Genomic DNA, 45,705 nt, shown 5'->3' with positions numbered 1-45,705 from the left:
GACTTGGAATTCATACAGTTCCATCCAACTGCGCTCGACGGTCCGCGCCGGCCGATGCCGCTGGTGAGCGAAGCCGTGCGTGGCGAAGGCGCGGTGCTCATCGATGAGCGAGGAGAGCGCTTCCTCGCTGACACACCTGGCGGTGAACTTGCGCCTCGCGACGTCGTCGCGCGCGCCATTTGGCACCAGCTTGCCGTTGGACGCCGCGTATTCCTGGATGCACGGCAAAGTCTCGGCCCGAGATTTAGCAAGCGTTTTCCAGGCATCGCCGAATTGTGCCGGAGCGCAGGGGTCGACCCCGCGACCGACCCGATCCCGGTGCGCCCGGCGGCACATTATCACATGGGCGGCGTCGCCGTAGACAGCGCCGGCCGCAGCTCCATCGAGGGATTGTGGGCCTGCGGTGAGGTCGCCTGTACCGGCCTGCACGGCGCCAACCGCCTGGCCAGCAACTCGCTCACCGAAGCGGCGGTCACCGCGAGCTGGGTTGCCGAAAGCGTTGCCGGCACGTCGTATACCCGGCGACCGCGCAGATGCTCCACATTCATCCCTCCAAGACCAGACGCTTCCGCGGTCCGCCCAATTGTCTCCGCCGCCCTGGGTATCATCCGCGACGGCGAGGCAATGCGCGAAGCGGTGGCGACCCTGCTGCCGATCGCAGCTGACAATGTCGCTGCCTCTGGCCCGGCTTTGGTCTCACTGATGATCGCCGTGGCGGCCCTGGGGCGGGAAGAGAGTCGAGGCGCGCACTGTCGGTCCGATTTCCCGCTCCACGATGCCGACGCGCGCCCATCACGGCTGACACTGCACAGCGCAATGCGGGCCGCGGCCGCACTCGATTGCCGGGCTACCATACGGAGCACCTGATATGATTTCATTCTCCCCCCTCCCCGCGACCCTGATCGAACCGATTGTGCGCGGTGCGCTCCTCGAAGACCTGGGCAGATGCGGCGACCTGACCAGCGATGCGGTTATCCCGCATGATTGCACTGCCACGTTGGTGCTCAAATCGAGGCAGGCGGGCGTCGTTGCCGGGCTCGATCTGGTCTCGTACGCCTTCCTGCTCGTGGAACCGGCGATCAACATCCAGATCTGGCGCCCTGATGGCAGCGATGTCGGGGCCGGGGAAACCATTGCAAGATTGTCCGGACCCGCGCGAGGCCTGCTCACGGCCGAACGCACTGCCCTCAATTTCTTATGCCGGCTGAGCGGCATTGCCACTGCCACAGCGGCGATGGTTGAGGCCGTGCGCGGTCACAAGGCGAGGATCGTATCGACGCGAAAGACGACGCCCGGCCTGCGGGTATTGGAAAAATACGCCGTGCGCGTCGGCGGCGGTGCCAATCACCGCTTCGGCCTCGATGACGGCGTGCTCATAAAGGACAACCACATCGCAATCGCCGGCGATATCCGCACAGCAATAGAGCGGGCGCGCGCCGCCGCAGGGCATATGGTGAAGGTCGAGGTCGAGGTCGACACGCTGAAGCAGCTCGATGCGGCGCTCGCGATTGGTGTTGACGCGGTGCTGCTCGACAATATGTCGGTCGAGGATCTTGCCCGCGCGGTTTCTATAGTGGGCGGCCGTACGATCACCGAGGCTTCCGGTCGGGTGACGCCGAAAACGGCGGCGGCGATTGCGGCGACCGGTGTCGATCTCATCTCCATGGGATGGCTGACGCACAGCGCCCCGATCCTCGACATCGGCCTGGACATGCCGGGCCACCAGAACATCTGCAAGCGTTTGAACTGAGGATTACGGCATGAGGAGCAACATCAGCTCGGCATGCGTAGGAAGGCGGTGGGAAGACGTGCCGCAGCTCGCCTTTTAGCGAGTGCGCTCCAAAGCCAAGTCGGACCGGGCTTGCCGGTCGACAGACTCCTTAAGGCGTACCGGACTAGCAACAAAAGGTTTGACGATGACGATTGGAATGAACTCGGAGTTCGACGTGAACCAGACCATGCAACCGGTCGATGGAACGCCTCCGCGATGGAACCGCAAAGAGGCCGAGGCCATCTACGGCATGCCGTTCAACGATCTGCTGTTCCTAGCTCAGACGATCCACCGCCAGAACTTCGATCGAAACCGAGTGCAGCTGTCGCGGCTCCTTAACATCAAGACCGGCGGCTGCCCCGAAGATTGCGGCTATTGCAGCCAGTCTGCGCATTACGAAACCGGGGTGAAGGCGTCGAAGCTGGTGGACGTCAAGCATGTCATCGACGAAGCGGCCAAGGCGCGTGATGGCGGCGCAACGCGCTATTGCATGGGCGCGGCGTGGCGAAGTCCCAAGGAGCGCGACATGGACGTCGTGGTCGCCATGATCGAGGGCGTCAAGGCGCTCGGCATGGAGACCTGCATGACACTCGGCATGCTCGATCTTGAGCAAGCTGCTCGCCTGAAGCAGGCCGGTCTCGACTACTATAACCACAACATCGATACCTCTGAGCGCTACTATGGCGAGGTTATTTCAACCAGGACTTTTGCCGACCGGCTGGAAACGCTTGGGCACGTGCGCGCGGTTGGGATGAAAGTCTGCTGCGGCGGCATCGTCGGGATGGGAGAAGAAAAGACCGATCGCATCGACATGCTGGTCACGCTGGCGAACCTGCCCGAGCCGCCGGAAAGCGTGCCGATCAACATGCTTATTCCCATCGAAGGCACGCCGCTTGCCGCGGCCGACGCCATCGATCCGATCGATTTCGTCCGCATCGTTGCGCTCGCGCGGGTGATGATGCCGAAATCCTGTGTAAGGCTGTCCGCCGGCAGGACGGCGATGAGCGACGAAACGCAGGCGTTGTGCTTCTTTGCCGGCGCTAACTCGATCTTTGTCGGCGACACGCTGCTGACGGCGGACAATCCCGGCGAGGACAAGGATAGCCTTCTGTTCCAGCGTCTCGGCATCAAGCCGATGGAACTCGCCACGCAATGAACGAGGCAATTCTTGCCCGCTATGACGCATCCTTGCGCGGACTGGCGCGCAAGGACCGGTTGCGGACGCTCGCACCGCGCGCCGGGCTCGACTTCTCGTCGAACGACTATCTCGGACTTGCCGCCTCCAAAAGACTGGGCGATGCGGTTTCGGCGGCGATCGCGCGGGGTACGCCGGTCGGCGCCACAGGATCGCGGCTGTTGCGCGGCAATGCACCGGAACATGAGCAATTGGAGGCGGACGCAGCGGCATTTTTCGGAGCCGAGCGCGCACTGTTCTTCGGCAGCGGCTATATCGCCAACTTCGCTCTGCTGACCGCGCTGCCGCAGAAGGGCGACCTGCTGGTCCTCGACCAACTCGCCCATGCCAGCATGCATGAGGGGGCACAGGCCGGACGCGCCGAGTTCAAGCTGGCCGCGCACAACGACGTCGACGCTGTCGAGGGCGCAATCACCCGCTGGCGCGCTGAAGGCGGCATGGGGCGCGTGTGGATCGCCGTCGAAAGCCTTTACAGCATGGATGGCGACCGTGCGCCGATGGAGAGCCTGGTCGCGCTGGCTGATCGGTACCAGGCATTCATCGTCTTCGATGAAGCGCATGCCACCGGCGTCTGGGGACCGGACGGCCGGGGACTGGCCGCCGCGTACGAAGGCCGCGACAACATCGTCACGCTCCACACATGCGGCAAAGCCCTCGGCGCCTACGGCGCGCTCGTCACCGGGCCGGGAACGCTGTGCGACTATCTCGTCAACCGGTGCCGGCCATTCATCTACGCCACCGCGCCATCGCCGCTGATGGCAGTGGCAGTGCGCGAAGCGCTGACTATTCTGTCCGACGAGCCCATGCGCCGCGCTCAGCTGCAGGAACGCGTTACCTGCGCCGGCCGCCAATTGGCCGAGCGCTGCGGCGTCGTAACCAGCGGCTCGCAGATCCAGCCATTTGTCATCGGCGACGTTGGGCGCACCATGGCGGTGGCGGCGGCCCTGCAGGGTCGCGGCTTCGACATACGCGGCATACGTCCGCCGACGGTGCCCGAGGGCACATCGCGCCTGCGCATTTCGCTGACGCTCAACGTCGACGAGACCGACATTTCCGCCATGGTCGAGGCTCTCGTCGAGGTGTTGGCCACAGCATGACCAAACGCATCGTCGTCACCGGAACAGACACCGGAATTGGCAAGACAGTGTTTTCGGCCGGACTTGCCGGGCTGCTCGACGGCTTCTACTGGAAGCCGGTGCAATCGGGCCTCGACGAGGAGACTGACAGCGAGGTCGTCGCCCGGCTTTCCGGCTTGCCCGATGGACGCGTGCTGCCCGAAGTCTATCGACTGACGAAGCCGCTGTCGCCGCATCGATCAGCCGAAATCGACGGCGTCGCGATCGAGGCCGACGATCTTTCATTTCCGGTCCTGCCGACACCGCTCGTCATCGAAGGCGCCGGCGGGCTGATGGTGCCGCTCAATCGACAGACAAGGTTCATTGACATATTCGAACAATGGCGGCTGCCGGTCATACTGTGCGCCCGCACCGCGCTCGGCACCATCAATCATACGCTGTTGTCGATCGAGGCCCTGAGAGCCCGCTCCATCCCGCTCATCGGCATTGCCTTCATGGGCGAAGAGGTGGCCGATACGCAAAGGACAATCGTGGAATTCGGCGGCGTGCCGCAGCTCGGCAGGCTGCCGCACCTCGGTCCGCTGACGGGTGAAACGTTGAGAGATGCAATGATTTCCGGCTTCGACCTGGCCATGATTGCCGGAGGCGACTGATGGCGCAGTCTCGAGTCTGGCATCCGTTCACGCAGCACGCGCTAGAGCCCTCGATCCCTGAAATCGTGCTGACTGAAGGCGCCTATCTCCACAAGGCCGACGGCTCCCGCATCCTGGATGCGATTTCTTCCTGGTGGGTCGTCACCCATGGCCACCGCCACCCCCGCATCATGAAGGCCATCCAGACGACCGCGTCGAGCCTCGACCAGATCATCTTCGCGGGCTTCACCCACGAGCCGGCCGAGCGCCTGGCCGAGGCGCTTGTCGGCCTCGCACCCGCCGCCCTCGACCGGGTGTTCTATTCCGACAGTGGCTCGACCTCAATCGAAGTCGCGCTGAAGATGGCGCTCGGCTATTTCCGCAACATCGGCGCGCCGCGTTCGCGCATCGTCGTCATGGAGCACGGCTATCATGGCGACACGATCGGGGCGATGAGCGTCGGCGCCCGTGGCGTGTTCAACGCCGCCTACGAGCCCTTGCTGTTCGAGGTCGACACCATCCCCTTCCCGGCCGCCGGGCGCGAGCAGGAAACGCTGGATCGGTTCGAGGCACTCTCCCGCGACCGGCGCGCCGCCGCGCTGATCGTCGAGCCGCTCGTGCTCGGCGCCGGCGGCATGCTCATGTATCCGGCCTGGGTTCTGACCGAATTGAAGAGGATCACTGAGGCCGCCGGCACGCTGTTGATCGCCGATGAAGTGATGACCGGCTGGGGGCGCACCGGAACCATGTTCGCCTGCGAACAGGCGTCCGTCTCGCCGGACATCCTGTGCACCTCGAAAGGTCTGACCGGTGGTACCATCCCGCTGGCCGCCACGATCGCCACCGATGCCATCTTCCAGGCTCACTATTCGGAGGATCGCAAGAAGACGTTTTTCCATTCGAGCTCCTACACCGCCAATCCGATTGCATGCGCGGCGGCACTTGCCAATGTCGAGATCTGGCACGACGAGCCGGTGGCCGAGCGGATCGCGGCCTCGAGCGCGATGCAGGCCGCTGGCCTCCAGCGCTTTCGCGACAACCCCCGCTTCACCGATTGCCGGGCAACCGGCACCATCGCGGCACTCGACCTACGCACCGGCTCAGCCGGTTATCTGGCTGAGATCGGGCCAAAACTGCGCGCTTTTTTTCTTGAGCGCGGCCTGCTCGTGCGCCCGCTCGGCAATGTCCTGTACCTTCTGCCGCCCTATTGCATTACCGGCAACGAGTTGGATGGGCTCTATGACGCCATCGAGGAGGCCGGCGAACGCTTCGGCTCAAAGCCATGAGCCGATCATCGCGCATTCTCGGGTTTGGCCATCATGCGCCCGCGCGCAAGGTGGAGAATCCGGAAATCGAAGATCGTCTCGGGCTTGAACCCGGCTGGATCGAGCGGCGCACCGGGATACGGTCGCGCTTCTGGGCAGCGGACGAAGACACGCTGTCGGCCCTTGCCGCGCACGCCGGCGACATGGCGCTGACCAATGCCGGTATCGACCGCGGCGACATCGGCCTACTGTTGCTCGCTACCTCCACACCCGATCATCTTCTGCCGCCAAGCGCGCCCCTGGTCGCACATCGGCTGGGACTAGGTCGCGCCGGCGCGATCGACCTGACCGGCGCGACCTAGACCGGCGCCTGCGCCGGCTTCATCTATGCGCTGATGTTCGCCGACGGGTTCACCCGCCTGCACGGCAAAGCGAGCCTTGTCATCGCCGCCAACATCCTCAGCCGCCGCATCAATTCGGCCGAGCGCGCCAGCGCCGTGCTGTTTGCCGATGCCGCCGGCGCCGTGGTGATCGGCCCGTGCGAAGACACTGACCGGGGCATTCTTGGTGCTTCGGTGGATTCCGACGGTTCGGGCTACGGGCTGATCCAGATTCCCGCCGGCGGAAGCAACACGCCGTTCCATGGCGACCTCGACCTCGCGCAGACACGGATGACGATCACTGACGGCCGTGAAGTATTCAGCAAGGCCGTGGAGATGATGACCGCCTGCTCGAGAGATGCGCTCACTGCTGCCCGACTGAGGCCGCAAGACCTCGATCGTTTCGTGCCGCATCAGGCCAATGCTCGCATTTTCGACGCGGTCGGCAGGAACCTCGGCATCACAGATCACTCGATGGTCAAGACGATCGCCGAATATGGCAACTCTTCCGCCGCGACGATCCCGCTCTCATTATCGCTCGCCCATCGGGCGCAGCCGTTTCGGCCTGGCGAGAAAGTCCTCTTGGCGGCAGCGGGTGCGGGTCTCAGCGGCGGCGCGCTTGTCGTGGGAATTTAGCAAAGCAACGCTTGCGCATAGGACTGCTCATGAATGAGACTATGAGAATGGCTCAATACGCAAATAGTCGCCGGCAAGCTCCATAGAGCTGGGTTCCGTGCGGTGCTCCGCGATGTCTAAGTATCGACCCACTTGCTCAAATCGCAGCGCTCATCGAAGGCCAGCAAAACCTCATGCAGAGCGAAAATCCTCAACCGCCCGTTTCAAAGACGCTCGCCCCATTTCGAAACAAGGTGTTTCGCTCAATTTGGACGGCCACCCAGATTTCCAGCCTGGGTTGGCTAGTGCAAACGGTCGCCATCAGTTGGCTTATGGCAACGATTTCTGCGTCCGACCTTATGGTTGCACTCGTCCAGGCCGCATCTACATTGCCGGTGTTCTTCCTCTCAGTTTTCGCCGGAGCCATTGCCGACAACTTCAGCCGCCGGTGGGTGATGTTTGCGGGACACTGCCTGATAGCATCGGCGTCGATGACGCTGATGATTTCTGTGGGTCTGGGATTTGTCAGTCCTTGGCTGATTCTCGGGTTAGGTTTCCTGGCCGGCTGCGGCTTTGCCTTGAATGATCCGGCCTGGCACGCTTCGGTCGGCGATATCCTTCACAAACGCGACATTCCGGCCGCAGTGACGCTTATGTCCGTCGGATACAACATTGTGCGCAGCGTTGGTCCGGCCTTAGGGGGCGTGATCCTGGCCGTCTTTGGGCCGCTGGCCGCTTTCGCCTTGGCTGCGGTGAGTGATCTGGCGCCTATAAGCGCGATATGGCGCACCAAATGGGAGGTCCGCTCTTCGCCTCTCCCTCGTGAGAGAATGACGACGGCAATTCATGACGGAGTGCGCTTTACGGCGATGTCTTTGGAGATCAGGGCAGCGACCGCCCGAGCAGCTCTTTTCGGATTGGCAAGCATCTCCATTCTGGCGTTGCTCCCTCTCGTCGTCCGGGATCAGTTGAAGAGTGGGCCAATTGTCTACGGTATCTTATTGGCCGGCTTCGGCATGGGTGCTTTCATCGCGGGCATGGGCAACGGCTTCTTGAGGAAGGTCACGTCTCAAAACAGGCTGGTGGCCTTCGCCTCTGTGGCTTGTGCAGTCTGTTGCCTCTCCCTTGCCCTGACATCGTCGGTTCCTGTGGCGGCCATTTCGCTGGCGCTCGGCGGAGCGGGTTGGCTTATCACCTGGACGGGCATTGACGTGTCGGTTCAGTTGGCAAGCCCAAGGTGGGTTGTAGGCCGCACGCTCTCCATTTACTACGCCTTGAGCGCAGGCGGTATGGCTGCTGGCAGCTGGATCTGGGGTTCTGTCGCGCAAAACTATTCCTTGACCTCAGCATTGGAGGGCGCCGCGGGCGCTCTGTTGCTGGTTGCAGCAGCGGGGATCGTGTTGCCGGTCCGTCCCTGGGAAGAAACGGATCAAGAAAGTTCAGTTTTTCATCCGCCGGACGTGGCTCTCGATCTGAAACCCAGAAGTGGCCCTATCGTGGCCAAGGTCGAGTATTTGATATCGGAGGAAAATATCGAGGCCTTTCTGGGCTACATGCGCACGCGGCGACACGTCCAGAGCCGTGCCGGTGCACGAAACTGGACGCTCCAGCGAAATCTGCAAACACCGTCACTTTGGACGGAGACATTCCGCACCCCCACCTGGATGGACTTTCTCCGCCTAAATCATCGACTCACCGCAGCAGATAAGGAAGTCGGCCAGCATCTCCTGTCACTGCATGAAGGAGAGGTGCCTCCGCAGACAGTGCTTTCGATTGAACGAACGACCGAGGCAATTCGTACCCGTACCTCGACAATCTTTTCTCGTCCTCCAAGATGACGCCATCAAGCTGCTATCCAGGGACAGGGTGGATCACCGGTGCTTTGCAGAGCACAGCCTCACACCGAGAGCAGCGTGCTCCGAGTTGTGCGATCGAGCGCACCCAGGCGAGATGATGATGAACGCGGCGTCAAGTGGAAGTCCCCTGCATGCGCTTGCGGAGTCTTCTGCGAGAGCCCATGCCGACGAGCGCCAAACAAGGTCTGATGCCTTCGGAGTCGTGGCCTCAACTCATCGATTCGCGAGAAAAGCATCGAATGCAGCAGCAACGGCGCGAACAACAAAGCGGTGCTCCGGCCGCACGCGGATGAAGCCGTTTTCGACGTCCACGATCCCCTCCTCAGCCAGGTCACCAAACGCTCAACTGAATCGAGAAAACGAGCTGGTTCGATTTCGTGGGCGGCACAGATGGTCGGCACGTCGGCCTCCAAATCGCACATCAGTCGCTCGATGATTGCTGCGCGCACCCGGTCATCGTCGGTCAGACGGGTGGCCCTTTGATGTCGCCAGACGTCCACTTGCGATGTGCCGGGCGTAAGAATCCCGTGTTACTTCGTTCTGAACGTACCCCTCGCCGACTCGGCCAATAGCCGACGCGCCGAAGCCGATCACGGTTTTGCAAGTATCGGCCGAGTATCCCAGCGAATTACGCCGCAGGCGCCCGGTCTTCTGCGCTAGCGCGAGTTCGTCGTCCGGCAGAGCGAAATGATCGAGCCCGATCTCCCGGTAGCCGGCGCCAACCAGTGTCTCGGCGACAGCTGCAGCCTGTTCGGCGCGAGCATCGCCGTCCGGTAGACCTGCCTGCTCGATTAGGCGCTGATTCTTTATCACGGAAGGAATATGCACGTAGCCGAACACCGCAAGCCGGTTGGGGCGCAACCGCAGCCATCGCGGTCTGGATGCAGGACTGCACAGTCTGTTTCGGGAGACCGAAGATGAGATCGAAGTTGATATGGCCAACGCCATGGCGGCGGAGATTTTCGACGGCACCGGCCGTCTGCACCTTACTCTGGATCCGATTGATCGCCTTTTGCACATCGGGATCAAAGCTCTGCACGCCGATGCTCGCGCGGTTGACACCGGTAGCTGCCAAGGCTTCGGCCATTTCCGGTGTGAACGTTCGGGGATCGATCTCCACGGCGATCGCAGCAGTTTTGCTGAAAGCGAAGTGGCGGCGTAGAAATTCCATCAGCGCCAAGTGCTCGGCTGGCCCGATAAGGTGAGGCGTTCCGCCGCCGAAATGCACATCGCTCACCGGCAGCCCTTGCCGCACTTGCTCCGACACCAAACTGATCTCCTGACGCAGCACCGCCAAATAATTAAGGACCGGGCCGTTGCGACGGGTGACCGCGGTAGGGAAGCCGCAATACCAGCACATGGATCGGCAAAACGGAATGTGGAAATAGAGCGACACCGATTCGTCGGCCGGGAGGCCCCTCAGCCATTCCTCATAATCGTCAGCACCAACCGCCGCAGAGAAGTCTGGCACAGTCGGATAGATGGTATACCAAGGCGGCCGGGGGTCCCGGTACTTTGTCAGGATTGAGGTGTGCAAGGAGCTGTCGTCCCACGTCGCTGATCCATCATTGTTTCGTTGCGCGCTCGTCCTGTCTCTGACCTAAGTCAGTGCGTCCCGCTTTCTCCGCGTTTTCAAGGCGGAGGCGGCGATGTCGCAGTCTCGGTTGGACAGGACGGTATCAACCACGCCGGGGAGTGCGCGTGCCATGGTTCCGCCTGAGGTGATGGTGCGGTGCCGCATTCAACGTTTGAGTACGTGACGCCAGTGCAGTGTACTTGAGGCGTCTGCGGAAGAACTTTGCAATGCGAAATTCATGTCCGACGCCAAACGTCGCAACGCACCTGTCAAGCCTCGTTCAGACGCCATCCAGGTCCAGCCAGCGGCCTTCCCTGCCGGCCGAAAAACCATACCGGCTTTAGCCACCGAGACGCTCTAAAGCTGACGTCCGCTCATTTGATGAAAGGAAGGCGCCGCTAGGGGGTGCACAAGGCTCCCCGGCTTGACGTCGCTTCGAGCGATGAGCGGCGGTGTGGCTTGTCGTCAAGCGCCGGGCAGCGTGCCCCCTACCGATATCCCGAAAAGATCGACCAAGATGGCCATCCCGACGCCACACGCGGTCTGGATGAGGCCGACCATGAAAATGCGATTGGCGCGTTCGTAGATGGGGCGGCGCAAGGAACTCATGTCGAGCAGCATGGACAGCGCTCTCATCTGCAGTGCGATGCCGAGCAGGATCGGCACTACGGCGAACAGATCGTAGAGTTGCCATGGCAAGGGGTTCGCCGCCCAATGAGTGAGGAAGCCGAGCGAAAAGGCAAGCAGGATACCCACGGCAGTGATTGTGCCGTTGCGGAAAATGGTCTCGATCAGTTCTTCCTTCGGATCGTGCTCGTCCAAGCGGCTTCCTTTCGTTGCTCTTTCCGTCGAGACTAAGTTCCCGAGAATGCTGTTCATCGCCAATTACTCGAGGCGAGCCGTAGGCAACCGTTTCAGGGTGCGCTCCCTTCTCGCTACCGGCCACGCAATGTACCTGCACGGCGAACTTACAGCGGCGAAAAGGTGCTTCGGCCACCATGCGACACATCGGACGTGGACGCCCTCTGTTCCTGGCGCAGCCCTTGCGGACCGCACGCGCGCAGTAATCCTTCTCGGTAGCGCATGAAGCGGCCTCCGTTGCGGTCAGACGGGAAGCCGTCGCTGTTAAACGAGACTGTCACATATCGAACATGGCGAACCGTGTCGCACATTGCTTTTCGCAGTGACCCTCAAAAAAAGTGATTCCAGCGAGACGAAGGCGCGTCGGCCCAATTTTGGTGTCGGCCGCATCTACGCTTCAGGTTGGCATGTCGCTTGCTGCTCTATTCCGAGGCTGCAGCGGTCTGACCGGAGTGTTTCACATATAAACGATAATGAATCTCCTAGCAGAAAACACTATTCTAAGTACATGTGGCTTTTACGCTGGATAACCTCCCATGTCAAGCGCTTTTACGTCCACAAATTGGAGACAACACGCACAAAATTTAGAGTAAAGCTTTCTCTTACGCCTCTATCCTTTTTATTTCTTCATGGAGATCTAGACATGTACATCAAGAATCGTCTTCTCGGCTTAACTGCTCTGATCGCCGCCTCCGTCGTTCGAGCAGCTGGCGCCGAGCGGGAACCGGCCGAGTACATCAAGATCTGCGACGTCCTCGGCTCGGGGTATTTCTATATTCCCAACACCGACACCTGCCTGCGCATCGGCGGCTATGTCCGTTATGATATCGGCCTGGGTGATGTCCGATCGTATGACAGCGCAAGAACCTCGGATGTGAGAACTGGCGAGGACCAAGGCACTTGGCGAAACAACACACGCTTCACGTTCAAAACTTGGACCGGCCAGCAGACCGAGCTCGGCGCGTTGACGACCTATACCGAAACCCACGTGAATTTTGGCAATAGCGCTAACTCGCGTGACAGTCCTCAGAACTATGATTTCAACAGCGGCCTCGCACTGGCTTCTGCCTGGGTCGAGCTGGGGGGCCTGCGAGTTGGCAAGGACGGGTCGGCCTTCGATACGTTTGTAAGCTACGCTGGCAACGTTCTCGATAGTATGCTCGTTCGGTCGGCCGGCTTCGACACCAACGTGGCTCAGTACTACTTCGACGCCGGCAACGGCATTTCGACCGTGATTTCGCTCGAACAAGGATCGGGCTCAGCCGGTACTATCGACAGCTATATTCCGCACGTTGTCGCCGGCTTGAAATACACGCAAGGCTGGGGCTCGATCACCGGCGTCGCGGCTTATGACAGCAACTACGAAGCTTTGGCCGGCAAGATCCGTGTCGACGTCGCTGTCACAAACCAGCTGTCGCTGTTTGGACTGTTCGGCTACGGTTCCAATGGCAGTCTCAACGAGGACTCAAACGGCGCAATCGCCAATCATGTGCGCGGCTCGTACAAAATCTGGAACGGCCAGTGGGCTTTCTGGGCGGGCGCCACCTACGAGTTTGACGAGAAAACTTCGTTCAACTTTCAGGTCTCGAGTGATCAGCTCAAGAATTCTGGTTTGGCTGCAAACGTCGTCTATATGGTCGTTCCTGGCTTCACGGTCACAGCCGAGGTCGATTACGACCACTACGGCAACTTTGGCGTCGGCCCTGCCGACCCTACCACCGTCAAGGGCACGAGCAAGCCGAACAGCGTCGGCGGCATTCTCCGCTTCCAACGCTCATTTTGAAATCTCTCCAGCCGCGAGCATCTCTGGCAAAGGCACTTGCCTCGACAACGCACGCATAGAGAGCTTCTTTCGCCATCCTTGAAGTCTGCATCGACCGTCCACGGCCCATCGTACCAACTTGAGACTGAAAGGGGTGAGCCCTGTGTAATACAGCCTAGCCCTTGACCTGCCCAATGAACCGGCCAGGGGTGGTCAGTTCAAATTCGGGGCCGTTTAGAGGGCAGTGTGAGGCCGTGTCAGGTAAGTGCCACTGCAATGTCGGGACCGCGACACGCCTGTCGCTGTGGATGGCTGGAATTGCCCTTCGCGGCGCCATTCATTCTCTCAACATTTACGTGATAATGCACGCTTAGTCCGATCCGCGTGGCAGCACCCATCCTAGGTCGCTATCGGGTGGCCTTAAACCTGAACAGCTCCATCGTCGCGGCTGCTGCCGAAGCAGGAGCAATCACAGGGACCCGCACTGGTGCTTGTCAGCCGTCTGACCCGCTACTTCGTCTTAGGAAGAGCATTGTCTTTGCCAAAAGCCGGCCAGTATTTCAAGATTGCCAGTGTGGCGCCGGCTGAAGAGAAATGACCATAGTCGAAATACACAAACTCTCCTCTGTCGGAATAGGGGCAGCGTCCTGCGCTGCACAGGAATTTCAGCGGATCGATGAATGTGGCGCCTTTGGTAAATGAGCGCACACGTTCGTTGATGCCGGGGTCCATCGCCATCGGCCAGGACGTATCGTCCAGATTTTGGCGCTTGGCGAAGAACGCAATTTTCCGGACGTCAGTTGGGAACTGCGGAGACTGGCCGATGACAAACACGCGCACGCCCAGGGCACGAAGCGTATCGATTGTTTGCTGAAGACCGTCGAAGCCTCTGACCTCATAGTCACTCCATTTACCGCTGAGGATAACCGTCTTGATGTCCGCTTCCAAGATGATGTCCAAGGCCTTGCGATTGAACCGGACACAATCAAGACGAGCGTAAGAGTAGTAAGAGAGTATCGGCGGGCAGCCGGCGTACGTATATTCCACGATGTTCGCCTGCAACCGATTTATGTTAGCACCCAGGCCGGAAACATAGTGCGCGGCGAAGGAGTCGCCCCACAAAAAAACCGTTGTTGGAAAACCGCGAGTGCGCGTGCAATCCTCCATATTCCAGCTTTCGATCCGGCTGGTGCCCTCGTTGAAACAGATGCCATTCCTCCAGTCCCCGACGGAAATGCGCCGCTGGACATAGTCCGGAAACCGTTGCGGAAAGCCGTTGCCGAGCGCCCCCGCCGCTCCGCCGGCACAAAGAACAACGATCGCGAGCGCTGAAAAGGCGAAGATAGGCCCCGGGGCGGTGAAGGTCCTCTTCTGTCGAAACGGCTGCTCTACAAACTTCCAGGAGAATGCAGCCAATGCGAGGCTTGCCACCAACATCGCACCGGTCATCAACGGATCGAGTTTTTGGAACGAAAGATAATGCGCGAACGCATTGAGCGGCCAGTGAACAAGATACAACGAATACGAGATGAGCCCAATCCAGACCAGCGGCCGGACTTCGAGCATGCGGCTGGCGACCGTCGAGGGGGAATTTTGGCCAACATAGATCAGAAGGGCCGTTCCCATGCATGGATACAAGGCGTTGTAGCCTGGGAACGGATCACTCTCCGAAATCGCGAAGAACCCGATGGCGAGAAGGCCAAATCCGGCCAACCCCACCGACTCCATCAGGAATCGGTTGCCCAACGGCGGGGGGCGTTTGAGCATGAGCAGGGCGCCCAACATGAGTTCCCAGATTCGGGTCGGCAGCAGATAGAATCCGGCGGTGGGCGCCAGCGATGTCGCCATCACCGCCACTACGAAGCTGCAGAGAATTATCGGAAGAAGTGTCGTCAGCCAGCGCTTCCCGATGTAGCGATAGATTAGGAACATCAGGATTGGGGCGAAGATGTAGTACTGCTCCTCTACGGAAAGCGACCAGGTGTGCAACAGTGGTCGAAGCGCGGCATCGATCGAGAAGTAACTTGACGTTTTCCAGAAAAAAACGTTCGACCAGAAAGTCGAGGCAGCTATGATGCTAAGACTGAATTCGCGCAGATCCGATGGCAGAAGAATGAACAATGCCGCAATGCAGGTGAGAAGCATCACAAAGACGAGAGCCGGCAGAATGCGCCGGGCACGGCGCCAGTAGAAGTTGACGATCGAAAATTGGCCGCGTTCAAGGTCATCCAAGAGGCTTCCGCTGATTAGGTAGCCGGAGATGACGAAGAAGATATCGACCCCGCCAAAGCCACCCGGGATCGCCGAAATTCCGAAATGAAAGAGTACGACCGGAAGTACAGCAACAGCCCTAAGGCCCTCGATATCGCGCCTATATTGCATCCAGCGGTTCCTTTGATTTTAGATCAGGGCGAGATTGGAGCTTTCAATCCCCGGTAGGAGTGCTGCCAAGATAAGGGACGGTATCAGCCACCTTTATCCGTCCCGAATGTTCTGTAAGTGGCAACTGGTATAGAAGCACGATCGCCATCGCCGGACTTGACGGCCTGATTGTCGAGCAGATCGCGCGGATCGTTGACCATCACGGCCAGGTTATATCCTGTCGAACAACCAAGCGGCTGTTTGAAGGATTCTTCATTGGGTAAAGCACCATATGAGGGACAGACCGGCGGACGGGCGTGATAGACAATCGCCTCAATTCGCACTGAGCCGGCGTCGTGTTGATCGAGCAATTGAATGTTGTCTGCTTCGATTGCCAACTGCCTGGCCTGATGGGCTACCCCTGCGCTGAGCTGGGGCGAACCGCTGATGAGGAGGTGGAGGGCATCGAACCGGCCGCGACTGGCCTTGTCTAGGAAAACACGCAAACGCTGCCGTTCGGAAGCGCGCAGGCTTTGCAACGTCAGGACGGTGGTCTCCTCTCGGATAAGCATTGGTGCCGATGGTTCGACATCAACTGGCGTAGTGCTGGTGCAGCCACTTACGCTTGGTGCCAGAGCGACAAAGAGGATTATAAAACGCAACATCATTGGACGACACTATTCGATGATGAAGCCGAGACCGCCCTGGGCGCTTGGCGCGCCCGCACGGATAGCAGCGCGGTCTCGCGGGGGACTTGCCACGGAATTCGTCGGAGCGCCCCCTCCGTTCAAAGCCGGTGCCGCCCGCTCGGTAGGTGCGCTCATCTGGTTTGGGTTGGAGCCTGGTCTTACAATGTAAGGCGTAACTAGAATGACCAGTTCTGACTCCTCTTTTTGAAACGAGGACGAGCGAAAAAGCGGTCCCAGGATCGGCATTTCTCCGAGCCAGGGAAAGGCCCTGACATCATTGTTGACGTTCCGCCTGATTAGACCGCCGATTGCGAAGCTCTGCCCACTGGCGAGTTCGACGACCGTATCGGCTCGGCGCGTGGAAACTGCCGGCACGGAAATTCCGTTGATTTGCACGGCACCTTGCGTCGACAGTTCACTGACTTCGGGCGTTACGTGAATGTTGATTTGATTGTTGCTGAGAACTGTCGGCACAAATTCCAGACTGACGCCGAAGTGACGGAATTCAACCGATACCTGCCTGTTTTCCTGCAGGACAGGAATGGGAAATTCGCCGCCAGCGAGAAAGCTGGCTTTTTCACCCGACATGGCGGTGAGGTTCGGCTCAGCCAGGACGGACGCTATATGCTCCTTGGCGAGCGCGTCGAGAACCGCGCTGACGTTGACGGCACCGTTGTCGAATCCGATTTCTGCTGTACCGCCACCCTGGGTTGAACCAGACCCAGCGCTTGCACCGCTTCCGCTTAGAACGCCCACTTTGAAATTGCCGATTTGACCGAAGGCGGACAGGTTGACGCCGAGTGACTTCATGGCGCTGCGTGAGACTTCGGCTACGCGCACGCTGAGGTTAACTTGCAGGGATCCAGCGACCTTGATGTTGTTGACGACTTGCGCTCCGTCGCCCAGATATTGCTCAGTGACTCTTTTTGCGGTGTCGGCGACCTCTGCGTCGGGCGCTGTCCCGCTAAGGATTGCGCCGCGCGGCGTATAGTTGACGCGGATGGGATAGTCGCCGACCTGCTCCCGCAACATGGCGCGTAAATCCCCGATCGGTTGCGTGACAACGATACGCAATTCGGCGAGAGGCTCGCCGTTGCCATCCAAGGCGAATAGGCTGGTCCGCCCCGATTTCTTGCCAAAGACGAAGATTGTTTTGCTCGATGGTGCCTGAAAATCCGCGATCGTGGGGTCAGCAACAAAGATGGTCGTGGCTGGCGCGGGCAGATGAACGGTCTCCCCGAGCGAAGAGGAAAGGGTCAGCGTGGCGTTGATGCTATTCGAAGCCGCACGCGGCGCGCCTTTGTCCTGCTTGTTTTGCGCCGCGACACCAAGTGGGAAAGTCACAATAAGCGCACAGAGGAGATGGCCCAGGTAACGGGGCACTGCAGGTCTAGGAACCTTGATGGCGATCGCCCGCCAATTGAGCGCATGGCAAGGATGTTGAAGGATCAGCAAAATAGATCTTCTTTCGATTCGACAAACTATGCGGATGACGCGTCAGTCAATTCTAGAATGTAACCAATGCCACGGATGGTCTTGATCCGTGGCGTTGCACCTGATCTGGTCAGATGTCCACGTAAACGATAGATTCCGACTTCAAGCGCGTTGGCAGACACGTCGTCGTTGAACGAATAGAGGTGATCTTCCAGCTGCGCACGGGGCACGACGCGGCCTGCCCGGTTAAGCAGATGCTCTAGAATACAGAGTTCGCGACGTGCGATCATCATTGGGTGCCCAGCAACGAAAACCTGTCGGGCGACCGGATCGAAGTTGAGATTGCCAAATACGAGCCTCAGGTCGGTCATTTGTGTCGCCCGGCGCAGAATGGCTCTCATTCTGGCGATAAGCTCATCGGTAGAGACGGGTTTGAGCAGAAAGTCGTCCGCACCACCGTTGAAGATCGCAATTCGCTTATCGAGATCGTTGAGGCTGCTCATAATGACGGCAGGAACTGAATGCCCGTGGGTCCTCAACTGCCTCAGCCAACCCAAGCCATCGCCATCTGGCAGAGCCAATTCCAGCAGGAGAATTTCATAGCTGGCGCAAGAAAATGCACTCGAGGCCAGTTCCAGAGTACCAACGACATCAACGACGAAGCCGCCATCCCCGAGCGCAAGTCGCATGGCGCGCGCAAGATCCGCATGATGATCCACGAGCAGCGTTCGCATTTCATCTCCTATCGAAGAGGGACGGCCCATCGAACGCGTCACCGGCGGCCATCTGATCGGAGCACACGGCGCGCAACTCGTCGCAGCTCTCGGAACTGGTCCGAGTCGGAGGGACATGCAAGTCGCTCGGTGGCAATAGGCGCGGGTGAGGACCAACTGGCGGGCTCAAATACGCCGGTCGGCGAACCCACGACGCCAGCAACCCGCGTGCGATTTCTCGTTGCATCATCTCTCCTACGTGCAGCCCCTACGCTCGCAAGGCAGCGTCGCGGCTCAGAGCCCGATTCCCACAGAGGGTAGGGTTAGCTTTCGAGAAACTGATTGAACAAATCGATTATTTGGATCAAATGCATCCACGGTATGGATGCAGCGCCGCATCTTCAACGACTGCGGTGTCCTGATGGATTGTTGTGTCTGTCGTGCTCTGCTTTTTTCGCTGTCCTTCAAGGCTGGCGAGCCTGGTGGAACCTGCGCGTCATTGGCTGTGGTAGCTTGAATGCTCAAAAACGGAGCGCCCTGCGGAAAGCCGCTCTCAGATTTCCAAAAAGCGTTGCAATCTGGTCCTAAAGAGCACTTCGCGCTCGACACCAAAAATAGGCGAGGAAAACTGACGTCTGACAGGGATGTACATGCAACAGCCGATTTGCGGCACCAGCAAACGACCGCGTTCAGGCTGAAGATCGACGACCAACGGCTCCTCGATTTCCGCACCGACCGCTTTTACAAGCTCTTCCTGTGCGGGCGGATGCCGGCAAACAGCAGCACAGGGTCAGCGAAACCGGGAGCGGGCCTGCTTGATCGCCATGATCACATTGCCGCTGTCGCGCGTGCGGAGCGGAATGCATTCGGTCCAGCCGGCGGCAATCCCGGTCAGCACCATCGTCTGCACGAAGCTCCCTGACGAAGACGTGCCCGAATGCGCTCAACAAAGCCGGGCGGCGGATCTTTCCAATCGCCGAAGGTGCGGGCTGGCACCGAGCGGCGAACTGCGAACTCATTCCTGCCCGGCGGCGCTGGCCGCCGCGAGCGTCGATGCGGACCCAGCCGCTCCGAATCCTCCCACAACACGATGAGCGCGTCGCGGACATCGCTGCCGTAACAGCGGCTGCGGCTCTTGCCCGCAGACGGCCTCTGCTCACGACGGTTCATAAGACGGATCGCGCGCTTGCGAATAATAGCCGCTTACCGCCTCGAACTCATCCAGAATGCGCCGCTTGTCAACGCCGCAATAAAGCTCCACGATCGCCGCTTCACCGTGTCGCCATGCTGAGCCGCGCCATCCTTCCCCCGAACCGGAATGGCACGACCTGTCCATCCCCTTTGGAACAGGACACTATTGGTAACATTTTGCTTGAGGCAATGCGGCTCGTTGCCTTCCTTAATTCGCTGACCGGAAGGTACCGGAAGTCGTCTAACGCATCTTACCCGCTGAAACGGCGGCAACACCTCGACCTCAATCGCAGATCTTAGGAAATAGACGATCGCGTGGGGGCCTGTGAGCATCCGTTCACCGGGTTTCCGTCATCGGCTGAGGCGAATTGCCACCATCGACCGTTATCGGATGGGCCGCGATACGTCGCCGTATCATGATTAGCGGGCGCACGTAGCGGAGCCATAGCTCTCCACCCAGCCATGTTCCCCTCGTTGGAAGATGTCCGGCGGACCAGAGGGTGCTGTCCCGTCAGCTTTTCCTGAAGAGCGGCCAAGGCAATCCCTACCAGTCCATCACCACCTTGCCGGAACTGCCGCTGCGCATTGCATCGAAACCAGCCTGAAAATCGTCGATGCCGATGCGGTGGGTGATCAGGCCGGAGACGTCGAGTGGACCTTGCACCAGGGCGATCGTCTTGTACCAGGTCTCGAACATCTCGCGGCCGTAGATGCCCTTGAGATGCAGCATCTTGAAGATGACCTTGTTCCAGTCGATTTCGAAGCCGGTCGGCGCAATGCCCAGAATGGCGATCTTGCCGCCATGGTTCATGGTGTCGATCATGTCGCGGAAGGCGGGGGCTGCGCCCGACATTTCAAGGCCGACGTCGAACCCCTCGGTCATGCCGAGCACCGGCATGACATCGCGCAGCTTTTCCTTCGAGGCGTTGACGACATGCTGCACGCCGAGTTTCTTGGCCAGCGCCAGCCGCACCGGGTTGATGTCGGTGATCACTACTTTGCGCGCGCCGACGCATTGCGCGACGAGCGCGCCCATGATGCCGATCGGCCCGGCGCCAGTCACCAGCACGTCCTCGCCGACCAGATCGAAGGACAATGCGGTGTGGACGGCATTGCCCAAGGGATCGAAGATCGCGGCAATCTCATCGGGCACATCGTCGGGGATCGGCACGACATTGTGCTGCGGGATCGCCAGATACTCGCCGAACGCGCCCGGACGGTTGACGCCGACGCCGAGCGTGTTGCGGCACAGATGCCCTCGCCCGGCGCGACAGTTGCGGCAATGGCCGCAGACGATGTGGCCTTCGCCCGATACACGCTGGCCGACCTTGTATTCGGTGACCGCTGCGCCGAAATCGGCAACGGTGCCGACGAATTCATGGCCCGTCACCATCGGCACCGGCACCGTCTTCTGCGCCCACTGGTCCCAATTGTAGATGTGCACATCGGTGCCGCAGATCGCCGTCTTCTTGATCTTGATCAGCGCGTCGTTGGGGCCGATCTCCGGCACCGGCACCTCTTCCATCCAGATGCCCGGTTCGGCCTTGGCCTTCACCAGCGCCTTCATCATGTTCGACATCAGGATTTCCCTATTCCGTGATTGCGCTTCTGGCGAGATAGCCTGCACAACGGGAAGGTAGGCCACTAACTCGTTTGAAGGTCCGGAATGGTCAGCCCCGCCTGCTCGGCCTCGCGGCGCAAATTCTGACGGGGCCTGGGGCCGATCTGCTGGATCACCAATCCGGCTGCCAGTGAGCCAAGGTCGCCGCAGGTCTGCAAGTCGCGGCCTTGCGTGTAGCCATGCAGGAAGCCGGCGGCATAGAGATCGCCGGCGCCTGTGGTGTCGACCAGCTCCTTGATCGCGGTCGCCTTGATCACCACGGTCTCGTCGCCGCGCACGATCACCGAGCCTTTTTCCGATCGGGTCACGGCGGCGATGCGGCAATCCTTGCGGATCTGCGCCAGCGCCTCCTCGAACGACGATGTCTGGTAGAGCGACTTGATCTCGTGGCTGTTGGCAAAGACGATATCGACGGTGCCCGAGCGCATCAGCTCGAGGAACTCGTCTCGGTAGCGGTCGACGCAGAACGAATCCGAAAGTGTCATCGACACTTCGCGGCCTGCCGCGTGCGCCAGCCTGGCCGTCTGCCGGATCGCTTCCTTGGCGCGCGGCGGATCCCACAGATAGCCTTCGAAATAGGTGACCTTGGCGCCAGAGGCCTTGTCGGCTTCGACATCCTCAGGCCCGAGCTCGACGCAGGCGCCGAGATAGGTGTTCATCGAGCGCTCGCCGTCGGGGGTGACGAAGATCATTGAGCGCGCCGTCGGCGGCTCGCCCTTGAGCGGCCTGGTGTCGAAGGCGACGCCTTGCGCATGGATGTCGTGGGCGTAGATTTCGCCCAGCGCATCGTTGGAGACCTTGCCGAAGAAGGCGGCGCGGCCGCCGAAGCTGGCGACGCCGGCCGCCGTGTTGCCGGCACTGCCGCCGGACGCCTCGATCGCCGGACCCATGCGGCTGTAGAGCAGCTCGGCGCGCCTTGTGTCGATGAGGTTCATCGCGCCCTTGATGATGCCGTTGGTCTCGAGGAATGCATCGTCGCACTGGGCGATGATGTCGACAATGGCATTGCCGATGCAGAGCACGTCATAATCCGGCATCAAAATCTCCGCCAAAAACCCGAGCCGGCTTCTTGCCATGCCGGCCGGGCGTGGTCTCGCGAGTTGAAATGGGTTGCCGCATGCGCTTGATCCAGCCGCCCTCACGCAGCTGCCGGTCCTGCTTCACGCAGCAAATCGTCAGCTTTGTCCGTCTTCTCCCAAGTGAACTCAGGCTCTTCACGCCCGAAGTGTCCGTATGTCGCCGTCTTGCGGTATATCGGGCGTAAGAGATCAAGCATCTTGATGATGCCTTTCGGTCGGAGATTGAAAACCTCGAGAACAAGGCGCTCGATCCTTTTTTCCTCGATCCTTGCGGTTCCGAAGGTATTGACCATGACAGAAACCGGACTGGCCACGCCGATCGCGTAGGCAAGCTGAACCTCGCAGACCTCCGCAAGGCCGCTGGCAACGATGTTCTTCGCGACATACCGGGCGGCATAGGCCGCCGAGCGGTCAACCTTGGATGGGTCCTTGCCCGAAAAGGCACCGCCGCCGTGACGCCCGGTCCCACCGTAGGAATCGACGATGATCTTCCGTCCTGTGAGGCCGCAGTCGCCGGCAGGCCCACCGACCACGAACCGCCCTGTTGGGTTGACCAGAAATCTGATCCCCGAAGTATCCAGGTGGGCCGGCAGGACCGGTTTTATGATCTCCTCAATGACGCCTTCGCGGACCGTGGCTTGTGAGACCGCTTCGTCATGCTGCGTCGACAGGACTATGGTATCCAGCGCCACCGGGCGGAGCCCTTCGTAGCGTACGGACACTTGAGATTTCACGTCCGGACGCAGCCAGCCAAGCTGTCCCGCTTTCCGGACCTCGGCCTGTCTTTTCGTCAAATGGTGAGCGAGTTGGATCGGCAGGGGCATCAATGTATCCGTCTCGTTGCATGCGAATCCAAACATGATGCCCTGATCCCCTGCCCCTTGCCCGAGATCCTGCCCTCGTCCTTCATCAACGCCCTGGCTTATGTCGGGCGACTGCTCGGTGAGGGCCAGAACGACGGCGCAACGTCGACCATCAAAGCCAATCGCATCATCGTCGTAGCCAATATCGAGTATCGTATCGCGGGCGACTTGGCTGTAATCGATGTGGGCATGGCTGGTGATCTCGCCAGCCACAACGACCATCCCCGTCTTCACCAACACTTCACAGGCGACGCGCGCCTTCGGATCGGTGCGCAGGACCGCATCGAGAATGGCATCGGAGATGTTGTCTGCCATCTTATCGGGGTGTCCCGCGCCGACGGATTCGGAAGAGAACACGAACTGCCTGGTCATAAAAATGCCCTCGCTTCAAGTGCTGGAGTTAGTGAGGAGTTTCTGGATTGGGGTGGCTTATCGGTCGGGGATGCCGGGAACATCGAACGCAGTGCAGAAGTCGGCAACGTCTCTTCGTACGCTCGCATGAACTTCCTGGTCATCGGGCTGGCGGCAGACCGAGTCGATGAAAGCGGCGATCTGCACCATCTCCGTTTCGCGCATGCCCATGGACGTCACCGCTGGTGTCCCTAAGCGGATGCCGCTTGTCAGCGCCGGATGCCGCCGGTCGCCCGGGACCATATTGAAATTCGCAATGATGCCTGCACGCGATAAGCGCTCCGCATAGGCTTTGCCTGACAGCGGCCGGTCCCGAAGATCAAGGATCAGCATGTGATTGTCAGTGCCCCCGGTGACGAGTTCATAACCTCGCTCCAGAAGCGCCTGGGCCAGAGCCTTGGCGTTGTGGACGATCTGCTGACCGTAGACACGAAAGGACGAGTTCGCTGCTTCCTGCAAAGCGACGGCAAGCGCGGCGATAGTATTCATATGCGGTCCGCCTTGCAGAAGAGGGAACACGGCGCGGTCTATACGTTTGGCCAGATTGTGTTTGCTCTTCGGATGATGGAGGGGCTGATAACGGTCTTCATTCCTTGATAAAATGAAGCCACCCCGGGGACCGCGGATCGACTTGTGAGAGGTGCTGGTGACCACATCGCAATGGGACACGGGGTTCGGATGCACTCCTGCGACAACCAGGCCGCAGATGTGGGCGATGTCAGCCACCAGATACGAGTTCACCTCCGAAGCAATTTCGGCCATTGCCGCGTAGTCAAAAATACGCGGATAAGCAGTTCCGCCGACCCAAATTAGCTTCGGGCGTTCCCCCTTGGCGGTCTCGCGCAAGTGGTCATAGTCAATTTGCTGTGTCTTTTCGTGCAGCCTGTACGGGACGCGCTGATAATCGCTGCCGGAAAAATTGACGGACCAACCGTGAGTCAGATGGCCGCCTTCGGGTAAAGGCAAGCCCATGACTTTGTCACGGGGGCTCAAAAGCGCGCGATAGACAGCCTGGTTGGCTGGCGAGCCTGAATAAGGCTGGACGTTGGCGTGTTCACTGCCAAATAGCGCTTTCAGGCGCTCGATCGCGAGGGTCTCAAGCTCATCGACGATCTCGTTTCCGGCGTAGTAGCGCGCACCGGGGTATCCCTCGGCATACTTGTTGGTGAAAATCGACCCGGTCGCTTCCAACACCGCCGAGGAGGCAAAGTTCTCGGAGGCGATCAGTTTGAGAGTTGTCCGCTCCTGGCGCTCCTGTCTTAGAAGCAGTTCGTGAACGCGGGAGTCGACGGCGGCTAAGTGAGGCCGCCCGTAAGTGTCGGGCTGCGCGATGGCGCCGCCGGCGGAGTTATCCATGGTAGTCGCGCTCCATTTGGACTGATCTATTTCACGATCAAGCAGGCGGTCCCTTCAACCGCGCGTCTTGTATTGCTTCCAGGCGTTGTAGGTCTCTTTTATGATGGCCATCATCGTGGGGCAGGAGATCGACCACCAATTGAGCCAGCCCGCCATCCTTGCCTCCTGCTTGCATATGGTACGAAGACTGCGGACGTCGTTCGTTGCAGCAAAGAAAGTTGGCTCTGCCCAGCCGCCGAACGTGGCGTCGAACCTGCTCGCGAGGCAGACTGGTAATATCGGCCAGCTCGCCGACGGTTAGATCCGCATGCGCGCAAAGGCCCAGGATTCGAAGCCGATCAAGATGCGCTGCCGTCCTTAGGCGATTTACCAGTGTCAACATTGGTTGGCATCAACCCGGACGGGATGCAGCAAGTCGCTAGCCCTTCTATCCCCATCAATCCGCATGAGACCTCTCTCGTCATTTGCTGTAAATCCGCTGGTATGGATGCTAATGGAAGATGGATCACAGTCCTTTCTACGACTAAGACGCCAGATATTGGGGCTAATGTACCACCTGACAGGAGACTACACTCACGAACATTATGTGAATTTTTTTTAACGTTGCTGAGAATCAAGGGTGAGGTTTGGCGAATGTCTCGCCGTCGACTGTCGAATCCTGCCCGACGGGATTATGGGGTGCGTAGCCTGCTTGTCCTTTCCACATGACCAGCGACGATGGGGCGAAGGCGGCAGACATAGCTCTGGAGCATGCTGCGGTATCTTTGGCCTGAAGCCGAGGAAGGCGGACCGTGGCTTCCGCGCCGCTGCCGGGAGCCCGCGAACAGGCCAAGTGGATCAGCCGGGTGTTGCCGTCATAGAGCGTGAGACCCAAAGCTGGCCAGCCGCGCCCTGAGGCTGACGCACCGCTCAGCGTCCACCTTGCTCTCGAAGCCCATCGGCATAGCGCCGATAACGACTTGACCGCGTGCGTGTCGACGAGCGATCGGTGAGCGCAAGGATCGAGGGTGCAGTGCAGGATAATGCTGTTTTAAATCAGCGCTGTTTTCAGCCGACTGCCTTGAGCGTGGGCACAAGGATATAGGCCCAAGGCAGGAGATCATCGTCTGGCTGTTCGGGAGGCCGCCCTGGGCGCGCGACAGCCGTTCCTTCGGCTGCGCCGCTCCGCCACCATCCGCGCCGTGCCTTCCGGAGACCATCCCCGCTGCCGGCCGGCGCCCGTGAAAACCTCGACCCGGCGCACCGGCTCGAGATGGCTGGGCTCAGCGTAACTCTGAAGTCGTCATATACCGAAGCCTTCACAGACTTCGGACATCCCCCTCACAGTCCGATCCAGATGGCGTCAGGAACACCGCTGCGTTGATGCGGATGAACCCCTGCTTGTGCCACAATGACCCTTATGTCAGCGCGCGAGCCAAAGCTTCCGCGCAAGGCGACGGCTAGGATAAGGCAATGCCGACGAAGGGCACATTGCTTGCCACACTCTGGAATGATGGCATGCTCGGAAGGCCTAGGCTTTGCTCAGGGCCGCCTGCAAGGCGCGCTTTGAGGTTATTCACATAGCCTTCTGCGTAGTCCTGCGCCGTCGAGACCGAAAGATCAATGCCTGCCGCCAAGGCCTCTTCCATCAGGTGCTTTACGAGCCCATTTCGAATGGCCAGCTTGACCTCGGGGCCTGCGATAAGGCCGATCGCCTGCGCGGCCATATTGAGGCCAGCTTCCTCCAGCGCTCGCTTCATATCGCCTCCGTTAATGGCCGTACGCAGGAGATTGGCTGCTTGCGACTCAGCCTCGAGAACCATCGAGGCAAGATCGGCTACTTGTCCGAGGCCCGGAATGAAGCTGAGCAGTCCCACCGCCGTTGCCGCCAAGTCGAGCACTTTCGTCTCGATTTTGAGCACGGAGTCGACGACGTGCATGACGGCCCCGCCGTTCTTTTTGGCTGACTTAATGTCAGGCTGGTCCATCAGGCCCATCTTCATGTCCGCGACGGCATTCTGCTCTTCTGCGGTTTGGGCGCCGTGGGTGATTGGCTGCTGAACGTTGCGGTTCGCAGACGACATGTTTGTGCAAAAATGGGCAAAGTCTTTTTTGCTGATATTGCCGGAATCAACCGTATGCCCGCCGCCAAAGTCGAAGAATTTATGATGGGTCTTATAGCCCGTGATCGAATTGTTCAGGAGGCCAAACAGTAGAGGATCTGAAAGGAGCTGAGAGGCTGCTTCCCGCACTTTCGGATCAAGGCTCTTGTCGTCTTTCATTTTCGCCAGTTTGTCGCGCGTCAGAACACCGCTTCCAAAGAACGTGTCCTGATGGTCCTTGATCATCTCGACCGTATTCAGCTCAGTTTGCGTGAGGCTCATCGACGATGAGGCGACTTGCAGGAAATCCTCTTTGTGCATCTTCCCTTTCGAGCCACCGCACAACTGGTTCCAAGCATCGGGGTGATCGAGGAAATATTGCGCCGCCGCAATGACCTGGGGCGGAAATTTGCCGTTTTTCGATTCGCCGCCGACCATTTTCTTGAACTCATCCAGACTCAGGTCCTTGGACAGATTTTCGGAGTACCGGTAAAACTCCCGCAAGGCATCGCTCAAGGTCATGACCGAAGGCTGCAAACCTCCGCTGCCGTCGGATGGTATGTAGTTCTGCTCGTAGCTTTGCGCTTGGGCTTCCTGAAATGCAGCAACTTGTGGGTGGTGGTTTGAAAATCCGGCCAAGTCCTTGGCGTTGATCTTGCCTCCACAGCGGCCGTCGCCCTGCGAGCCAATCGCATAAAAAAGTCCCGAATCCTGCTGCAGTCCCTGGATCGCCGCTTTCAGATCCGGTGGCGTAGAGGGATCATTGGCTTTGTCGGTCAACGACTTCCAAGTAAGCGGGCATTGGTCCTTGTGACGGTTGAGTACCGCAACAATCTGCAACTCAGCCGTGGTCAGCGACCCGCCGTTCCACGTGATTCCGGGGCTCGGCCTGGGAGCCGGCTCGATCTTCGGGGTGACGCCGAGCAGATGTTGGGCTTCAGTCGCCTTGGAGCGTTGCGATTGGTCCTCCTTGAGAGCCGCCCTCATATTTGGCGGCAGCAGATCCAGTGGGTGTTGCTCCAAGCCCTTCAATGTCACGACATCCGGTGCCAGATGGCCCAAAGGGTCCTGCCGCAATTTATCCATTGTCGAATCAAGATTCGACGCTGGCAGATCCCCTTGCGCGAAAGAGCCGGGCTTGTCTGCCAGCACACAAGTGGACAGCATCGCTTCGAAGCACGATGCACTTTGCTGATGCTGGGTCGCAAAATGGGAAACTTTCAGGCCCGGCCAACCCCTTGCGGACTGTAGCGAATTTGAGCGGTAGAAAGTTGAAAGATTGCTGGCCGACATTATGCATCCTCAGACGTGACGTTGAAATCCCCACAAGAGACCCCGACAGAAGATCCCTTGCGTTTCACAAAATTCGACAATTCCAAGCGTCGGCAGGTCACGAATGCGCCTGCCCTGCCTTCAATTGCTGTGTTCCGGGCCGGCTCCAAGGTTCGGTCCAACACAATGGCCGGAGTCACCGCGAGAGCTGCCGGGACTCATCATGAGCGGATTAGCTTTCGAGAAACTGACGAGTTTGCGAAGAGTTCACAAAGGGGTAGCCGCAGTCATGTTCTTCAAAGCTGCGGGAAATCCTCAATGTTCATTTCTTGCCCAGCTCAGGCTTCCCGCCAACGCTATCCTGTTGTGGGATGTCAGAAGAATAAGAAGCATCCGGTCGTCCGTCGCGAACGACCGTAGTGGAGGAGCCACGAAACAAGATCAGCACTGATTCCTTTGGCGTGGCCGCTATGTGAGTCTGCGCCTGCGCCTCCGCCACCAAGCCGTTAAAGGTCTGCTCCACGAGTGCGACGAAGCGCGGTGGACCGGAAACGAAGACGAGGCCATTGCCTGGCACGGGTTTGACCACATAGCGCTCATCGGAGATATCAAGCTTGTCGAGAGCCCCCTTGAACGCATCGAAGCGAATCGACGTCATCAAAAGCATTCGAGTTTGCGATTCTTGTGCAGCAGACACATAGAGCACAAGGCCGTCATAGTACCATTGGAGACCGTAAAGGTTCGTCAAGCGGTCGAGGAACGCGCGCGGTGGCAAATCAGGCATACGTCCGCGAATTCGCCCCTTCACCGCAGGACTGATGTTGACCCTGATATTCAGGTTGTTGCCGAATTCCTGCAACGCTGCAGCGAGTTCCTGATCCAGAACCGTGTATCTATAGGGTGTCGCCGGAAGGGACAGCGGGACTGCGTGCGCCGGTTGAATCCCGGTGGACAGAAAAAACCCGGCACAAAGAAGTCTCAAAACATGCAGGGTGACGGGTTGGATAAGCGTTCTCGGCATGTCGCACTGATAAACCAAACGCTGAAATCATCACAAGTGACTAAATTGCCGAAGAGATTTTAGATTGTCGAAATGACGCCGCCGTTAGTCAGCTTGTTGTCAGCTTGCCCCCCTAGGAGTGTTGCGCCGACACCGGGTGATGAATGGGCGGGGCTCGCCCGGTCAGAGAGAGCAACCGAGTCCTTACATGATGATGCCTGTCACGTCGATCTCTGCCACTCTAACGGCTGGCCTCCCCAGGGTCGGATCACCGTCGATTGTCGAGCAGGCCCAGTTTGAGCGCGCCTTAGGGCATGCAGCCGACTCGCTGAAAAACGATCCCGCCGCGGGGTCAGCGAGTGCGGCGCCAGTTGCTGCGGCGATGGATGTTCAGCGCGCGGCTGCGCCGACGAGCGGCATGGGCGATCGCGTGTTGCAGACGATTTCCTCCCTATATCCACACAACACTGTTTCCTTCCCCGCGCTCGACCATGACATAGCCCTTTCGAAGGGCGCTCTACCGGGACCGGCGCAGAAGCCTCCCGTCTCAGGTGAGGCGGGAACCGGAATCTCGGGCATTCCTCAACAAGGGCAAGACTTCGAAATGATGATGGCTGGTCTTCGGGATGTTTACACCGGCGTCACCCAGGTGGCGCTTATCTCCAAAGGCGTCAGCGGCGTCACATCATCCGTGAATAAACTTTTGAAGGAAGGTTGAACCGCGCGCATGATTGGCTTGGCCGAGGGCGAAATCATGCGTGGCCTGTCAGGGTGGCGGTCGGTTAGACTTGTCATGCTGCCAGTTCTCGTCGCCCTCACTGCTTGCAAAGCCGACCTCTACACGCAATTGCAAGAGCGTGAGGCAAATGAAATGCTCGCACTTCTTGAAGACAACGGGGTCGCCGCGATCCGGGTGGTCGCCAAGGATGGAACCAGCACGATCCAGGTTGACGAAAAGCTGCTCGCCTTCTCAATCAACCTTCTGAACGCCAAGGGGTTGCCGCGCCAATCCTTCAAGAACCTCGGTGAGATATTCCAAGGATCAGGCCTGATTGCCTCGCCGACCGAAGAGCGTGCCCGTTACGTGTATGCCCTGAGCGAAGAGTTGTCGCGGACGATCAGCGATATCGATGGCGTTTTTTCTGTACGTGTTCACGTCGTGCTGCCGCATAACGACCTTGTGCGAGCCGGTGCCACGCCATCCTCGGCCTCGGTGTTTATCAGGCACGACGCAAAAACAAATGTCGCGGCTCTGCTGCCAAAGATAAAGATGCTTGTAGCCGACAGCATCGAAGGCCTGTCCTACGATAAGGTGGAAGTGGTTTTGGTGCCGGTAGAACGGTCCGCACACGAGCAACGGCCCGATCCGACTGCTGTTTTGCCACAAGCATCACTACCTCTTCCTGCGCCACTTCTGGCGACCGTAACAGGTTTTGCCGCAGCCGTATTCGCCGTGGCCTGTTATCTCTTGATCAGCGTTGTTACGCGTCGGCGCAAGCAATCAACCGGCGTTTCCAAGGTCGAGGGGCGCCGGGATGCTTCTGCTGTCGAGGCCATTCGCAAAAGAATGCCTGCAATTGGACGTGGGTGACATCTCATTGCCAATGCCTATACAGACCGCCCGACCTGATGGTCCGCACTTTCCGGGCGCGAGCGAGCTTGCGGCTTCGGCCCATCCGACCCGTCTTGCGGCGCGTCTTGATCCAGCGTTATCGGCCGAAACGTTAGTGAAGTTGCAGAAGTGTTCCAGACTGCATCCAAGGCTGGCAGAATTGCTGGGCAACGATGACGTGGATCTGAACCACATCGGCTGCAGGCCGGACCTTCTACGCGGGCATGATCCATATCGAGCTGCCCTTCTTGCTGGTAGTATCTGGCATGCCCGTTCGCTGGTCGCGTTTGTCTCTCAGCCTGAGCTTGCCATCCTTGTTAAACGCATCGGCGTGGATGCACACGCATTCGGAATCCGACACCTGCTGCATGCTGTTGACAAAAGACTGATCGCGGACCCAGAAAAACTCGCTCAGCAAATCGAATACGATGGACACGCATGTCTTGGGGCTTGGCTCCAGGACAGTTCAGCGACCGAGCGTAACCGCGTGCTTCTTCGATTGCCCGAGGGGACTGCCGCGGAGACTCCAGCACCTGAGCATTGGACCGCCGCCGGCCAATTGCTTTCACTTGTAGTAGCTCATTTTGAGACAGAGACCCCGGTGAAATGACAGTCGAACTTTCCGAGGGGCCAATAGCGCCGCAGATGCGTCCAGTCGGACCACTGATACCCGCGAGCGAGCTCGAAACCTGGCACAGCGCCGCGCAAGCCCTTGCCGCGGCAGAACGGCATCGGCAGCGCGTTCGAAACTGGGCACGCGCCGTTTACCAGCGGGCGTGGGCGCGCGGCCACATGGAGGGCTCGAATGCAGGCACCGAGGAGATGGCAGGGCTGATTGCGGAGACAATCTCCGAAATCGCGCGACGAAAGGCGGCTCTGGAGCAGGAATTGCCGCAGCTCGTGATGGAAATATTGAGCGATCTTATCGGCGCTTTCGATCCGGGCGAGCTATTGGTGAGGGCTGTTCGTCACGCCATAGAGTGTCAATACAGCGGCGCCGAAGTTTGCCTTCATGTTTCTCCCATGCAAGTCGACATGCTTGCACGAGAGTTTGCTCGATGCGACGGCCAGGATGGTCGACCAAGGGTGCGGATCGAGCCCGACCCGACGTTGTCGCCGCAACGCTGCGTGCTGTGGAGCGAGTACGGCAATGTCGACCTAGGACTTGACGCCCAGATGCGCGCGCTGCGCCTTGGTTTCGGGACGCTCTGTGAGAAAGGCGAGCTATGAGAAAGCCCGTCCCAGAACATAACGCTGACGCCGACACTCGAGCTCTCGTTCCAGCAATCTCGTCTTTGAGGGCTGCGGCCAAGCGAATTGACACGCGTGCGGTGCGCGGTCGGATCACGCGGGCTATCGGCACACTGGTTCATGCCGTCTTGCCAGACACTCGTATTGGGGAACTTTGCCTCCTAGAGGACCCGCGAACCGGGCTGTCGCTCGAGGCCGAGGTGATCGGCCTGTCGGGTGATGGTGTATTGCTGACACCGATCGGGGACTTGGTGGGCCTATCCAGCCGCGCAGAGGTCGTGGCCACTGGCCGAATGCGTGAGGTGCCCGTCGGCGGCGATTTGCTCGGTCGCGTGATCGACAGTCGTTGCCGCCCATTGGACGGCAAAGGCGAAATCAAGACCGTCGAAACTCGGCCCCTGCATGGCAGAGCCCCCAATCCGATGACGAGGCGCATGATTGAGCGGCCATTCCCGCTTGGGGTCCGTGTCCTCGATGGTCTGCTGACGTGCGGCGAGGGCCAGCGGATCGGGATTTATGGCGAGCCAGGTGGTGGCAAGTCGACGCTGTTGTCACAGATCGTAAAGGGTGCCGCCGCTGACGTCGTCATAGTGGCGCTCATAGGCGAACGTGGACGGGAAGTTCGTGAATTCATCGAAAGGAATCTTGGTGAAGAGGGCCTTCTCCGTACGGTCGTCGTGGTTGAAACATCCGACCGCTCGGCGGTAGAGCGTGCGCAATGCGCTCCAATGGCGACTGCGCTCGCGGAATATTTCCGCGATCAAGGCCTACGCGTTGCTCTCATGCTGGATTCGCTGACGCGCTTCTGCCGCGCTATGCGCGAAATAGGCCTTGCTGCGGGTGAGCCGCCGACGCGACGGGGCTTTCCTCCTTCCGTTTTTGGCATGCTGCCAGGCCTGCTCGAGCGCGCCGGCATGGGTGAGCGGGGCTCAATCACGGCCTTCTATACGGTGCTTGTAGAGGGTGATGGCACGGGTGATCCAATCGCCGAGGAATCGCGTGGTATTCTCGATGGCCATGTCATCCTCTCACGCGCTATTGCGGCGCGATCGCATTTCCCCGCTATTGATGTGCTGCAGAGTCGCAGCCGCGTCATGGATGCAGTCGTTTCGGGGACACATCGCAAGGCAGCATCCATTTTCCGCGAGCTCCTATCGCGCTATGCCGAGACCGAGTTCTTGATCAATGTTGGCGAATACAAGCCAGGTGGAGATCCCCTGACTGACCGGGCTGTCGCGTCAATCGACGAACTGAGGGAGTTTCTGCGCCAGAGCGAAGATGACGCGTCAGATTTCGAGGAGACGGTCGCATGGATGTCGCGTCTGACCGCGTAAACTGGATTCAGTCTTCGAGGTTACGGCTTCTGAAGGAAATGCAAGAGCGTCGTGCCCTTGGCGAGCTGTCCAAGAAGGAAGCCCAGCGCGATGTGGCCGCCTCAGCCGTACAAAATGCCTCTAGGGAGCTTGCAATGATACAGCAACATTGTTCAAGAAAAGAAGCAGCGCTCTATCAGCATCTGATGTCACTCGACAACTTGTCTAGCGCAGCGCTCGACCGTCACCGCCTTCACACTGAACAGCTTGCCGCTGAGATCGATTCCAGACGGCAGATGCTTGATGATACCCAAATCGCTCAAGAGGAGGCTGAGATGGCGGCGTCCAGGACGAGGGAGCTATGGGTCATATGTTCGGCGGCAAGGGACAAATGGCAACAAATCGAGGACGACGTGCGGCGCGCCGTCGAGACTCATTCGGAGGCCGCAGCCGAGATCGAGGCCGACGATGAGATACTGCTGAAATATGCGAGGGGGTCGCTTGCCTAAATGCCGCGCAACCGGATCCGACGGTCGCAAGAGGTCGTCCGAATGACACGACCGTGCAGTCTTTGATAGGCGCTGCGGTCACACCCGCCATGTTCGAACCAGTTCTGAAACTGTCCCACACGGTTGTCTCGTGGCTCAATGATACAGCAGCGCCGCGCACGCCGTTTCAAAGCCGGATCAACGAGGTGCCGCTATCGGTGCGAACGGCAGGGCTTGTCTGGCAGCAGGAACCTGCTGCCATTCCGATGCTTGACTGCGTCTGGAGAGTGGGAGCCGAAACGGTCATCTTGTCACTGTCGCGCCCGCTCGTAGAGGAGTTCATCACGACAGTGCAGAACGGCTTGGCCTTCCCTTCCGAGCCAACTGCTTCGCTAATTCTCGAACTCGCTCTGGAGCCGCTTGTCACTCGACTGGAGGAGACGACGCGTCTGAACGTGCAACTCGTGCGGGTATGCGAAGCCACGATGCTGGCTCCTCATCTTGAACTCGACATCATTTTCGGCGCGGTCAAGGGCAAGGGCCGTCTATTCCTGTTCACGCCACTTGACGGCTTAGTACCGCCTGCGTTTCGCGCGCTAGGCGAACTGCTTGCCCAGTTGCCGCGGCAGCTGGGCGGGCTGCCTCCAGAGCTCCCGCTCATTGTTGCAGGAGAGGTCGGCACGCTTCGCCTTCCTGCGGCGCTTCTTCGAAGCGCATGTGTCGGTGATGCATTGTTGCCCGATATTGCGCCGTTCGGCCGCGGCCAGATCACCCTAGCTGTCGGCCAGTTGTGCGCCGAGGCGGATCTTGACGGCGATGAATTAATCTTGCGGGGGCCTTTCCGCCCGCGACCGTGTCCTTTGGAGAGTGCGCATATGACACAACCCGGATCGCAACTGGAGCTTACTAAGGATCTCGACGATGTCGAGATCGTGCTTGTCTTTGAATGCGGCCGCTGGCCTATTTCTCTTGGGGAATTAAGAAGTGCCGGCGAAGGGCATATTTTTGAACTTGGATGGCCGATCGACGGCCCGGTCGACATAGTGGCCAATGGTCAGCGTATCGGGCGTGGCGACATTGTCCGCATCGGAGAAGAGCTGGGCATCAGGCTCCGTGGCGGGTTTGCATGCAATGAGTGAAGCTCAGCCGACAATCCTGGCGCTTCTTGCGGTTACCGCCGGACTCGGTCTGCTGGTTTTAGCAGTTGCCACGACAACGGCCTTTGTAAAGGTATCAATTGTTCTTTTCCTCGTCCGCAATGCGCTCGGGACCCAGACCATACCACCCAATGTGGTGCTGTACGCCGCGGCGATGATCCTCACTATGTTCGTTAGTGCGCCCGTTGCTGAGCAGACCTATGACCGCATGTCGGATCCCAAGCTCCACTATCAGACATTCGACGACTGGGTAAGCGCCGCTAAAGCCGGAAGTGAGCCCTTGCGCGAGCATCTCAAGAAATTCACAAATGAAGAGCAGCGGCGATTTTTCCTATCTTCGACAGAAAAGGTCTGGCCAGAGGAAATGCACGCTGCAGCCACGCCTGATGACTTTGCAATACTTGTACCATCTTTCTTGCTATCAGAATTGAAGCGCGGATTTGAGATAGGATTTCTACTTTATCTGCCTTTTATTGTTATAGATCTGATAGTGACAACTATCTTGATGGCAATGGGTATGTCGATGGTCTCACCAACTGTTATATCTGTCCCGTTCAAGATCTTTTTGTTTGTTGCCATTGATGGTTGGTCAAAATTGATGCATGGGCTTGTGCTGAGTTATACGTTACCGGGAGGCTGATCATCACTGAATCCAGCATCATTACTCTTATGAGCCAATCACTGGTGGTTTTCATGATCTGGATTCTACCGCCGCTCATTGCATCAGTGGTTGTCGGCCTCGTCATCGGCATCCTCCAGGCGGCGACGCAGATCCAGGATGAAAGCTTGCCGCTCACCGTGAAGCTTCTGGTCGTTGTCGCGGTGATTGGGCTGTTTGCTCCTGTGCTAAGCGCCCCGCTCATAGAGCTAGCCGATCAGATCTTCACCGAGTTTCCCGCAATGACACTTAGCTACTAGTCCGCCCCATGGAAGCGCCATCGGCCGATATTCAAATTCTGATCCAGACGGCTCTCGAACTCGTCGTTGCGGCAGGTCTTGGGGCAGCCCGCGCGATGGGCATCATGCTGATCTTTCCCGTATTCACACGCTCGCAGATCAGTGGGCTGATCCGGGGCTGTTTGGCTGTTGGCTTCGCACTACCATGCCTGGCACACGTCAGCGGCGGATTGCCGGCGCTGGATCCTGATACACGCCTGATCCAGCTAACCCTGCTCGGATTCAAGGAAGTTTTTGTCGGTGTACTCCTTGGCACTTTTCTTGGCATTCCGCTTTGGGGCCTTCAGGCTGCCGGGGAGCTTATCGACAACCAACGCGGCATCAGCAGCCCGACCGCTTCGGCCGATCCCGCGACGAACAGTCAGGCTTCCGCGATGGGCGTTTTTCTGGGGATCACTGCGATTGCCATATTCGTCGGATCAGGAGGCCTGGAAACTTTGATCAGTGTCCTGTACCGCAGCTACTTGATCTGGCCGGTGTATCAGTTTCACCCGACACTGAGCGGGCCAGGAGCAATGGAGTTGTTGGGGCTTCTCGACCGCATAATGCGCACGGCATTATTGGTATCGGGGCCTGTCGTGTTCTTCCTGATACTGATTGATATATCGATGATGCTGCTGCGTCGCTTTGCCCCGCAATTTAAGGCGAGCCAACTGTCTCCGGCAATCAAGAACATTGTCTTTCCAGTTCTCATGGTCACCTACGCTGCCTATCTGGTGGAGAGCATGAAACTGGAGGTCACACAAGCCAACGGCGTGCTGGAGTGGTTCGACAAATTGCTGCCATGAGCGACACAAGTGAAGAGAAGACACACGCCGCCAGCCCGAAGAAGTTAAGTGAAGCGCGCAAAAAAGGACAGCTGCCACGTAGCTCCGATTTCGTCCGCGCGGTCGGGACTTGCGCTGGGCTCGGCTACCTTTGGCTAAGAGGCAGCGTGATCGAGGACAAATGCCGGGAAGCGCTCCTATTAGCCACCAAGTTGCAGAGCCTACCTTTCGATACCGCGGTGCCGCAGGCATTGGTTGTGCTCGTCCAACTCACCGTCGCGGCTGTTGGCCCGCTGCTTGGAACCCTCGTCGCCGCGGTGATTTTGGCCAGCCTGCTAGCCAATGGTGGATTTGTCTTCTCTCTGGAGCCGATGAAGCTCAGCTTTAAGAAAATTGACCCCTTTGAAGGGCTGAAGCGCTTGGGGTCTGCTCGTTCCATGGTCGAAGTCTGCAAGACCATGTTCAAGGTATTGGTTCTCAGCGCAACCTTTTCCATTGTCCTTCTCGGGATGTGGAAGACAATGGTCCCTCTGCCGATCTGCGGCATGGGCTGTGTTGGCCTCATCTTTATGGAGACAAAATTGCTGATGGGAATTGGCGCCGGCGCACTGCTGGTCGGCGGACTGATCGATCTCCTGCTCCAGCGCGCGTTGTATCTGCGCGAAATGCGCATGACCAATACCGAAGTGACGCGCGAGTCGAAGGATCAGCAAGGAGCGCCAGAGTTGAAAGGTGAACAGCGTCGCATCCGCGAGGAGGCGGCCGACGAGCCTGCGCTTGGCGTGCATCGCGCCACGCTGGTCTTAACAGGAAGGGCGGTCCTGATCGGTCTGCGTTACGTTCGCGGTGAAACCGGGGTGCCGTTCTTAGTTTGCCGTGCCGAAGGTGAGCGCGTTTCACATGTGTTGAGTGAGGCGCGGGCACTACGCCTGACGATCGTCCATGACCATGTCTTAGCGCGTCAGCTGATAAGCACTACAAAACTCGGCCACGCGGTTCCTATGCAATATTTCCAGCCTGTCGCGAAAGCATTCTTTGCCGCAGGCTTGGCCTAGTCATTGGAAGTCCACGACTGCCCAGTTCAAAACTGACCTGGCTCCATGCTAGTGGCAAATGTCGGCTGGCCATCCGTGCCCCAGTGTCTCTGCCAGGCCAACCGCGCAACCGCGGGCCTGGGGCAATCACTCCCCTCGGATCTGCCACCCAGCAACTACGGCAAGTCCTCCGGGCATGACCTTGCAGCCTCTGCTGGCCGGTGCGTGGCGCAGTCCGAGGTTTTGAGGCCGGCAGTGCGGATTTGATTGGTGCAGCCGTTGGAATGCCCTCGTCAGCTAGTCGTCAACTAAGCGCCCTATGTTGAACAGCCGTGCTAACTTGAGCTCGGTTGCGAAACATAGGAGTACGAATCGTCATGTATGGTCGAATTGGTGGCTCATCCGATAGTTACCGCGCGCATAATGCCGGCGAGCAATCGGATGCAGGAAGCGAAGGGTTCGCGGACACATTTGCCCGAATGCACTTATCCGGATCGGAAGGTAGCGGCGCCTCATCATCGGCGGCTCCCCAAGCATACTCCCTCAATTCCCGACCTCCTGTGGTGGAGATCAACAGGACTTCCTTCAGGAGACAGGTGAGGCAATTTCATGGTGATGAAATCACGCACATCGCCGACAATCCTCAAGAGTATTCGGAGTTCGTATCGTCACGAGCCAGGCGCACCGCGGACGTTGCTCAGCAATATGGCATCCGTCGAGATACGGAGCACGCGCGATATTTCAGTTACCAATTGGGAGACCGGAGTGCCGGACTGCTGAGAATGGAAGGCGGATTCAGCATGAACGAGTTCGAATCGGAAAGTTGGCGGGAACAATTTCCTGGTCGAACTGAGGTCACTTCCATAGTGGATCTTCAAGTCGCCCATCCGCTCGTCGAAAATGCGGGCGATATTCTGCTGGAGCATCAACTTCGGATAGACGGCGACCGACCGTTGCTGAATTGGCGTGCGGCTAATCCGGAAGCACAAGCGCGCGCGCAGACGATGGGGTTTGTTGAAGTGGATCATGGCGACCTGGTGCTTGACCCTACGCAGCATCCCGACAAATGGACGAAGAACAGTGCCGGTGAGTGGCAGCGTGCAGGCAAACCTCCACTCTATCTCCACAAAACCGAGGACAGCGACAGCAGCGATAGCGGGTCCGACGACGATTTCATGTGATTTGTCGACCCGCCGCCGAGCCTTGCAACTGGTGACGGTTGCAAGGCTGTTGGCAGTGAATGCTAATTGTCCGGCGACAGCCCCGCCTTAGCGCCAGCGCCGCCGAGCAATCCAGCCCATCTCCCAGACAATAAACTGCGGATGCGCATCGTGGGTGCTTGCGAGCGGATTGTATTCGGGCCGGAACTCCGCCTCTTGGATACGAGCTCTCCCGAATCCAATTTTCTCCACCACACCGTTGGGTCGTTGCGATGCGCCGATCCCGATCGGATCGGCTATGCCTGCTCCGCGCTCGCAGGAAGACCTTCCGCCTCGATCTTGGCGGCGCGATCTCGGCGATAAGTTGGATGGGAGGCAAGATACGCCGCCACGTCAACAGCAGGTAACGCGACATCGCAAATCGGCCCTGACGGTAGCCGATCGACTCCAATCGCCGGACCGCAACTCGCGCAGCGGCATTCGCGGTTTGGCCAGGAGAAATGCTCGCTGACTCACAGCGTGGCCGGCCGCATTCTGCCCTAGACCCCAAAGTACGTGCCCTGTCATGCAGCCTGCGCCGACGGGAGCTCGGCACGCGAATGGCGTGGTTGGCGGCCAAGCCCCGAGGTCAACAAGGACTTACAGAAAGCGGGGGTGAGTTTGCCGCGATGAATTATGACCTTCTCGCGACCGGACCTAGCATCGGCTTCCTCTCGCTCTCGATTGTAGCCGCGCTGTTCGTTGGATTTAACGTGGCAAGCGGTGAATTCGGAATCAGCCAGCCCTTCCAAGTTTCTGGCCATGACGGGGCGACTCGTGTGGATGTGCACCCACATCGGGCTCGGCATCGCACCATTGACCAGCATCTTGGGCTGCAGCTTCATCTCAAACAGCTTTCCTGGCTCGCCACGCAGCGCGACCGGTGCCTCCGGCGGCATCAATTCGTCGGCATTGCACAAATGTTCCAGGTATTTTTGCGCCGGAAATGCGTAGGTCTTCATGCAATCAGTCGTAATGCCGGCTTTTCCTTCATTCAATGCGTTGGCCTGTCCCAGCACCATGTTCAGCAACCCTTTGAGCTGGTCTGTGCGTTCGTGCACTTTGGGTAGCTGGGTGGAGGTGAGTAGCAGGCGTACATTACGCCCCTGCAACCCGGCGAGACAGGTTTGCATCTCAATGGCCTGGGCTCGCAGGTACTGGGCCACATCGTCCACGACCTTACCGGCCTCCTCAGGCTTCATCTGGCGCACTTGGGAGACGACGCTTTGCTGACCGGCCAGATCGAACTGCAAAAGTTCGTCCAATCGTTTGAGCCGCTCCGTCAATACCTCCATTGACAACGCGGCGCCCCCGATTGTCGAGCCTGCCCCCGACGAACTCGCAGCCACCTCTTGCGCTCTCACCTGTGTACTCGCAACTTGATCCGAGCGCGCGAGAACCTTGGCTGCTGGCACTGTGCCGGCGTTCGCAGCGACTGGTGTTGATGGCTGCCCGGCGGCAGAAGTCCCGGCGCGAGCTGCCGACTTATGCTTTGACTTCCCTTTCCTTCGCGCTGTAGTGCCTTCTGACACTGCAGCCGTACCAGCAGTGTCAGCCGGTATCGCAGCGCCTGCCCTGGCCGGCATCGCAGCGCCCGCCTGGGCCTGTGGCGCCATGATGGCTGACGGCGGAGACTGCAGGTTCAACAAGTGCATGGCATCGTGCGCAGTGATCCATGCATCGTCCACGATCCGTTCGAACAGTTTCAATGGGAGGCCGGCATCTGGGTAGGTATGGCTTAGCTTGGTATGCACCTCGTGCAACGCCAATCCAAAATCCGAAAGCCGCTCCATGATTTTTTCTACAACCGCGCAATCATGAGCGTTGAGTGCTTTGCCATCATCCATTATGCCCTTCGCCAAAGAGAGGGCGCGAAGAGTTTCTTGACCGGCGCTTGCCATCAGCTGCACCACTCCATTTCGACCGACGAGGAGTTCCTTCAAATCTGGCTCGAACCTGCTCGCCCGCAGTTCAATCTTGGCCCGCGCAAGACCGATCCGCTCACGGACCAGCCAGATCCTGACACTCAGTACCGAGCCGGCACGCAGCCGCAGTGCGCACCGCTCGGCTTCCCGCATCACGGGCGTTCCACTGGATAGGCTAGCGGTGGCAGCGCAGGCGGATCGCTGCCGTTCGGAGCGCCATGCCTTTTTTTCCCACCACTTAATTGCCGCCGTATGGTGGTTCTCCACATTTAAAATCAACAGCTCCTGCCGGTCCGCCTGGGAGTAGGAGTAGAGTTTATCGACCATACCTGCCGCTTTCTTGGTCTTTTTGTCCAATTTCGTGATCGTCGACAGGCCAAGTTTGTCTACTTCATTCGCGGCGTCGCACACGATCTGGCAACATCTACGCACCTTGTCGTCTGGCATAATTGTCTGCGCCTCAGCCGCAGGCAGGCTAGCGCGGTACTCCAGAATTGCTGAGGCTGCATCGACGACCCGACTGATCAGCTCCACCGCCTCCTCGGGGACGTCGGTTTTCCTGGCCGCAGCCTCGCAATCAGTCAGTTGTTGAACAAGACTGTTCATTCTGAGCTGTGTCGGACTGATATCTTCATTTGACGATGAGCTGGTGCCTTCCACCTGCGCGGTTGATAGTTGGCTACCGACCGGCGCCATGGCTTCGCCCTCAGACATGGAGGGAGAACCGCGCCGCCTTGCGGCTGCGCCACGTGGCGCTACGGTTCCGCGTGGTGGCGCAGCGGCTCCACGTGGCGGTGCGTTCAGGATTTGATCTTCGCCAATCGAGGCGCCTGGCAGACTTTCGCGGGCATCGCCTGGACCGCGCGCAACTGGAAGGGAGGAGGGCCTCCTATCGGCGTCCCCAGAGCGCATCTGCTCCACAACGGAATCGAATGACTGTCCACCTTCTCCCGCAGCAAGACTTGATTGCGAAAGGGAACTGCTCGCCCGCCCCGCGCGGCTGGCTCCAGTTTCAGCCTGCGATTTCCGTGGTCGGCCAATGCCCTTCATATTGCGTCTCCGTAGTAGGCGAGAATGTGCTGCTATTGTGCTGGCGGCTGACGAGACCAGCGGCATCTTTCGGTTAACGTCACGGTCAGCCAGACCCGCGACGGCGTAATGTTCCCGCCAAAGTGCTTCTCAGTAGCAGGCCAAGATTGGCCCGAGCTCACAGGACTTTCGCAACGTTGCCATCGATGTCCTGAGATTATCAGCGCTTCAGTCCGCCGATTTCCAGGAACAGCGAATGAAATCAGACCAACTCGGCTAGCTCCCCTTCCTAGACACGTGCCTGACGATTTTATTGAGGCGTCACTCCTCTCGTTCGCCACCGACAAAGTCACACATTTGCTTCAGAGAAGCGTGTGCGTTGCGTATCGCGCGGGAAACCATTTCGATCTATAGTTACAAAAAGTGTCGAGACGGGACCTTTGGATCCGAAGGTCAGGCACGGCCGGCCTAGATAGACCGCTTGGCTGACGATTAGCTGACGATGGGAGTTCTCACGAACAGGGCAAGAAAATCCGACCGCTTCAAGCTTTCGATATGGTGAGAAGAGGATCCGCACCGGCCTCCCAAAGCCGGCAGACCATCCCATGTTCGTACGGTCGCCGACCTTCTCGAAGCCAATGAGCTCACCGCGCCGGGCCGTGATGTGCAGGCGAGAGAATGGTGATGCAAAGACCGAGTTCCTGCTCGTTGCGTGCGCCCGTGGAGCCAGCAAGAATACGGTCATTGCGGTCATGCAGCACGTGGACCGTGTCTCCTGTTCGACACCACAGCATCGAGGATGCAAACGAGCTGCTGCGGCTGCCATTCGGTCGCGGCATGCGTGGACGGCGGGATTGGCCGAACAGCCGAGATCGTGGTCGACTGTTCGATGCGAGAGCAACATCCTGCAGAGCATACGTTTTTGCGCTGGCCGGTTTTTGTCAAAAGCCGTCAGGTTCTCGAAAGCTCCCGCCCTTAGCTTGATCGAGGTTAACCTTTAACACGTCGCCGCCAATGGCAAATGCCGGAGTACCTGATGATAGCAGCAATTGGGAGTGGAGTTGGCAACCTCGGGACTTCCTTGATCCGAAAGGGCCATGGGGATTCGAAATCCGAGCATTCTGGTGATGGCAAGCCGGCTGGTGGCAATGATGGCAAGCCGGCTGGTGGCAATGATGGCAAGCCAGCTGGTGGGAATGATGGCAAGCCAGCTGGCGGGAACGATCGGGCGGATAACCGGACCGTTTCAAATGATCAACTTCAAGACAACTCACAGTCTGCAGCACAAAGTGAAGCCTTCCAAAGTATCCTGCGATCGTTCGCGTTCCAATTCGCGAACGATGCGATGGCTGAGGCCGATGAAGCTTTGGATGACACAGAAGATGCCTGACGCGGTAAAATCCGGCGTGAGGTCATACAGGCCGTTATTGACGGCACAACTCCAACAGAAAAAGGAATGATCATGGCTGCAGTTGATAATAATAAAAAATCAGGCAATACCAATACCAGTAGCGCCGGCAATACCGATAAAACTAACAGTGGCACTCCCGGCAATACAAGCGGAGCTGATGCTACTGCTTTTCAGGCGCAAGTGCAGGAACTAACCAATGTTAGCTTGGAGGCGACGAAAAGGAGTGTCCAGTTGCGCACTCTAACGACCAATCTCCAGACCATCAAGAAGGCCGCCGACGAACGCGTTTCGTAATGTCGGAAGCGGGTTTTAGACTGCCCCCTAGCGCGTCTCCTTATTGACGCGACGTAGTCCCGAAATGAGCCGCATGGCAATTGCCATGCGGCTTCTATCCTGTTTGAGAGATGCTCTGTGGATGACGCCGTTTCCCTCCGTTTCGAAGTGCGTTCGGGGCACTATTGCGGTCTGACCGGCAAGACGGATCTTCAAAAGTGTTTAATCGGCAGCGGCTTCGATGCCGATTTGGTCTTTGTCGAGCAGGGACTGGCACCGCATCACCTTCGTGTAACTCTTCTTGGCAAGTCGATCGAACTGGAGGCGCTTGCACCCGGACTCAGTATCGAGGGCAACCGGAATATCGCCGCAGGCCAGTCCGTTGTTGTGCCCCTTCCTGTCGTCCTGCTCGTAGGCGAGATGTCCATTGCTTTGTCCGTGCAGGATGCAGAGCCGCCTGGTTCGACCGGCATACCGCGCCTACCGATCGGTGTGCTCGCCATGGTCATAATCAGCTCACTCGGGATCGGCGCGCTTTCAGGCACGATCTCCTATCTTGGCAATGCAAGTGGATCGAGCCCCAATTCACTTCGGGCTGAAGTCGCGTCCAGAACGATCAGTCACCGCGCTGACAATGAACTTACGGAGGCAGCGGCCCAAGAGCTGCAGGAGGAAGTCGATCGAGCGGGTCTTCTCGACGTCAAGATTGGGTCGGCAAAGGGTGTTGTGACCGCCGAAGGCACCGTCACGTCTGAATCGGTCATCAGCTGGCAGAAGCTTCAGCAATCGTTCGATCGTCGCACCAAGGGTACTCTAACACTGGTGAACGGAGTGCTCATCAAAGAGGAGAAGGCGCCATCCGCAATCGCGGTCGAAGCTGTGTGGCATGGGGTCCAACCATATATTGTCATCGACAGCGAGAAGTATTTTGTCGGCGCCATTTTGGCTGATGGATGGGTGGTCGATCGTATTGAGGACAGCCGTGTGCTGCTGAGCAGGAATGGCCGCATTGCTGCTCTCCAATATTGAAAGCTCGCAGGCCCCATCAAGCAGCACTCTATGGCCAGCCAAACATCCTGTCGCGCTCGGTGCTGACAAGCTGGCTGCGTTGGAAACATTTGCTGCCCAGCCATTTCGCGCCTGCTTGTGGCTCTCATGCAGGGTCACGCGCTGGCCAAGGCTGAGGCGCCTTCGGAGTTCGAAAGCCACGTTTCATGGCGTAACAGCAGAGTAAGTCTCAACCGATTGCAAAGGTGTCTCGATGGCCAACGTCCTGCGTGACTTCATCAAGCGTGCGCCGGCCAGCCCGGATTTAATGGTTGCGTTGATGCTGCTTCTGGCTGTCGCGATGATGGTCATGCCTATCCCGGTCGTGGTGGTCGACGCCCTGATAGGATTCAATATGGGGTTGGCCATACTGCTGATGATGGTTGCCCTGTATGTCAGTACTCCACTTGATTTTTCCTCTTTGCCCGGCGTTATTTTGATTTCCACTGTATTCCGTCTCGCGCTCACGGTCGCAACGACGCGACTGATCCTGGCCGAGGGGGAGGCCGGCAGCATTATTCATACTTTTGGCGATTTCGTCATTTCAGGCAATATCGTGGTGGGTTTCGTCATATTTCTGGTCGTCACCATGGTGCAATTCATGGTCCTCGCGAAGGGTGCCGAACGGGTGGCAGAAGTGGCGGCGCGTTTCACGCTGGATGCTCTGCCGGGCAAGCAAATGGCGGTCGACGCAGAGCTACGCAACGGCCACATCGATGCCAACGAATCCCGCCGGCGGCGCGCCGAATTAGAGAAGGAAAGCCAACTCTATGGTGCGATGGACGGCGCGATGAAATTTGTGAAGGGCGATTCCATCGCCGGGCTGGTGGTTATCTGCATCAACATGCTGGGTGGAATTTCGATCGGCCTGCTCTCCAAGGGCATGTCCTTCGGCGAGGTACTGCATCACTATACTCTGCTGACGATAGGCGATGCATTGATATCGCAGATTCCGGCCCTTCTGCTCTCCATTACTGCGGCGACCATCGTCACCCGTGTGACTGGGACGGCGAGGATCAACCTCGGTACCGAAATGGTCAGTCAGCTCACGGCCAGCACTCGAGCCTTGCGACTGGCGGCCGGCGTCCTGGTTGTAATGGGGTTCGTTCCTGGGTTTCCCCTCCCCGTCTTTCTGATGCTGGCCGCAGTGTTCGCTGCGGCAAGCATTGTCAAGGCTGATGT

At 58.9% G+C, this 45,705-nt stretch carries 38 protein-coding genes and 3 pseudogenes (1 of these 41 running past the window's edge); 27 read left to right on the top strand and 14 right to left on the bottom strand.

Annotation, left to right across the window (positions count from 1 at the left end):
• From E5W87_RS00875 to E5W87_RS00840, 8 genes and pseudogenes are all read left to right on the top strand, one after another.
• On the top strand, positions 1 to 867 hold an 867-nt coding region (locus tag E5W87_RS00875), incomplete at its 5' end, for an FAD-binding protein (protein WP_292393041.1).
• 1 nt (position 868) lies between these two features.
• On the top strand, positions 869 to 1,750 hold the full coding sequence (gene nadC, locus E5W87_RS00870) for a carboxylating nicotinate-nucleotide diphosphorylase (RefSeq protein WP_292223120.1): 882 nt from the start codon (positions 869 to 871) through the stop codon (positions 1,748 to 1,750).
• Between the two features lie 208 nt (positions 1,751 to 1,958).
• Complete coding sequence (gene bioB / locus E5W87_RS00865) at positions 1,959 to 2,927, top strand: biotin synthase BioB (RefSeq protein WP_292223324.1); 969 nt, start codon at positions 1,959 to 1,961, stop codon at positions 2,925 to 2,927.
• Positions 2,924 to 4,063 carry an 8-amino-7-oxononanoate synthase gene (locus tag E5W87_RS00860; RefSeq protein WP_292223123.1) on the top strand — a complete coding sequence of 380 codons (1,140 nt, stop codon included), beginning with the start codon at positions 2,924 to 2,926 and terminating at the stop codon, positions 4,061 to 4,063. Before bioB ends, E5W87_RS00860 begins: the two co-directional genes overlap by 4 nt.
• A complete protein-coding gene (bioD, locus tag E5W87_RS00855; protein ID WP_292223126.1) occupies positions 4,060 to 4,695 on the top strand; it encodes a dethiobiotin synthase in 636 nt (211 codons plus the stop codon). Before E5W87_RS00860 ends, bioD begins: the two co-directional genes overlap by 4 nt.
• Positions 4,695 to 5,960 (top strand): adenosylmethionine--8-amino-7-oxononanoate transaminase, encoded by a 1,266-nt coding sequence (locus E5W87_RS00850; RefSeq protein WP_292393037.1) that lies wholly within the window; start codon positions 4,695 to 4,697, stop codon positions 5,958 to 5,960. Before bioD ends, E5W87_RS00850 begins: the two co-directional genes overlap by 1 nt.
• Positions 5,957 to 6,955, top strand: a pseudogene (locus tag E5W87_RS00845) (beta-ketoacyl-ACP synthase III). The gene E5W87_RS00850 and the pseudogene E5W87_RS00845 overlap by 4 nt, the downstream one beginning before the upstream one ends.
• 173 nt (positions 6,956 to 7,128) lie before the next feature.
• The gene (locus tag E5W87_RS00840) at positions 7,129 to 8,772 is read left to right on the top strand and encodes an MFS transporter (RefSeq protein ID WP_029354881.1); all 1,644 of its coding nucleotides are present in this window, start codon (positions 7,129 to 7,131) and stop codon (positions 8,770 to 8,772) included.
• Positions 8,773 to 9,003: 231 nt separating this feature from the next.
• On the opposite strand, the pseudogene hemN reads toward E5W87_RS00840, so the two are convergent.
• Positions 9,004 to 10,327 (bottom strand): annotated as a pseudogene (gene hemN, locus E5W87_RS00835) (oxygen-independent coproporphyrinogen III oxidase).
• 504 nt (positions 10,328 to 10,831) lie between these two features.
• The gene (locus E5W87_RS00830) at positions 10,832 to 11,188 is read right to left on the bottom strand and encodes a hypothetical protein (RefSeq protein WP_091595902.1); all 357 of its coding nucleotides are present in this window, start codon (positions 11,186 to 11,188) and stop codon (positions 10,832 to 10,834) included.
• A 682-nt stretch (positions 11,189 to 11,870) separates the two neighbouring features.
• Between E5W87_RS00830 and E5W87_RS00825 the strand changes: the two genes are divergently transcribed.
• Positions 11,871 to 13,010, top strand: a complete 1,140-nt coding sequence (locus tag E5W87_RS00825) for a porin (RefSeq protein ID WP_292223137.1) — start codon at positions 11,871 to 11,873, stop codon at positions 13,008 to 13,010.
• A 489-nt stretch (positions 13,011 to 13,499) separates the two neighbouring features.
• On the opposite strand, the gene E5W87_RS00820 is transcribed toward E5W87_RS00825, so the two are convergent.
• From E5W87_RS00820 to E5W87_RS00805, 4 genes are all read right to left on the bottom strand, one after another.
• Entirely contained in the window at positions 13,500 to 15,371 is a 1,872-nt protein-coding gene (locus E5W87_RS00820) for an acyltransferase family protein (RefSeq protein WP_292393035.1), read from the bottom strand.
• 83 nt (positions 15,372 to 15,454) lie between these two features.
• Positions 15,455 to 16,018: a CpaD family pilus assembly lipoprotein gene (locus E5W87_RS00815; protein ID WP_292223143.1), complete on the bottom strand. Its 564-nt coding sequence runs from the start codon at positions 16,016 to 16,018 to the stop codon at positions 15,455 to 15,457.
• Positions 16,019 to 16,027: 9 nt separating this feature from the next.
• Positions 16,028 to 17,449, bottom strand: a complete 1,422-nt coding sequence (locus tag E5W87_RS00810) for a type II and III secretion system protein family protein (RefSeq protein ID WP_245493090.1) — start codon at positions 17,447 to 17,449, stop codon at positions 16,028 to 16,030.
• Between the two features lie 71 nt (positions 17,450 to 17,520).
• Positions 17,521 to 18,207, bottom strand: coding sequence for a response regulator transcription factor (locus E5W87_RS00805; RefSeq protein WP_292223146.1), 687 nt, complete (start codon positions 18,205 to 18,207; stop codon positions 17,521 to 17,523).
• Positions 18,208 to 18,703: 496 nt separating this feature from the next.
• Here E5W87_RS00805 and E5W87_RS00800 point away from each other — a divergent pair, with 496 nt between their 5' ends.
• Complete coding sequence (locus tag E5W87_RS00800) at positions 18,704 to 19,108, top strand: hypothetical protein (protein ID WP_292223346.1); 405 nt, start codon at positions 18,704 to 18,706, stop codon at positions 19,106 to 19,108.
• Here the strand turns inward: E5W87_RS00800 and E5W87_RS00795 are convergent.
• The 5 genes and pseudogenes from E5W87_RS00795 to glyA all read right to left on the bottom strand — a co-directional run.
• Positions 19,028 to 19,197: pseudogene (locus E5W87_RS00795) on the bottom strand (transposase); the annotation flags it as partial. The gene E5W87_RS00800 and the pseudogene E5W87_RS00795 sit on opposite strands and share 81 nt — an antisense overlap.
• Positions 19,198 to 19,921: 724 nt before the next feature.
• Positions 19,922 to 20,956: an L-threonine 3-dehydrogenase gene (gene tdh / locus E5W87_RS00790; RefSeq protein WP_292223149.1), complete on the bottom strand. Its 1,035-nt coding sequence runs from the start codon at positions 20,954 to 20,956 to the stop codon at positions 19,922 to 19,924.
• Positions 20,957 to 21,021: 65 nt separating this feature from the next.
• Positions 21,022 to 22,035: an adenosine kinase gene (locus tag E5W87_RS00785; protein WP_292223152.1), complete on the bottom strand. Its 1,014-nt coding sequence runs from the start codon at positions 22,033 to 22,035 to the stop codon at positions 21,022 to 21,024.
• Positions 22,036 to 22,136: 101 nt separating this feature from the next.
• Positions 22,137 to 23,312, bottom strand: coding sequence for a methionine adenosyltransferase (metK, locus tag E5W87_RS00780; RefSeq protein ID WP_063169265.1), 1,176 nt, complete (start codon positions 23,310 to 23,312; stop codon positions 22,137 to 22,139).
• Between the two features lie 57 nt (positions 23,313 to 23,369).
• Positions 23,370 to 24,707, bottom strand: coding sequence for a serine hydroxymethyltransferase (gene glyA, locus E5W87_RS00775; protein ID WP_128242920.1), 1,338 nt, complete (start codon positions 24,705 to 24,707; stop codon positions 23,370 to 23,372).
• A gap of 100 nt (positions 24,708 to 24,807) precedes the next feature.
• Between glyA and E5W87_RS00770 the strand changes: the two genes are divergently transcribed.
• A complete protein-coding gene (locus E5W87_RS00770) occupies positions 24,808 to 25,008 on the top strand; it encodes a hypothetical protein (RefSeq protein WP_292393032.1) in 201 nt (66 codons plus the stop codon).
• 1,138 nt (positions 25,009 to 26,146) lie between these two features.
• On the opposite strand, the gene E5W87_RS00765 is transcribed toward E5W87_RS00770, so the two are convergent.
• Positions 26,147 to 28,081, bottom strand: coding sequence for an HrpF/NolX family T3SS translocon protein (locus tag E5W87_RS00765; RefSeq protein ID WP_292393030.1), 1,935 nt, complete (start codon positions 28,079 to 28,081; stop codon positions 26,147 to 26,149).
• A gap of 301 nt (positions 28,082 to 28,382) precedes the next feature.
• Positions 28,383 to 29,081: a secretin N-terminal domain-containing protein gene (locus tag E5W87_RS00760; RefSeq protein WP_095486058.1), complete on the bottom strand. Its 699-nt coding sequence runs from the start codon at positions 29,079 to 29,081 to the stop codon at positions 28,383 to 28,385.
• A 187-nt stretch (positions 29,082 to 29,268) separates the two neighbouring features.
• Here E5W87_RS00760 and E5W87_RS00755 point away from each other — a divergent pair, with 187 nt between their 5' ends.
• From E5W87_RS00755 to E5W87_RS00700, 12 genes are all read left to right on the top strand, one after another.
• The gene (locus E5W87_RS00755; protein ID WP_292393028.1) at positions 29,269 to 29,778 is read left to right on the top strand and encodes a nodulation protein NolB; all 510 of its coding nucleotides are present in this window, start codon (positions 29,269 to 29,271) and stop codon (positions 29,776 to 29,778) included.
• Positions 29,779 to 29,787: 9 nt separating this feature from the next.
• On the top strand, positions 29,788 to 30,651 hold the full coding sequence (gene sctJ, locus E5W87_RS00750) for a type III secretion system inner membrane ring lipoprotein SctJ (protein ID WP_135937770.1): 864 nt from the start codon (positions 29,788 to 29,790) through the stop codon (positions 30,649 to 30,651).
• Positions 30,644 to 31,282: a nodulation protein NolU gene (locus E5W87_RS00745; RefSeq protein ID WP_337126767.1), complete on the top strand. Its 639-nt coding sequence runs from the start codon at positions 30,644 to 30,646 to the stop codon at positions 31,280 to 31,282. The genes sctJ and E5W87_RS00745 overlap by 8 nt, the downstream gene beginning before the upstream one ends.
• Positions 31,279 to 31,902 (top strand): type III secretion system stator protein SctL, encoded by a 624-nt coding sequence (sctL, locus tag E5W87_RS00740; RefSeq protein WP_135932615.1) that lies wholly within the window; start codon positions 31,279 to 31,281, stop codon positions 31,900 to 31,902. Before E5W87_RS00745 ends, sctL begins: the two co-directional genes overlap by 4 nt.
• Positions 31,899 to 33,257, top strand: a complete 1,359-nt coding sequence (gene sctN, locus E5W87_RS00735) for a type III secretion system ATPase SctN (protein ID WP_024505372.1) — start codon at positions 31,899 to 31,901, stop codon at positions 33,255 to 33,257. The genes sctL and sctN overlap by 4 nt, the downstream gene beginning before the upstream one ends.
• Complete coding sequence (locus E5W87_RS00730; RefSeq protein WP_292393026.1) at positions 33,233 to 33,745, top strand: hypothetical protein; 513 nt, start codon at positions 33,233 to 33,235, stop codon at positions 33,743 to 33,745. Before sctN ends, E5W87_RS00730 begins: the two co-directional genes overlap by 25 nt.
• A gap of 89 nt (positions 33,746 to 33,834) precedes the next feature.
• Positions 33,835 to 34,863, top strand: a complete 1,029-nt coding sequence (sctQ, locus tag E5W87_RS00725; RefSeq protein WP_095769044.1) for a type III secretion system cytoplasmic ring protein SctQ — start codon at positions 33,835 to 33,837, stop codon at positions 34,861 to 34,863.
• Positions 34,856 to 35,521 (top strand): type III secretion system export apparatus subunit SctR, encoded by a 666-nt coding sequence (gene sctR, locus E5W87_RS00720; protein ID WP_029354851.1) that lies wholly within the window; start codon positions 34,856 to 34,858, stop codon positions 35,519 to 35,521. Before sctQ ends, sctR begins: the two co-directional genes overlap by 8 nt.
• A 29-nt stretch (positions 35,522 to 35,550) precedes the next feature.
• Positions 35,551 to 35,799 carry an EscS/YscS/HrcS family type III secretion system export apparatus protein gene (locus E5W87_RS00715; protein ID WP_081714428.1) on the top strand — a complete coding sequence of 83 codons (249 nt, stop codon included), beginning with the start codon at positions 35,551 to 35,553 and terminating at the stop codon, positions 35,797 to 35,799.
• Positions 35,800 to 35,807: 8 nt separating this feature from the next.
• Entirely contained in the window at positions 35,808 to 36,626 is an 819-nt protein-coding gene (sctT, locus tag E5W87_RS00710) for a type III secretion system export apparatus subunit SctT (RefSeq protein WP_292393024.1), read from the top strand.
• Complete coding sequence (locus tag E5W87_RS00705; protein ID WP_029354843.1) at positions 36,623 to 37,660, top strand: EscU/YscU/HrcU family type III secretion system export apparatus switch protein; 1,038 nt, start codon at positions 36,623 to 36,625, stop codon at positions 37,658 to 37,660. Before sctT ends, E5W87_RS00705 begins: the two co-directional genes overlap by 4 nt.
• Before the next feature lie 356 nt (positions 37,661 to 38,016).
• Complete coding sequence (locus tag E5W87_RS00700) at positions 38,017 to 38,820, top strand: hypothetical protein (protein WP_024505378.1); 804 nt, start codon at positions 38,017 to 38,019, stop codon at positions 38,818 to 38,820.
• A 542-nt stretch (positions 38,821 to 39,362) separates the two neighbouring features.
• Here E5W87_RS00700 and E5W87_RS00695 read toward each other — a convergent pair.
• Entirely contained in the window at positions 39,363 to 41,477 is a 2,115-nt protein-coding gene (locus E5W87_RS00695) for a hypothetical protein (protein WP_292393022.1), read from the bottom strand.
• 1,351 nt (positions 41,478 to 42,828) lie between these two features.
• Between E5W87_RS00695 and E5W87_RS00690 the strand changes: the two genes are divergently transcribed.
• The 4 genes from E5W87_RS00690 to sctV all read left to right on the top strand — a co-directional run.
• Positions 42,829 to 43,182, top strand: coding sequence for a nodulation protein NopC (locus E5W87_RS00690; RefSeq protein ID WP_127294599.1), 354 nt, complete (start codon positions 42,829 to 42,831; stop codon positions 43,180 to 43,182).
• Between the two features lie 72 nt (positions 43,183 to 43,254).
• Complete coding sequence (locus tag E5W87_RS00685; protein WP_224570034.1) at positions 43,255 to 43,497, top strand: nodulation protein NopA; 243 nt, start codon at positions 43,255 to 43,257, stop codon at positions 43,495 to 43,497.
• Between the two features lie 117 nt (positions 43,498 to 43,614).
• Positions 43,615 to 44,505 carry a hypothetical protein gene (locus tag E5W87_RS00680; RefSeq protein WP_127204234.1) on the top strand — a complete coding sequence of 297 codons (891 nt, stop codon included), beginning with the start codon at positions 43,615 to 43,617 and terminating at the stop codon, positions 44,503 to 44,505.
• Positions 44,506 to 44,737: 232 nt separating this feature from the next.
• Positions 44,738 to 45,705, top strand: the 5' portion of a protein-coding gene (sctV, locus tag E5W87_RS00675) for a type III secretion system export apparatus subunit SctV (RefSeq protein ID WP_127294597.1). The gene runs 1,096 nt beyond the window's last position; 968 of the gene's 2,064 nt are visible here — the first part of the coding sequence; it begins with the start codon at positions 44,738 to 44,740; its stop codon lies beyond the right edge, outside the window.

The sequence above is a fragment of the Mesorhizobium sp. genome (genome assembly GCF_004962925.1).
Taxonomy (GTDB): Bacteria; Pseudomonadota; Alphaproteobacteria; order Rhizobiales; family Rhizobiaceae; genus Mesorhizobium.
This window is presented reverse-complemented; position numbering and strand designations above follow the sequence as displayed.

Coding starts and splice junctions, on each gene's coding strand:
- nadC (WP_292223120.1), top strand. CDS start 869: ATGATTTCATTCTCCCCCCTCCCCGCGACCCTGATCGAACCGATTGTG.
- bioB (WP_292223324.1), top strand. CDS start 1,959: ATGCAACCGGTCGATGGAACGCCTCCGCGATGGAACCGCAAAGAGGCC.
- E5W87_RS00860 (WP_292223123.1), top strand. CDS start 2,924: ATGAACGAGGCAATTCTTGCCCGCTATGACGCATCCTTGCGCGGACTG.
- bioD (WP_292223126.1), top strand. CDS start 4,060: ATGACCAAACGCATCGTCGTCACCGGAACAGACACCGGAATTGGCAAG.
- E5W87_RS00850 (WP_292393037.1), top strand. CDS start 4,695: ATGGCGCAGTCTCGAGTCTGGCATCCGTTCACGCAGCACGCGCTAGAG.
- E5W87_RS00840 (WP_029354881.1), top strand. CDS start 7,129: ATGCAGAGCGAAAATCCTCAACCGCCCGTTTCAAAGACGCTCGCCCCA.
- E5W87_RS00825 (WP_292223137.1), top strand. CDS start 11,871: ATGTACATCAAGAATCGTCTTCTCGGCTTAACTGCTCTGATCGCCGCC.
- E5W87_RS00820 (WP_292393035.1), bottom strand. CDS start 15,371: ATGCAATATAGGCGCGATATCGAGGGCCTTAGGGCTGTTGCTGTACTT.
- E5W87_RS00815 (WP_292223143.1), bottom strand. CDS start 16,018: ATGATGTTGCGTTTTATAATCCTCTTTGTCGCTCTGGCACCAAGCGTA.
- E5W87_RS00805 (WP_292223146.1), bottom strand. CDS start 18,207: ATGCGAACGCTGCTCGTGGATCATCATGCGGATCTTGCGCGCGCCATG.
- E5W87_RS00800 (WP_292223346.1), top strand. CDS start 18,704: ATGCTCAAAAACGGAGCGCCCTGCGGAAAGCCGCTCTCAGATTTCCAA.
- tdh (WP_292223149.1), bottom strand. CDS start 20,956: ATGTCGAACATGATGAAGGCGCTGGTGAAGGCCAAGGCCGAACCGGGC.
- E5W87_RS00785 (WP_292223152.1), bottom strand. CDS start 22,035: ATGCCGGATTATGACGTGCTCTGCATCGGCAATGCCATTGTCGACATC.
- metK (WP_063169265.1), bottom strand. CDS start 23,312: ATGACCAGGCAGTTCGTGTTCTCTTCCGAATCCGTCGGCGCGGGACAC.
- glyA (WP_128242920.1), bottom strand. CDS start 24,707: ATGGATAACTCCGCCGGCGGCGCCATCGCGCAGCCCGACACTTACGGG.
- E5W87_RS00770 (WP_292393032.1), top strand. CDS start 24,808: ATGATGGCCATCATCGTGGGGCAGGAGATCGACCACCAATTGAGCCAG.
- E5W87_RS00765 (WP_292393030.1), bottom strand. CDS start 28,081: ATGTCGGCCAGCAATCTTTCAACTTTCTACCGCTCAAATTCGCTACAG.
- E5W87_RS00760 (WP_095486058.1), bottom strand. CDS start 29,081: ATGCCGAGAACGCTTATCCAACCCGTCACCCTGCATGTTTTGAGACTT.
- E5W87_RS00755 (WP_292393028.1), top strand. CDS start 29,269: ATGATGATGCCTGTCACGTCGATCTCTGCCACTCTAACGGCTGGCCTC.
- sctJ (WP_135937770.1), top strand. CDS start 29,788: ATGATTGGCTTGGCCGAGGGCGAAATCATGCGTGGCCTGTCAGGGTGG.
- sctL (WP_135932615.1), top strand. CDS start 31,279: ATGACAGTCGAACTTTCCGAGGGGCCAATAGCGCCGCAGATGCGTCCA.
- sctN (WP_024505372.1), top strand. CDS start 31,899: ATGAGAAAGCCCGTCCCAGAACATAACGCTGACGCCGACACTCGAGCT.
- E5W87_RS00730 (WP_292393026.1), top strand. CDS start 33,233: ATGGATGTCGCGTCTGACCGCGTAAACTGGATTCAGTCTTCGAGGTTA.
- sctQ (WP_095769044.1), top strand. CDS start 33,835: ATGTTCGAACCAGTTCTGAAACTGTCCCACACGGTTGTCTCGTGGCTC.
- sctR (WP_029354851.1), top strand. CDS start 34,856: ATGAGTGAAGCTCAGCCGACAATCCTGGCGCTTCTTGCGGTTACCGCC.
- E5W87_RS00715 (WP_081714428.1), top strand. CDS start 35,551: ATGAGCCAATCACTGGTGGTTTTCATGATCTGGATTCTACCGCCGCTC.
- sctT (WP_292393024.1), top strand. CDS start 35,808: ATGGAAGCGCCATCGGCCGATATTCAAATTCTGATCCAGACGGCTCTC.
- E5W87_RS00705 (WP_029354843.1), top strand. CDS start 36,623: ATGAGCGACACAAGTGAAGAGAAGACACACGCCGCCAGCCCGAAGAAG.
- E5W87_RS00700 (WP_024505378.1), top strand. CDS start 38,017: ATGTATGGTCGAATTGGTGGCTCATCCGATAGTTACCGCGCGCATAAT.
- E5W87_RS00695 (WP_292393022.1), bottom strand. CDS start 41,477: ATGTCTGAGGGCGAAGCCATGGCGCCGGTCGGTAGCCAACTATCAACC.
- E5W87_RS00690 (WP_127294599.1), top strand. CDS start 42,829: ATGATAGCAGCAATTGGGAGTGGAGTTGGCAACCTCGGGACTTCCTTG.
- E5W87_RS00685 (WP_224570034.1), top strand. CDS start 43,255: ATGGCTGCAGTTGATAATAATAAAAAATCAGGCAATACCAATACCAGT.